The following is a 46,562-nucleotide window of genomic DNA, read 5'->3' on the forward strand; positions in this document are numbered from 1 at the left end:
GGTTAGGGGTTGGTGAAGGAATTGGTGATTGCCGCGCAGAAGGCGGGGAGGTCGTCGGGTTTGCGGCTGCTTGTCAGGTTGCCGTCGGTGACGCACTCCTCGTCCACCCAGGTGGCTCCGGCGTTGGTCAGGTCGGTACGCAGCGTCGGCCAGGAGGTGATCCGTCGACCGCGCACCACGTCCGCCTCGATGAGCGTCCACGGGCCGTGACAGATCACCCCGACCGGCTTGCCCGCTTCGAAGAACGCCTTCACGAACCGCACCGCGCCCGGGTCGCCCCGCAGGAAGTCCGGGTTCGCCACCCCTCCGGGCAGCACCAGCGCGTCGTACCCGGCGGCGTCCGCCTTGTCGACGGTCACGTCCACGTCGTACGTCTTGGACTGGTCCAGATGGTTGAAGGACTGGATGGAACCGGGCTTGAGCGAGACCAACTCGACAGTCGCGCCGGCGTTCTCGACCGCCTCGCGTGGGTGGACGTACTCGACCTCCTCGACGCCGTCGGCGGCCAGGAAGGCGATCCGCTTGCCCTGCAATGTCGCTGCCATCTCGGTACATCTCCTTTCCGGGGTACCCCAATCCCCTTCCCCCGCGCGAACGCCCGAAACAGGCCGGACAGCTTCGGAGCGGCCCGGACAGCTTCGGACCGGCCCGGACAGCTTCGGACCGGCCCGGACAGCTTCGGAGCGGCCCGGACCGGTCAGGAGCCATCGAAGGCGGCATGACCAGCGGCGGGACCGGCCGCCACGCAGGTTTGTCCGCGAGGCCGCTGGGGACCCGGGGAGGCATGGCAGGAGCAGCAGCGGAACAGCGCCGGCTCGCCACCGTCGTGGAGAGCTGGCTCGAGCGCCCAGTCCTGATCGTCGGTGACGCCATGTTGGACGAATGGCGGTTCGCCGACTCCGACCGGCTCTGCCGGGAGGCGCCCGCCCCCGTCCTCACCCTGCGGCGGCGGATCTCCGCCGCCGGTGGGGCCGCGAACACCGCCGTCAACGTCGCCGCCCTCGGCGGCCGGGCGGTGCTGGTGGCACCGGTCGGCGCCGACGTCGCCGGGGACGAACTGCACGACTGCCTGGACCGGGCGGGCGTCTGGGACCGCACGGTCAACCAGCCGGGGCGGCCCACCCCGGTGAAGCGACGGATGTTGGCCGGCAACCAGATCCTGTTGCGCGAGGACTCCGGCGACCCGGAGGACGCCCTGGACCACGACGGGGTGTGCCGACTGCTCACCGCCCTGAGCTGTGCCACCGAGGAGTTGCGCGCCGCCGCCGGTGGGGAAGCGCCGACCCTGGTGGTCTGCGACTACGGCCTGGGCGCGCTGCCCGCGCCGGTCCGCGCGTGGCTGGTCGAGAACCGCGAGCGGTACGCCACTGTCGCGCTGGACGCCCACGACCTGGCCGACTGGCGGGGTCTCGCGCCCACCGTGGTCACCCCCAGCTTCGCCGAGGCGACCCGGCTGTTGGCCCGCGCGGGCGGTACGACCCGACCGACCGGTGGGACCGAACTGCACCTGGAGCACCCGGACGCCGACCCGGCGGACGGGCCCTCCGAAATGACTGTGGGCGCCGCCCCGGGCGCGGTACGCGCCGACGGGGGCACCGCCGAGCCGGCGCGGGCCAGCGGCGGACCGGTCGGTGAGCCCACCCCGAGCGAGGGCCGGGTGGCCCTCACCGGCGACGGGCTCAGCGTCACCGGCACCGGGGTCACCGTGAACACCCGGGCCGGCGAGGGCGTCGACCGAGCCGTCCTGGCCGAGTCGAGGCTGGCGGAACTGCGTGCGCACACCGGCGCCGACGTGGTCGCGGTAACCCTGGACACCGAGGGCGCGGTGGTCGGCGGCGCCGACGGGGAGCCACGGCGCAGCCACAGCACCCCGGTACCGGCGAGTCACGCGGTGGGTGCCGGCGACGCGTACCTGGCGGCGATGACGCTGGCCCTGGCCGCCGACGCGCCGCTGCCCACCGCCGCCCAACTCGCCCAACTGGCGGCCACCATCACCGTCTCGGACACCGGCACCTGCGTGTGCCGACGGGACGACCTGCTCGCCGCACTCGACCAGCCGACAAACACCACGAGCCACCCCGCTGTGGTCGGCGGCGACGAATTGGACGCGATCGTCGCCGAGTACCGCGAGGCGGGACGGTCGGTGGTCTTCACCAACGGCTGCTTCGACGTGCTGCATCGCGGGCACGTGCGCTACCTGGAGCAGGCCCGCGCGTTGGGTGACCTGCTCATCGTGGCGGTCAACTCCGACGGCAGCGTACGACGGCTGAAGGGCCCGGACCGGCCGGTCAACCCGGTCGAGGACCGGGGTGCCCTGCTCGCCGCGCTCGCCTGCGTGGATCACGTGGTGGTCTTCGAGGAGGACTCACCCGCCGCGCTGATCGAGGCGGTCCGACCGGACGTGTACGTCAAGGGCGGCGACTATCCGCCGGAGCTGGTGCCGGAAGCGCCGCTGGTGCGCCGGCTGGGCGGCCAGGTGCGCACCCTGGGGTACGTGCCGGACCGGTCCACCTCCGCGATCATCGAGCGGATCCGGTCGCACAGCCGGGACCTGTCACCACACCTCGACGACCGGGAGCCGGACCCGTCGCTGCGCACCCGCACCCAGGCGTCGTGAACCGCCCCCTCAACCTCGGCACCCCGGCGGAGTTCCGCGCCGACCGGCTGGTCGACGTGCTGATTCCGACCCGGAACCGGCCCGCCGAGCTGGCCGTCACCCTGGCGGGGCTGGCCGCCCAGGACGGGCTGCCCGGCTTCGGGGTGGTCGTCAGCGACCAGTCCGATGGAGATCCGGCGTACGCGCATCCCGCCGCCGCCACCATGGTCCGGGCGCTGCGCCACCGGGGCCACCCCGTGCTGCTGACCCGTCGGCTGCCCCGCCGGGGGTTGGCCGAACACCGGGCGTACCTGCTCGCCGCCTCGGACGCCCGGTACGTCCTCAGCCTCGACGACGACATCTGGTTGGAACCGGGGGCGCTGCACCGACTGGTCACCGCGATCGGTGAGCTGGGCTGCGGGTTCGTCGGCAACGGTGTGCACGGGCTCTCGTACACCGATGACCTGCGGCCGGAGACGCACGGCCACTACGAGGAGTGGACCGGGCCGCCCACACCGGAGCGGATCCGACCCGACACCCCGCAGTGGAACCGGGCCCGGATCCACTCGGCCGCGAATCTGCTGCACATCACCGAGCAGTTGGCGCTGCCGCCGGGCGCGTGGCGGGCGTACAAGGTCTCCTGGATCGGTGGGTGCGTGCTCTACGACCGGGCCAAGCTCGTCGACGCCGGTGGCTTCGACTTCTGGCGTCGGGTGCAGGAGAAACACCAGGGCGAGGACGTGGCCGCGCAACTGGCCGTGATGTCCCGCTACGGCGGCGCGGGCATCCTGCCCAGCGGCGCGTACCACCTGGAATCCCCCACCACCGTCACCGACCGGGACGTGGAGGCGTGGGAGGTCGTCCTCGCCGACGAGGACACCCCGCAGCCGGCTTGACCTACCCGGCGAGCAACTCCCGGGCGGCCTCCAGCACCTCGACCACCGGTACGTCGGTCACGAACGAGTCCCGGTGCGGGCACTCACCGTCGCCCGGCCGGTGCGGATAGATGCCCGGGGTGCAGTCGACGCCGCAGACCGGGCAGTGCACAGTCCACGAGCTGATCGGCCGGTGCCGGCCCCGCAACGGGCTGGCCCCGTTGATCAGGTTGCCGACCCAGAAGATCCCCACCGTGCGCGCGCCCACCGCGGCGGCCAGGTGCAGCGGGCCGGTGTCGTTCGAGACGACCAACGCGCAGTCGGCGTAGCAACCCACCAGCCCACCGAGGCTGAGCGTGCCCACCTGAGGGCGCACCGGCACCCGCGCCGCCGCGACGACCCGGTCCACCACCTCCTGCTCGGAGGGCGTGCCGGTGACCAGCACCTCGTACCCGTCCTCGTGCAGCGCACGAGCTACCTCGGCGAAGCGCTCGGCGGGCCAGCGGCGGCGGGTGTCGGTGGCGCCCGGATGCAACGCCACCCGGGGACGGCCCGCCGGGCCGAGCACCCGGGCGGCTTCGGCCCGGTCGGCGTCGGTCACCGCCAGCGTCGGAGTGATGCTCGTGGCCGGCGCTCCCACCAGCGCGACCACCTCCAGGTAGCGAATCACCTCGTGCTGGTAGTAGACGTAGCGGAGCCACCGGTCCAGCGGCGGCGCGTCCTCCGCACGCAGGCCGACGGTCAACCGGGCACCGAGCCGACTGATCAGGGGGTTGGAGTTGGCGCCGCCACCGTGGATCTGCACCGCCAGGTCGAATTCCGCGTCGCTGGCGGCGGCCACGAAGTCGTCCATCGACGACTCCGGTTCGCCCGGGTCCGGCGTACGAATGCCGGGCGCCGCCGGCACCACCAGCACCCGGTCCACCGGGCCGGGCCGGTCGCGCCACAGCTTCGCGTGCCACGGCGCGCCGAGCAACACGATCTCCGCCGAGGGGTACGCGCTGCGCAGCGCGTCCAGCGCCGGCAGGGTGAAGATGAAGTCGCCGAGCGCGTTGGCGCGCAACACGGCGATCCGCCGCACGTCGGGAATGCGCTCGCCGGTCGGGCCGAGCACGGAAGGGCTGACCACGCGGCCCGCTACGGCCGGTCGATCTCGGCGGCGATGTCCGGGCGGTGCAGCTCCCGGTCCGCGGCCGGATCGGCGGGCGTCGGCGTACCCGGCAGGAGGTCGCCGGAGCGCGGCCCGGTGCGACCCACTGCGATGGTGCGCGGCGCGGGCCGGGTCGCCCGAGGCAGCCGGACCCGGAGCAGACCGTGGTCCATCACCGCGTCGATGGCGTCCGGGTCGACCCGCGCCGGCAGGTTGACCCGGTATTCGAAGCCGCGCGTCTCGAAACCGCCGGGGATGCCCTGGTCGGCGTTGACCTCCGCCTCCGAGCGGGCCCGTACGCACAGCTCGCGGTCGTCCAACTCGACCGCCACCTCCTCCGGTGCCACCCCGGGCAGCCGGACGACGACCTCCCACCCGTCCGAAGTCTCGGTCAACTCGACGTCGGACGCTCCAGCGCGACCACCGACCAGGCGGCTCAGCTCGGCGCGCAGCGACTGCAACTCCCCCATCGGGTCCCAGCCCTGCTGCCGGCCGCCCCGCCAGCCCCGGCCGAAGCCACCGAACTGCTGCTCGCTCATCACACCTCTCCGATCCGCTGGGTCGCCGCCGGCGGCCGTAGGGAGCTGGGCGCGTCCAGGCCGGCGTCGCGGTCGACGCCCACACCGAGCCGGTCGACCAGCTCACCACCGAGCCAGGCGCTGATGCCGAGGATCGCCACCGCGACCACCTCGATGGCGACCAGTGCCCCGCCGGCGGCCCGAGAATCCGCATTGAGCCGGACCACCCACACGGCCGCGAAGAGCAGGATCACCGCGACGTTGGCACCGGCGTGCAGCAGACCCACCCGCTTGGCGCGGGTGCCGGTCGGGATCGCCAGCAGGTCGAACGAGCCGGCCGCCGCGGCGAGCAGGCCGCCGATCAGGCCGACGGTGATGTTCCAGTACGCGACCTCGCCGAGGAAGTCGGGACCGCCGACGGTGTCCACCACGTCGAACAGCACCGCCGTGACCAGCAGCGCGACCGGGAACATGACCAGCATCGGATGGACTGGGTGACCCAGTACCTTGAGTCGGCTCTCCATCTCCCGGCCTCCACTGGTCGGCTGTGCTGCGCGACGGTCTCGTACGGCGGGCCGTACCCCCGGCGACCCGGCGCAAACCTCGCGCTGGTCACGACGGCCTAGGCTGACGAATGGTGGTACCCGCCACCGGCTCAACGGTCGAGGGAGGATCAACGTGACGGTGGAGATCACCTCGCACGAGGAGTTACGCGAGCTGCTGGGCGAACCGCACCTGCGGGCCGCCACCAAGGACCGCCCCCGCCTGCACCAGCGGGACCGCGAGTGGCTCGCCGCCTCCCCGTTCTGTCTGATGGCCACGGCCGGCGCGGACGGCAGCTGCGACGTCTCGCCCAAGGGCGACCCGGCCGGGTTCACCCTGGTGCTGGACGACACCACCATCGCGCTGCCCGAGCGGCCCGGCAACAGGCGGGCCGACGGCTACCGCAACATCCTCGACAACCCCCACGTCGGGTTGCTCTTCCTCATCCCCGGCCGCACCGACACACTTCGGATCAACGGGCGGGCCCGGCTCGTACGCGACGCGCCCTTCTTCGACGACATGGTGGTCAAGGGGCACCGGCCGGTGCTCGCGGTGGTGGTGGAGATCGAGCAGATCTTCTACCACTGCGCCAAGGCGTTCCTGCGGTCCGCGCTGTGGCGGCCGGAAACCTGGCAGCCGGAGGTGCTGCCGTCCCGGGCCCGCCTGATCAAGGAGGTCGAGGCGCCGACGGAAAGCCTTGAGGACCTGGAACGGCACTACGGCCCGGAGTACGCCACGAAGATCTACGTCTGACGTTGTCGTGGTGACCGCAGACGACTGGCTGGCAGAGACCCGCACCTCCTACGACACCGTCGCGGACAGCTACGCGCATCTGGTGCGCGACTTCCTGGCCGAGGCGCCGCACGAACGGGCGATCCTGGCGCTCTTCGCCGAACTTGTCGACGCGGCTGGCGGCGGGCCGGTCGCCGACGTGGGCTGCGGGCCGGGACGCGTCACCGCCCACCTGCACACGCTCGGCGTCGACGCCTTCGGGATCGATCTCTCACCCGGGATGATCGAGGTGGCCCGCCGTGATCACCCCGAACTGAGGTTTGAGGTCGGCTCGATGACCGACCTCGACCTGGCTGACGGCTCGGTCGCCGGCCTGGTCGCCTGGTACTCCCTCATCCACATCCCCGACGACCAGATCGACACGGTGCTCGCGCACTTCCGGCGGGTGCTGCGCCGCGGTGGCCCACTGCTGCTCGGCTTCCACGTGGGCGACGAGACGTCCCTCAAGACGGAGGGTTACGGCGGCCACCCGATGCGGCTGCACGTCCACCGTCGCCAGCCGGCCCGGATGGCGGCCTGGCTGCGGGCGAGCGGCTTCCGGATCGAGTCAGAGACGACTCTCACCTCACCCGAGAGCAAGCTCGCCGGTATCACCATCGCCCGCCGCGAGCGTTGACCAGCCAGGCGATCTCGCGCGCCGGCATCAGTTGTCGACAGGAAGATCCTGCTCGATCCAGGAAAGTAGTGGGTTCACCGCCGCACCGGTGCCACCACATCCTGGCAGCGTCCTTCCGCGTCTGGGACCGTGCGGACGGATTGGTCCCCGCCAACAACCTTGCGTCCAGGTACCGGGCGCGGGAGGCGATAACCAGGGATCGAAGCATCCCGACGCTCGGTTTCGCGGCTCTTCACAGATGAGGGTGTAGCTGCGGGGGCTGGGCTTGCGGGTCTTGGGCCACCCCTCTTGCTGTCGTTGGGATTTTCCACCCCGAGAGGGCAGCCTTGCACGTTTGGGCCCGCTGCTGAGACCTCTTATCGGTCGTGCTGATGCCAAGCTGATCGAGGTGGGTCAACACATCGACACTCCCTCCTTCGGTGTCCGCCCCGGGATGCCCCGCGAACGCCCTTGGTGCCGACGGCCTCGATTGCGTAGGCATCAGCTGCTTTGTGGCGGCGGGACCCTGTCGCGGTCGGTGGGCCTCAGCCGTTGGTGGACGCCCCTGGTCCAGTCGTGGCGTACCGGGCGGCGATGGTACGGACGGCCTCGTCGACCACCTGAGCGACGCGTTCGGCACTCACCTCCCAGCCCGGCACCAGGAGTGCCGGCCAGAAGACGTAGTTGGAGATCATGCCCAGGAACTGGGTGGCTGCGAGGTCCACGTCCTCGACCCGCACCGTTCCCGCCTCGTGTTCAGCCAGGAGGTAGCTGCGAACGGACTCGAAGTAGGGCATCTTCCCGTGCGAGAACTGCGCATGGGCCAGCTCCGGGAACCGCGGCAGCTCGGCGATGACGATCCTGAACAGGTCGATCATCTGGGCACGGCCTAGCAGCTCGGCGTAACGGCGACCGATGATGCTGAGTCCGTCAACGACGTTGCCTGCTGGCGGAGGGTCCTCCTCGTCAGCGGTCGACCAGGACTCGGCCACGATGGCGTCGAACAGGGCAGCCTTGCTCGGAAACTGCTTGAACAAGGTCGCCCGCGAAACGCCCGAGCGCTCTGCGATCCGCGCCAGCGACGTCCGGTCGTAGCCCAACTCAAGAAACAGTGCGGTCGCGGCCGTCACGATCAGCGCGCGCTTCTCCTGGGCGACGCGCTGGTGATACGTCGTCACGACCCCGCTCATGGCCCGAGCATACGAGGTGAGTGGCTTGACTCGCCATTGCCGCCGACCTAGTGTCAGGAGAATGGTGAGTCGCTCGACTCACCATTGGCCGGCTGTTCATCACTGGCGATCCCGGTCATTCACCCCCTGCCGAAGGAACATCTGATGCCCCGCTTCGACAACCAGACCGTGCTCGTGACCGGTGGGACCGGTGGCCAGGGCTCGAACCACGTGCGCGCCTTTCACGTGGAGGGAGCGAACGTGGTGATCGGCGACATCGACACCGAACGCGGCGCCGCTCTCGCCGACGAGCTCGGGACCCGCGCTCACTTCACCCGCCTCGACGTCACCGACGAGAGCTCGTGGTCCGCCGCTGTGCTGGCCGCCGAGAGCGCCTTCGGCGCCCTGAACGTGCTCGTCAACAACGCGGGCGTGCAGAATCCGCCTGCAACGATCGACAACACGGAGCGGGCCACGTGGTCGCGCATCCTCGACATCAACCTCACAGGGACCTTCCTCGGCATCAAGGTCGCAGCCCCCGCTCTGCGCCGCGCAGCAGGGGGAGTCATCGTCAACATCGCCTCGACGATGGGCCTGGGCGGCACGGCGAACTACGCGCCGTACGTCGCCAGCAAGTGGGCCGTGCGAGGCCTCACCCGAACGGCAGCACTCGAGCTCGGCCGCGACCACATCCGGGTGAACACCATCCACCCCGGCGTGATATCGACCCCCTTCATCCACGAACCAGCAGCCGGCGCCACCGCGGCAATCGCCGACTTCTACTCACCCGAGCCGTTCGCGATCCCCCGGCTCGGGGAGCCGGCCGACGTCAGCCGGCTTCTCCTGTTCCTCACGTCATCAGACGCGTCGTTCATCACGGGGTCGGAGTACGTCATCGACGGTGGACTCCTCCTCGGGCCCGCCCTTCAGACCGAGACCGCATGAGCAGTCCAGACACGACCGGATGGAACGACTCCGCACGTGACGCGTCTTTGTCGCACCTGCCCGATCACATCCGGCGAGCCATCGAGATCACACCCGCCGCAGGCACCAGCGAACGGATCATCGACATCACGACGCTGGGGCGCCGCACCGGCCGGCCACGCCGCATCGAGATCTTCTTCTACCGAGCTGCGGGCACCACCTACCTGTGTAGCGGCGCCGGCGGTGCCGCGACCGACTGGCATGCGAACCTTCTCGCCAATCCCAACTTCACCTTCCACCTCAAGAACGGGATCCACGCAGATCTGCCTGCACGGGCCACGCCTGTCACCGACCCAGCTGAACGTCAGGCCGTGCTGGCGGAGATCGTCGCGGATCTCAATCAGCCCCACGACCCCGGCACCATCCGGCCGACTCGGCTCGAAGACTGGGCTGACAGTCGGCTGATGCGCATCAGCTTCCGCCATCGGCCGTGATCGCGGATCCCTCGACAGATGACCTACTCCCAGGGACCGGGGTGTAGTCGCGGCTAGAGCAGCTCTTCGCCAGATGAGGGTGTAGCTGGCGCGGCGGTCCAGGTGGATGTCGAGGTTTCCAGAGGGAAAGGCTCCTACACGCTCATCCTGAAAGAACCGCCACGCGCCCGACGCTACCGTCGGCGACCGCTCGCACGCGTTCGCCCACCCCGATCTAACGACCTTCTGCAGACTCGACGAGCACGGCCTCGTCGTCACCGGCCAACGCCTCGAGCCCGACCGCGCGGTCCTCGCGTGCCGGGTCCTCGAACCCGACCAATGGTGCCGCCGCTGCGGCTGCGAAGGGACCCCCCGGGACACGGTCACCAGGCAACTTACCCACGAGCCGCTCGGCCGGCGGCCCACGACGCTGCTGGTCACGATCCGCCGCTACCGATGCGGTGGCTGCGGGCATGTCTGGCGCCAAGACACCTCCCAGGTGGCCGAGCCCCGGTCAAAGTTGTCACGGCGCGGGCTGCGGTGGGCACTCGAAGGGATTGTGGTCGGACACCTCACCGTCGCCCGGGTCGCCGAAGGTCTCGGCGTCGCGTGGAACACCGCCAACGACGCAGTCCTCGCCGAGGGCAAGCGGGTCCTGATCGACGACCCGGCACGGTTCGGCGGCCTCCGGGTCGTCGGCGTCGATGAGCACGTCTGGCGCCACACCAGCCGTGGTGACAAGTACGTCACGGTCATCATCGACCTCACCCCGATCCGCGACAAGACAGGCCCAGCACGGCTCCTCGACATGGTCGAGGGCCGCTCCAAGCAAGTGTTCAAGACCTGGCTCGTCGCCCGCACCGACGCCTGGCGTGACGCGGTCGAGGTCGTCGCAATGGACGGGTTCAGCGGCTTCAAGACCGCCACCACCGAAGAGCTCCCTGACGCGGTCGCGGTGATGGATCCCTTCCACGTGGTCCGCTTGGCCGGCGACGCGCTCGACCGGTGCCGACGCAGGGGTCCAGCAAGCCATCCACGGTCACCGCGGCATGAAGGGCGACCCGCTCTACTCGGCGCGGCCGACCCTGTGCACCGGCGCCGACCTCCTCACCGACAAGCAGCGCAGCCGTCTGCGGGCGCTGTTCGCGGTCGATGACCATGTGCAGGTCGAGGCGACCTGGGGGATCTACCAGCGGATGATCGCGACCTACCGAGAGCCCGACCGAGCTCGTGGCCGCGTGTTGATGACCGCGCTGATCGACTCGGTCAGCGCCGGCGTCCCGGCCGGGCTGAGCGAGGTCATCACGCTGGGCCGGACGTTGAAGAAGCGTGCCGACGACGTGCTGGCCTACTTCGACCGGCCCGACACATCCAACGGCCCGACCGAGGCGATCAACGGACGGCTCGAACACCTCCGCGGCTCCGCGCTCGGATTCCGCAACATCACCAACTACATCGCCAGGTCCCTGCTCGAGACCGGCGGCTTCAGGCCACGACTACACCCCGGTCTGTGAAGAGCCGGTTTCGCGGCGTCAGTCCTCGCGTGCATTGGTGTGGATCAGAAACATCAAGAGCGGATTTAGTGTTCGTGACCGGCAGCGGGCCGGACGTGTTCCCACTGCGGGTCGTAGCAAATAAGGCCGTGGTCGGCGGCCATGTGCGCTGCTGCGGCTGACACCTCCTCGGCCCGGTTGAACGGAATCGTGAAGTAGACCATGGGGCCGGACGCCTCATCGATAAGCCCGTTAGACAGGGGGAAGAGTTGGGCATCGTGGCCGTAGAGGTCGGGCCATCGTGTCGCCACGGCATCGACGTAGGCGCAGATTCGAGGCGTGGGCGACTGTTCCTCGTTCTCGAAGTACTGCTCGTACAGGGCGTCGTAAGCCGCACCGGCCGCTTCGTCGTCAGCGGGCATGTCGCCTTCCCACACCGCCAGGTCGTAACTCATGCGGGGGAGTTTGCCAGTGCCGCCGGATCTCCTCCTCCGCCAGTCCGCAGACCGTCCCTGTCCGACAGAGGCTGGCCGCCAACCTGTCCCGGGACCGGCACCAGGCACGGCGGCGTGATCGACCTTGGGAAACGGCGAAGCCCAGGCCAATGACCTGGGCTTCCGTACCGAGCCGCCTGACGGAATCGAACCGTCGACCTACGCATTACGAGTGCGTCGCTCTAGCCGACTGAGCTAAGGCGGCAACGATCAGCAAGTGTACGGCACCCCGACGGCAACCGACCGAACGGGATACCCCCGCCGCACCGGCCACCACCAACCGGACATCGGCCGCTATCTGGACGTTTACCGGACAGCGGATGATCGGTCGCGGCGCTACGCTGCGGCGGGTGAGCGACGAACGCGACGAATCCCCCCGCCCGGAGCGTCCTGACCGCCCGCCGGCCGGTGAACGTGCCGCCCACCGGCCGCGCAGCACCGACCCGCTGGAGTTGGGCTTCACACCGCGCAAGCCCGTGCCGTGGCTGGCGCCGTTCCTGCTGATCAGCACCGGCATCCGGACGTTGCTGGCGGTGCTCTTCGGGGCGTACCTCGACAAGCGCGAGTTGCAGAACGCGTTCGGCGATGGCGTCTTCCGCCAGGTCGGGCCGGACGGCGGGCTGTGGCTCGACTACGTGGCCGACCTGGGTGACGGCTTCAACGCCACCTACTCGGTGGCGTACCTGCTGGCGCAGTCCGAGCTGACCGTCGACGGGCACCGCCTGCCCCGGGCGCACACCCTGGTGATGGGCGGGGACCAGGTGTACCCGTCGGCGGCCTACGCCGCGTACGAGGATCGGTGCAAGGGCCCCTACCAGGCCGCGCTGCCGGTGGCGCCGGCCGAGAAGCCCACGCTCTTCGCGGTGCCGGGCAACCACGACTGGTACGACGGTCTCACCGCTTTCCTGCGGTTGTTCGTCCGTTCCCGGGACCGCAACTTCGCGGGCTGGGGCACCGGGCAGTCCCGGTCGTACTTCGCTGTGGAGTTGCCGGCCGGCTGGTGGCTGCTCGGCGTGGACGACCAGTCCGGCTCGTACCTCGACGACCCGCAGCTTGCCTACTTCGACGAGGTGGCCCGGCGGCTCGGCCCGGAGTCCAAGGTGATCATCGCCGCGCCGGCGCCGACCTGGGTCAAGGCCGCCGACAACCCCACGGCGTACGACTCGATCGACTACTTCATCCGCACGATCGTCGACCCGACCGGGGCGCGGGTGCGGCTGCTGCTCTCCGGCGATCTGCATCACTACGCCCGCTATTCCGGGGCGGACCGGCAGCTGATCACGTGTGGTGGGGGCGGCGCGTACCTCTACCCCACGCACAAGCTGCCGGAGCGCATCGAGGTGCCACCGCGGGACACGCCGACCCGCAAGGCCAGCTCCGCCCAGCCGTACGACCTGGTGGCCCGTTACCCGGACGCCGCGCGGTCCCGTCGCTACGGCTGGGGCATCTTCCCCCGGTTGCCGTTCCGCAATCCCGGCTTCACCACGTTGCTCGGCACCCTGCACACCCTGCTGATGCTGGCCATGGCGGGTGCGACAGCGAACTGGGCCGACAGCACCGACCAGCGGCTGTTCACCGTCCCGCTGGTGGTGATGGTGCTGGTGACCGTGCTGGCGGCGGCAATGTTCGCCAAGCCGCCGAGCGCGAGCGGCAAGCGCCACGCGCGGCACTGGATCCTCGGCGTCGGCCACGGCGTGGCGCACGTGGCCCTGGCGGCGGCCGGCACCTGGGTCTGGTTGGCGCTGCCGTTCTACGACTGGCCGTGGCCGCTGCCGGCAGTCGCCGCGGCGGTGCTCTACGGCCCGGTGATCGGTCTGGTGGCAAGCCAACTGGTGGCGGCGTACCTGCTGGTGGCGGGCTCGTTCGGAGTGAACGTCAACGAACTCTTCGCCGGCCAGGGCATTGAGGACTCCAAGTCGTTCCTGCGGCTGCGCATCGACCCGGACGGCACGCTGACGCTGCCGCGAGTGTCGTCCGCCCGCCCGGAGAACAGCCGCGTCGTCGCCCCGGACGAGGTTGCCGTGGGCATGGGCAGTGTCCGGTTCGGCACCTGGCGACAGGGCGCCGATCACGGCCTGGTCCTGTTCAACGCCCCTCCGGCGGAGTCCGACGAGCGTGGCGTGGCCGTTGCCCGGCAGGGCAGCGCGGTGGTGGTCGTCGAGCGGGACCGCACCCGGCAGAGCGACCTGCGACGCCTGGTGGAGCGGCTGCGCGCCGCCGGGGTCACCCCGCTGGGCTTCGTGCTCACCCGAAACGGCCGGGCCTGAGTGTGTCGCTGACCCGCGCCCCGGCGACCGAACCACCGCCCGGAGGCGCTCCGGAGGAGGCCGCGCCCGTGCCGTCGGCCGCGCCACCGCAACTGCCGCTCTGGCCGCTGTCGATGATGTTCGGCCTGGTGCCACTCTGGTGGCTGCTCGGTGCGTTCTACCTCGGCTGGCCGCTGCTGGGCGCGCTGCTGCTGGCGTTGCTGCTCACCAGGGGGCGCGTGCCGCTGCCGCCAGCGGCCGGCATCTGGCTGTTCTTCCTCGCCATCGTGGTGGTCAGCGCCACCCAGCTGTCGTCGCCCGCCTCGCTGCTCACGTTCGCCCTGCGCCTGGCCTTCTACCTGACCGCGCTCGTGGTCGGCGTCTACGTCTACGCCGCCGCCCGGGAACGCGCCAACCTGGTGGCGGTGCTCACCCCGCTCTGCGCGTTCTGGTTCGGGCTGGTGGCGCTGGGCTGGCTCGGGGTGCTGGTGCCCCGGCTGGCCATGACGACCCCGATGGAGGTGCTGCTGCCCGGCGGGGTGGCCGGCACCCCGTTCATCCAGGACATGGTGCACCTCACCACCGCGGAATACAGCGCCCGTTCACTCAACCCGATCTACCGGCCGGCCGCGCCGTTCGCGTACACCAACAACTACGGCAGCGCGTACGCCATGACCCTGCCCTGCGTGGTGGCCTTCACGATGCTGCGTCGGCAGGGACTGCTGCGCTGGGCGCTGCTGGTGTCGCTGCCGCTGTCGCTGGCACCGGCGTTCCTTACGCTCAACCGGGCGATGTTCCTCAGCCTCGGCGCCGGGCTGGCGGTGCTCGGGGTGCGGGCCAGCCTGCGCGGCAACGTCCGGGTGGCGGCGTCGATCGTCGGGGTGGTGGTGATCGGCGGATTGGCCACCTTGTTCATCCCCATCACCGAGCTGATCGGCAGACGGGTCGACTCCAGCGACACCAACACCGACCGGCTCTCGCTCTACACCGAGGTGATCCGCCGGGTGCAGGAGTCACCGTGGTTGGGCTACGGCGCTCCGGTGAACGTCGACACCGTGTCGGCGGCGGCGCCGATCGGCACCCAGGGGCAGTTGTGGATGGTGCTGTTCAGCCACGGCGTACCCGCGCTCATCTGTTTCCTGGCGTGGTTCGTCGCCGCCGCGGTGATCTGCGCGCGGGCGTCCTCGGCGGCCGGGCAGTGGCTGGCGGTGGTGCCGGTGGTCTGCCTCGTGCAGATCCCGTTCTACGGCATGGCCAACCAGAACCTGGCCGTCGCGTTCTTCGCGGTCGCCTTCGCGATGGCGCTGACCGAACGTGAACGGCTGATCCGGTTGGCCGGGTTGTCGCCCACCGCCGCGCGCTCCGCGACGGTGCCCGCATGACCGCCGCCACCCGACCACCGACCGGCGCCGACGAGGGGCCGACGCCCGCCTCTGTCCAGGGCCCGGCCACACCGTCGTCCGCCGGTGACGGCGGCTCGGCCGAGACCCGCCGCAGCGCGCGTAGCGGCGTGGCCGGACTGCTGGGCGCGGCCACCAGCGGGTTGTTCGGGTTCGTGCTGGCCGTCGTGATCACCCGGGGGTACGGCCCGGCCGGCGCGGGTGCGTTCTTCGCTGCGATCGGGGTCGTCACCGTGGCCACCGCGATCTGCACGCTCGGCGCGGAGACCGGTCTGATGTGGGCGCTGCCCCGGCGCACCGCCGGCGTGCGCGGTGACGCGGCCCGAATTCTGCCGGTGGCGCTGATCCCGCCGCTGCTGACCGGGCTCCTGGTGGCCGGCGCGGGGGTGCTGGCCGCCGACGCGCTCGCGCCCCGGGTGCTGGGCGGCTCCGGTGCGAGCGGCGACGCGCTGCTCACCGTCACGTTCGCCGCGGTGCCGGTGGTGGTCGCGATGACCCTGCTGCTGGCCGCGTTGCGGTGTGTACGGCCCATCCGGGCGTACGTCGGGGTGCAGTTCCTGCTGCTGCCGGTCGCCCGCCCGGTGCTGGTCGGCGCGGCCGCGCTGGCGGGTGGTGGTCTGCTCGCCGGCATGACCGGCTGGTTGGTGCCGGCGGCGTTGGCGCTGCTGGTCTGCCTCACCCTCGTCGCCGGCCCGCTCGGGCTGGGCCGGGGGGCGACGCTGCGTCCGCGCCGCGCCGACTGGTCGACGTTCTGGCGCTTCGCGCTGCCCCGGGCCGCCTCGGCGGCCATCGACGCCGGCAGCATGTGGGTGGGAGTGCTGCTCACCTCGGTGCTGGCCGGGCCGGCGGACGCCGGCGTGTTCGGCGCCGTCGGCCGGTACGTGCTGGCCGGTCAGTTGGCCATGCAGGGGCTGCGGGTGGCGGTGTCACCGCAGTTGTCCCGACTGCTCGGGCGGGGCGAGCGGGCCGCGGCGGCGGCCGTGCACCGGCAGTTGACCATCTGGGGGCTGGTGCTGTCCTGGCCGGTGTACCTGCTGCTGGCGGTCTTCGCGCTGGCCTTCCTCCAACTGTTCGGGCCGGAGTTCACCGCCGGTGTGCCGGCGATGACGGTGCTCGCGCTGGCCATGTTGGTCAACACCGGAGTGGGCAACGTGCAGAGCCTGCTCCTGATGGGCGGGCGCAGCGGCCTGCACCTGGTCGCCGCCGTGGCCGGGTTGACGGTGACCGTCTCGCTGGGCCTCTGGCTGATCCCCCGCTACGGCGCGACGGGCGCGGCGGTGGCCTGGGCGGCCGGCATCGCCACCGAGAACCTCACCGCCGCCGGGTTCGCCCGGTCGGTGGTTCGGGAGCCACTGTTCGACGCCGCGATGGTGCGTGCCGCGGTGGCCACGATCGCCGGTGTGGGCCTGGCCGCCGGCGCCGGCGTGCTGGTGGGCGGTCGCGGTCTGCCCGGCCTCGCGGTGGCGCTGGCGGTGCTGCTGACCGGCTGCGTCGGCATGTTGACGTTGCCCCGGGTACGCGCCGGTATCCGGGGGACCATGAGGCAGATCCGTGGAGGGAATGACGCGGCCGCGGCCGCCGAACCCACCCCGGCATCGACGAGAGGCAGGTGAGGTCCGTCGTGGTGTCCATCCGTGACCGGGTCAAGCAGTTGGTTCCGACCCAGGTGACCACCCGGGTGAAGGAGTCGCTGGTCGATTACGGCGTTCGCACCAGCGATCGCCGACCGCTGCCGGACTTCCTGATCATCGGGACCAAACGGGGTGGCACCACGTCCCTGTGGAACTACCTCATCCAGCACCCGTTGGTGCCCCGGCTCTTTCCCGCGTGGAACACCAAGTCGGCGCACTACTTCGAGGAGCACTGGGGGCGCGGCGAATCCTGGTACCGCTCGCACTTCCCGACCGAACGGCAACGCGAGGCCCTGGCCAAGCGGCACGGCGGGCCGGTCCGGGTCGGTGAGGCCGCCCCGCTCTACATGTTCCATCCGCTCGCCGCGCAGCGGGTCGCCGGGCTGATGCCGACGGTGAAGCTCATCGTGCTGCTGCGGGATCCGGTTGAGCGGGCGTACTCGCACTGGAAGGAACGCCGGACCCACGGCATCGAACCATTGGATTTCGCCGCGGCGCTGGCGGCCGAGCCGGAGCGCACGGCGGGGGAGCGGGAGCGGTTGATCGCCGAACCGGAGGCGTTCAGCGAGCCGTACGACTGGTACACGTACCGGGCCCGGGGGCGTTATCTGGAGCACCTGGAGCCGTGGCTGGAGCGCTTCGACCGGGAGCAGATCCTCTTCCTGCCCAGCGAGGAGTTGTACCGCGACTCTCGCGCGACCTACCGGCGCACCCTGGACTTCCTCGGTCTGCCGGCGTACGACCTGCCCAACTTCAAGGTCTACAACGATCGGCGCTCGGCACCGCTGGAGCCGGCGGTGCGCGCTGAGCTGACCGACTACTACCGGCCGTACAACGACGCGTTGCGCCAGCGGCTCGGGCTGGACCTCGACTGGGCGGACCGGGCGGCGTGACGACCCGGGTGGGCCCGGCCACCGACCCGCGGTCGCGTGCGGACGGCCTGGGTTGGGTGAGCCGCGCGGTCTTCCCGGACAAGCGGGTCGGCCTGACCGTGGCGGGTGCCCCGCCGGCCGGTCACCAGGCGGTGGCCCGGTACGCGGTGGTGCCGTCGGTCGCCCGAGCCCGGTTCCTGGTGCCGTTGGGCGCGCCCCGGGCCGGTGCGGCGTCCCTGTTGGCGTACAACGCCCTGCGGCCACCGAAGGTGCGTGCGCTGCGGGCGGTGCTCGGCGGGCTGGCCCGGTTCGGTCGGGTGGGGCTCGCACCCTTCCCGACGTTGACCGTCTCGGTGCCGGCCGGGGTGCCGGCCGCGGAGCTGTTGCTGAGCGAGCGGCTCTCCGCTGACCTGGGTGACACGCCACTGCTGGCCGCGTTCGGGGTCCGCCCACCCGACCCGAACGGCAAGCCCACCCTGCAACTGTTCAGCGCCGACGGGCGTCCGCGCGGCTACGCGAAGATCGGCTGGAATGGCGCGACCCGCGCGTTGGTCAGCGCGGAGGCAGCGGCGCTGCGGGCGTTGCGGACGGTGGTCGGCGTCGCCGACCACCCGACGCCGCCGAGGCTGCTCACCGAGGTGTCGTGGGCGGGCCAGGTGGTCGCGGTGATCGAGCCGTTACCTCCGGCGGTACGCGGTGTGCCGGTGGACGACCCACCACGGATCGCCGCGCTGCTCGCGGTCGCCCGGCGTGGTGGCTCGGCGGGGACACCTCGTCCGCTGCTCGACTCGGCCTTCCTGCAACGGCTGGTCGATCAGGCTGGCCGGGCCGCCGCTACCGAGCCGGCCGGCGCACGGGCGGTCGCCGCGGTCTGTGCGCTGGTCCGCCGGCATGGCAACACCAGCGTCGAGTTTGGTCACTGGCACGGCGACTGGGTGCCGTGGAATCTGGGCTGGCACGCCGGCCGGTTGGTCGCCTGGGACTGGGAGCACAGCGGGTCGGACGTGCCGGTCGGCTTCGACCTGGCGCACGACGCGTTCCAGCGGGCACTCGTGCTGCGGCGGGAGCCGGCGGCGGTCGCCGCGTCGGCCGTCGACGGGTATCTGAGCAAGCACGGTGAGCGGCTCGGCCTCGACGCGGCGCAGCGCCGGCTCGTCGCCGACGCGTACCTGGTGGAGATGTGGTTGCGGACCTGGCGGCTGGCCGACGCGGGCGCGGGCTGGAACGCCGCGCTGCATCCCGCACTCTTGGACGTCATCGAGAAAAGACATAGCGGCTGATCGGGAGGAATCGCGGCGGCGGAGGCACGTCGCAGAGTGACGACAAAATCGCAGGTGGTGATGACGATCGATGGACCTCGGACGTTCGGTGCGCCGGCACCGCCTGCTACGGAGATCGCCATCTCGGCCGGTCGCTCTATACAACGACCGGGAATCGTGTGATCTGCTTCTGCCTGGCGTGAACTGAAATTCCAAGCGAACTTGTGGGGAGTCGCGTGGACACGAACAACGACGACAGTGGGGCGCCGGTGCTGCTGCTGGTCGGCTCCAGCGGCGGGCATCTGGCCCAACTACTGGCCTTGCGGCCCTGGTACGAACAGTGGCGGCGCTGCTGGGTCACCTTCGACACCCCGGAGGCGGTGTCGCTGCTGGCCGGCGAGGACCTGGTGCCAGCGCACCACCCGACCACCCGCAACGTGCCGAACCTGCTGCGCAACGCGCTGCTGGCCTGGCGGGTGCTGCGGGCGCGGCGGGTCGCCGCCGTGGTCACCACCGGCGCGGGGGTGGCGGTGCCGTTCGTGGTGCTGGCCCGGATGCGGCGCATCCCGACCGTCTACATCGAGGTGTACGACCGGATCGACACCGCGACGCTGACCGCTCGGCTGTGCCGGCCGTTTCTGTCCGCGATGCTCGTGCAGTGGGACGAGCAGCGCCGGCAGTACCCCGAGGCGACAGTCGTCGGGACGCTGCTGTGACGGGGGAGACGGGCACCGCCCGGCGTCCGCAACCCCGGCCGAGCACCGAGGCGGCCCGTCTGCCGCGCCAGCGTGACAGCTCGGCGGTCGCCCAGCTCCGACTGCTGGTCGCGGTGGGCACCGACAAGCACCCCTTCGACCGACTCGTCGACTGGTTGGCGCAGTGGCACGCGCAGGCCGCCGGCCCGATCGGGCTGACCGTGCAGCACGGGCACACGCGCGCGCCCCAACTGCCTGGCGCGGTGCCGTTCCTCGGCCACGACGCGTTGCAACAGGCGATGATCGATGCGGACCTGGTGGTCTGCCACGGTGGTCCGGCGACCATCCTGGAGGCCCGCCGGCACGGCCACCTGCCCATCGTGGTGCCCCGCGATCCGGCTCGCGGTGAGCATGTCGACAACCACCAGCTTCTCTTCGCCCGCCGGCTCGGCGCCGCCGGGCTGGTGGCGCTCTGCGAGACCCGGGAGGCGCTACACGACGCGTTGGCCGCGGGGGCGGCCGACCCGTCCCGGTACGCGGTGGCCGCCGACCCGGCGGCACACGAGGCACAACGGGCGGCGGTGGCCCGGGTCGGGCAGATCATCGACGAGCTGGTGGCCCGTTCGACCCCGCGCCCACCCCGGTGGCGGGTCTGGTCCCGGCAGCGCCCGGGTACGGAGGAGATTCGATGACCCAGCAGCCGACCGTCAGCGTCGTGGTGCCCACCCGGGACCGCCCCGAGCTGCTGCGGGCCGCGGTGCGCGCGATCCTGGCACAGGACCACCCGGGCCCGATCGAGGTCGTGGTGGTGTTCGACCAGTCCGCGCCGGACGAGTCGCTGACCGAGCTGGGGAGCGACCCGGCCCGCGCGGTACGGGTGATTCGCAACGCCCGTACCCCCGGGTTGGCAGGGGCGCGCAACAGCGGCACCCTCGCGGCCGAGGGTGAGCTGGTCGCGTTCTGCGACGACGACGACGAGTGGCTGCCCGGCAAGCTGGCCGCCCAGGTCGACGCGTTGGCCGGTGATCCGACGGCCGAGTTCGTCTGCTGCGGCATCCGGGTCAACTACGACGGGCACACCGTCGACCGGGTGCTCGACAAGGACCGGATCACCCTGGACGACCTGCTACGCGACCGGATGACGGAGCTGCACCCGTCGACGTTCCTGATCCGCGCCAGCGCGCTGCGCGACGGGTTCGGGCTGGTCGACGAGGAGATCCCGGGCAGCTACGCGGAGGATTACGAGTTCCTGCTCCGGGCCGCGCGCAGCGCGCCGCTGATCAACCTGCGGACGCCGTCGGTGCTGGTCCGCTGGCACAAGCGTTCGTACTTCGCGCAGCGCTGGGACACCATCTCCGAGGCGTTGCAGTGGTTGCTGCGCCGCTATCCGGAGTTCGCCACTCAACCGGCCGGCGAAGCCCGGGTGGCCGGGCAGATCGCGTTCGCCCAGGCCGCTTCCGGTGACCGTCGGGGCGCGCTGCGGTGGGCCCGGCGCACCCTGCGGAGCAACCCCCGTGAGCCGCGCGCCTACCTGGCCCTCGCCGTCGCCGGTCGGGTGGTCCGGGCCGACGCGGTGCTGCGCACCCTGCACAAGCGCGGTCGAGGGATCTGAGCCGCCGCCCGCGCGAGCGGGCGGCGGCGTCCGCTGGGCGGGACGGCCTGGGGAGCGCGCCGCGCCGGTGGCCCGCCGTGACAGACTGACCGCTGTGTTGCGCTGGCTGACTGCAGGTGAATCGCATGGTCCCGCCCTCGTCGCGATGTTGGAGGGGGTGCCGGCCGGCATCGAGGTGACCACCACCGAGATCGCCGACGAACTGGCCCGCCGCCGGCTGGGCTACGGCCGGGGTGCCCGGATGTCGTTCGAGCGGGACGAGGTCGAGCTGCTCGGCGGCCTGCGGCACGGTGTCACCCTGGGCAGCCCGGTGGCGATCCGGGTCGGCAACTCCGAGTGGCCGAAGTGGCAGACCGTGATGGCCGCCGACCCGGTCGACCCCGACGAGCTGGCCCGGCAGGCCCGCAACGCCCCGCTGACCCGCCCCCGACCGGGCCACGCTGACCTGGCCGGCATGCAGAAGTACGGCCACACCGACGCCCGGCCGATCCTGGAGCGCGCCAGCGCCCGGGAGACGGCTGCCCGGGTCGCGGTCGGCACTGTCGCCAAGGCGCTGATCCGGCAGGCGCTCGGGATCGAGATCGTCTCGCACGTCGTCGAGCTGGGCCCGGTGGCCGCGAAGCCCGGCCTGCGCCCCACGCCGTCCGACACCGCCCGGATCGACGCCGACCCGCTGCGCTGCCTGGACCCGGAGGCCAGCGCCCTGATGGTCGCCGAGGTCGACGCCGCGAAGAAGGCCGCCGACACCCTCGGCGGCGTGGTCGAGGTGCTGGCGTACGGGGTGCCACCGGGGCTGGGCAGCCACGTGCAGTGGGACCGCAAGCTCGACGCCCGGCTGGCCACCGCGCTGATGTCCATTCAGGCGATCAAGGGCGTGGAGATCGGCGACGGCTGGCAGCAGGCCCGATCCCGCGGCTCCGAGGCGCACGACGAGATCATTCCGTCGGCGACCGGCGTCCGCCGGGTCACCGACCGGGCCGGCGGGCTGGAGGGTGGCATCACCACCGGTGAGCCGTTGCGGGTCCGCGCCGCGATGAAGCCGATCTCCTCGCTGAACCGGGCGCTGGCCACGGTGGACGTCGCCACCGGCGAGCCGGCCACCGCGATCAACCAGCGCTCCGACGTGTGCGCGGTGCCCGCCGCGGCGGTGGTCGCCGAGGCGATGGTGGCGTTGGTGCTCGCCGAGGCGGCCACCGAGAAGTTCGGCGGAGACTCGGTCACCGAGATCCGTCGCAACCTGGCCGGCTACCTCGACGCGCTGGTCATCCGCTGATGGCACCGGTGGTCGTGCTGGTCGGCGCGCCTGGTTGCGGCAAGACCACCGTCGGGCGGGCGCTCGCCGTGACGCTCGGCGTGGAGTTCCGCGACACCGACGCCGACATCGAGCAGATGGCCGGGAAGTCGATCCCGGAGATCTTCATCGACGAGGGTGAGGCGCACTTCCGTACCTTGGAGCGGGCCGCCGTGGCCGCGGCGCTGGCCGCCGGCTCGGGGGTGCTCGCCCTCGGGGGTGGCGCGGTGCTGGCCGAGGAGACCCGGGCGGCGCTGATCGGGCACCGGGTGGTGCACCTCTCGGTGGAGCTGCCGGACGCGGTGAAGCGGGTCGGGCTCGGCGCCGGCCGGCCGCTGCTGGCGATCAACCCGCGGGCCACCCTCAAGCACCTGCTGGACCAGCGCCGGCCGCTCTACGCCGAGGTGGCCACGGAGACGGTGGTCACCGATGGCCGAGCCCCGGCGCAGGTCGTCGCGGAGATCGCCGCCCTGCTCCCGCGCTGAACTACGCGGAGATCCGGCGCGCGTCGGTCAGCTGCGGGCGATCAGGTCGAGGATGTCGGCGAGAGCCTTCGGCTCGCTGAGCATCGGCCAGTGCCCGGTGGGCAGCTCGTGCAGCTGACTGTCGGCCAGGCCGGTGAAGAACGGATGCTTCTCCCTGATCATCTGCTGCACCACGCTGAGCGGGAAGGTGCTGGCGACCAGCGCGCTCGGCGCCGGGCTTTCACCGGCGAGTCGGACCGGGTCGGTGGCGGTCCGCAGCGGCTGCGGGGTGGCCCGGGTGCGCAGCAGCGCGAGCGTCGGCTCGTCGAGGCCGGCGAGGTTGGTCGGGTCGGCGGCCGGATCCCAGGCGGGCGGCGGCAGCAGGTGCCCGGTGCCGATCGCGTCGCGTAGCCGCTGTTGCTCCTGCGGCGGCATCGTGTCGAACTGCGCCGTGCCGTCCGGCAACGGCCCACTCTCCACGTAGACGACCCGGGCGATCCGGTCCGGGATGCGGTCCGCAGCCTGGGCGGCCGGCATCCCGCCGCCGGAGTGCCCGACCAGCTGTACGTCGCGCAACTCCTCGACCTCGATCAGCCGGACGATGTCGGTGGTGTGGGTGTCCAGGCTGACCTGCGGCCCGCCGAGGTGGTCTCGCTCGGCCAGCCCGGTCAGCGTCATCGGGTACACCTCGTGCCCCTGTGACCGCAGCGCGACGGTCACGTCCCGCCACGCCCAGGCACCCAGCCAGAATCCCGGCACCAGCACGAATGTCGCCATCTGTCGCTCCTTCTGTCGGTTACCGCTAGACCGTAGGATCAAATCCGGACAGTATCCGCCCGGTTTGAAGGAGTGGCCCGTGTCACATCCCGCTGGCCGGGTGCTGGCCCTGCTCGAACTGCTGCAGACCCGGCACCGGTCGACGGCCGCCGAACTCGCCGGCCTGCTCGGGGTGGACGAGCGGACCGTGCGCCGGTACGCGACCACGCTGGTCGAGCTGGGCATCCCCGTCACCGCCGACCGGGGTCGCTACGGCGGCTACCGGCTGCGCTCCGGCTACAAGCTGCCGCCGCTGATGCTCACCGACGACGAGGCGGTGGCCGTGCTGCTCGGCCTCGTCGTCGCCGAACAGGTCGGCCTCGCCACCGAGCAGCCGGCCACCGCCACCGCGCTGGCGAAGATCCGCCGGGTGCTGCCGGCGGCGCTCGCCGACCGGCTCGCCGCCGTCCAGGAGCATCTGGGCTTCACCCTGCGTCGCCCGGAAGCGGAGCGCGGACCGGCGTCAGGCACCCTGCTCGCTCTCGCCTCGGCCACCCGGCACCGGCAGCGGGTGGCGCTGGACTACCGCTCCTGGCGGGGCGAGCAGTCACACCGCGAGCTCGACCCGTACGGGCTGGTCTTCCACGCCGGCCGTTGGTATGTCACCGGCCACGACCACCGGCGTGGAGAGGTCCGCACCTTCCGACTGGACCGGATCGGCGCGGTCACGCCCGGCGTGGCGACGTTCACCGTGCCGGACGGCTTTGAGGCGGTGTCCTGGGTGACCCGGTCGCTGGCCGGGGTGCCGTACCAGCACGAGGTGGAGGTCGTGCTGGAGACCGACCTGGTGGCCGCCCGCCGCCGCATCCCGCCCAGCGTGGCCGAGTTGACCGCCACCACGCAGGGGGTGCTGGTGCGGGCCCGAGCCGAGAGCCTGCCCGGAATGGCGGCGCTGCTCGCCGGGCTGGGTTGCCCGTTCACCGTGCGGCACCCGGACGCGCTGCGTGCCGCGGTGGCCGAGCACGCCCGCCGGTTGACGGACTGGGCCGCCCGGCCAGCAGGTGGACAGCCGCCGTCGCCGCGCCGCCCGCTGGACTAGGCTGCCGGCGATGGACGAGGTGACCCGGATTCCGGTCGGCGGCGAGCGGCCGTACGACGTCTTGGTGGGACGTGACCTGCTGGGCGCGCTGCCTGGCCTGCTGCCCGGCGCGACGCGGGTGGCGGTGCTGCACGCGCCTCCGCTCAAGGCTCTCGCGGACGCGCTCGGTGAGCGGCTGCGCGCCGCCGGCGTCGAGCTACTGCCGATCGAGGTGCCCGACGCCGAGTCGGGCAAACACATCGAGGTGGCCTCCGCCTGTTGGGACCGGCTCGGAGCGGCCGGCTTCACCCGGACCGACGCGGTGGTCGGGGTGGGCGGCGGCGCGGTGACCGACCTGGCCGGCTTCGTCGCGGCCAGCTGGTTACGGGGGGTGCGCTGGGTGCCGGTGGCGACCTCGCTGCTGGGCATGGTCGACGCCGCGGTGGGCGGCAAGACGGGCATCAACACGGCCGCCGGCAAGAACCTGGTGGGCGCGTTCCACCCGCCGGTCGGGGTGTTGGCCGACCTGGCCACGCTGGACAGCCTGCCCGCTGTCGACCTGGCGGCCGGGTTGGCCGAGGTCGTCAAGTGCGGGTTCATCGCCGACCCGACGATCCTGGATCTCATCGAGGATGACCCGACGGCCGCCACCGACCCCCGTGGTCCGGTGAGCCGGGAGCTGATCGAGCGGGCGATCCGGGTCAAGGCCGACGTGGTCGCCGGCGACCTGCGCGAGTCGGGCCTGCGGGAGGTGCTCAATTACGGTCACACCCTGGCCCACGCCATCGAGCAGAACGAGGGCTACCGCTGGCGGCACGGTCACGCCGTCTCCGTCGGTCTGGTGTACGCGGCAACGCTGGCCCGCCGCGCCGGGCGACTGGACGCGCCGACCGCCGACCGGCACCGGGTCACGTTGAGCGCGCTGGGCCTGCCGGTGAGCTACCCGGCCGACGCCTGGCCGCAGCTGCTGGCCGCGATGCGGGTGGACAAGAAGGCCCGGGGCAGTCGGCTGCGCTTCGTCGTCCTCGAGGGGCTGGCCCGTCCGGCGATGTTGGAGGGCCCGGACGACGCGTTGCTGGAGGCTGCCTACCGGGAGGTGGCGAGCCTGTGAAGGTCTACGTCTTGAACGGGCCGAACCTGGGCCGGCTGGGCACCCGTGAGCCGGACGTGTACGGCGCGACCACCTACGCCGACCTGGTGGAGCTCTGCGCGCGCACCGGAGAGCAGTTGGGGTTGGACGTGACGGTCCGGCAGACCGACGCCGAGCACGAACTGCTCGGCTGGCTGCACACCGCCGCCGACGAGGCCGCCGCGGTGGTGCTCAACCCGGCCGCCTGGTCGCACTACTCGTACGCCGTGCGGGACGCCTGCGCGATGCTGCGCGGGCCGCTGGTGGAGGTGCACATCTCCAACATCCACGCTCGCGAGGAGTTCCGGCACCACTCGGTGGTGTCGGCGGTGGCGACCGGGGTGATCTGCGGCCTGGGCATTGACGGCTATCGCCTCGCCCTGCACCATCTGGCCACCCGCGAAGAGCCCGCCCCGAGCGGGGACCGGGCGATTCGACGCAGCTAGTAGACTCGTAGGGTCTGTCCGCCAATTGATGATCAAGGCAGGAAATGGCCTCCACCAACGACCTCAAAAACGGCCTGGTACTCAACCTGGATGGCGAGCTGTGGGCCGTCGTCGAGTTCCAGCACGTCAAGCCCGGTAAGGGTGGTGCCTTCGTGCGCACCACGCTGAAGAACGTGCTGTCCGGGAAGGTGGTCGACAAGACCTTCAACGCGGGCACCAAGGTCGAGACCGCGACCGTTGACAAGCGCACGATGCAGTACCTGTACGCCGACGGCGAGGACTTCGTCTTCATGGATCTGGAGACCTTCGACCAGATCACCGTGCCCGGTGGCACCGTCGGTGAGGCAGCCAACTACCTGCTGCCCGAGGCGGAGGCGACCGTCGCCCAGCACGAGGGGGTGCCGCTCTACATCGAGCTGCCCACCAGCGTCGTGCTGGAGGTCACCTACACCGAGCCGGGCCTGCAGGGCGACCGTTCGACCGGCGGCACCAAGCCGGCGACCGTGGAGACCGGCGCCACCGTGCCGGTCCCGCTGTTCATCACCACCGGCGAGAAGATCAAGGTCGACACCCGCGACGGCCGTTACCTCGGCCGCGCCTGATGGCTGAGGGCGCCAAGCAGCAGATGCCGGCGCGCCGCAAGGCGCGCAAGCGGGCGCTGGATGTCCTTTACGAGGCCGACCTACGGGACAAGCCTCCGGTGGAGGTGCTCGCCGGCTACGTGCAGCGGATCGAGCAGCCCCGGCCGGAGCATCTGGGCTACGCGGTGGGCCTGGTCGAGGGCGTCGCCGAGCACCTCGACCGGATCGACGAGCTGATCGCCAGCTACGCCGAGGGTTGGACGCTGGAGCGGATGCCGGTCGTCGACCGTAACCTGGCCCGGATCGCCGTCTACGAGTTGCTCTACGTCGACGAGATCGACGACGCGGTGGCGATCAGCGAGGCTGTCGAGCTGGCCCGGCAGATGTCGACAGATGATTCGCCGCGCTTCCTCAACGGGGTGCTCGGCCGGATCGCCGAGTACGCCACCCGCTGAGGTCACGCACCCGCAACACCGAAAGGGCCCGTGCCAGATGGCACGGGCCCTTTCGGTGTTGCGACAGCTCAGGAGGCGAAGAACGCCCGGGGGTCGGCCACCAGCACGCCGTGCTCGGTGAGCCGCTCGATCAGACCCGACGGTGAGGCGTCGTAGACGATCGCGAGCGCCCGCAGGTCATCGGCGCGGATGGAGAGCACCCGACCGTTGTAGTCGCCGCGCTGCTGCTGGATGGCGCGGGCGTAGCGGGCGACGTAGGCCAGATCCTCGGAGGCCTCGTCGTAGAGCCGCTCCAGGTCCAGGACAATCTTGCTGGTGGGCTCGTGACGGACGCCACTGCCGTCAGGCAGCAGCTCCGAGACGGGTACGCGGTAGAACTCGGCCAGCTCGGCCAGACGGGACACCGTCACGGCCCGGTCGCCACGCTCGTACGAGCCGACCACCACGGCCTTCCACCGCCCATTCGACTTCTCCTCCACACCCTGCAGGGAAAGACCCTGCTGCTGGCGGATGGAGCGCAGGCGGGCGCCCAGAGACTTGGCGTATTCAGAGGGCATTCGGACACTCCCAGTGCTGCTCGGGGTTCTCCCGTCGATCGCTACGGAGCGTGACGGTACGGGGAATGCGACACGTGGTCAAGTGGTCGTGACCCTACCGTTGGGGAGCGTCCGGGAAGTTATCCCCCTTTCCGGTGCCTGACCCGATGGTCAGCAGCCGCCGTCCATCACCCCGGTGACCACTGGTAACGTGGCGGAAGCCCCGGCCCAGGTCTGCTCAGCGGTCCGGCCGGAGGTGCCCGACATCCTTTAACGACCCGTCCCGTGAGGCGGGGAAGGAGGTCCGCCGTGGCATACCCACCGGCTGCCCGCTCCTCACCACCGCGACAACCCTCGGTGAAGGTGATCCTCACCACCGCCGACGTGCAACGCGTGGTCGACCGCATCGCCCACCAGATCCTGGAAAAGACCCAGGGTGCCGCGAACACGGTGCTGCTGGGGATCCCCACCCGGGGCACCCCCCTCGCCCGGCGGCTCGCCGACCGGATCAGCACCTTCGAGGACGTCGCCGTCCCGGTCGGTGTGCTCGACATCACCCTGTACCGCGACGACCTCCGTCGGCATGCCACCCGCGCGGTGGGTCCGACCGAGTTGCCGCCCGGCGGCATCGACGGCAAACGGATCATCCTGGTCGACGACGTGCTCTTCTCCGGCCGCACCGTCCGGGCCGCGCTCGACGCGCTCAACGACGTGGGCCGCCCGGCGTCGGTGCAACTCGCCGTCCTGGTCGACCGGGGTCACCGGGAGCTGCCGATCCGTGCCGACTACGTCGGCAAGAACATCCCGACGTCGCTCGCCGAGAGCGTCAAGGTGACACTCGCCGAGACCGACGGGACGGACGAGGTCAAGCTCTACGGGGGAACTGCCTCATGATCAAGCACCTGCTCTCCGGCGGGGACCTGGACGCCGACACCGCCACCGAGATCCTGGACACCGCCGCCGAGATGGCCACCGTCGCCGGCCGCGAGATCAAGAAGCTGCCCGCGCTGCGCGGTCGTACCGTGGTGAACCTTTTCTACGAGGACTCCACGCGTACCCGGATCTCCTTCGAGGCGGCGGCGAAGCGGCTCAGCGCCGATGTGATCAACTTTTCCGCCAAGGGGTCCAGCGTCACCAAGGGCGAGAGCCTGAAGGACACCGCGCTGACCCTGCAGGCCATGGGCGCGGACGCCGTGGTCGTCCGACACCCCGCCTCCGGCGCGCCGCACCGCCTGGCCAACTGGGTGGACGGTTCGGTGGTCAACGCCGGTGACGGCACCCACGAGCACCCCACCCAGGCGCTGCTGGACGCGTACACCATGCGGGCCCGGCTGGGCCGGCTCGCCGGCCTGTCGGTCGCGGTGGTCGGGGACGTGCTGCACTCCCGGGTCGCCCGCTCCAACGTGCTGCTGCTCTCCACCCTCGGCGCCAAGGTCACCCTGGTCGGCCCGCCGACCCTCATCCCGGTCGACATCGCCGGTGCCCTCGCCCCCGGCACCGACGTCTCCTACGACCTCGACTCCGTTCTGCCCAACGTGGACGTGGTGATGATGCTGCGCGTGCAGCGGGAACGGATGAACGACTCCTACTTCCCCTCCGCGCGCGAGTACGCCCGCCGCTACGGGCTGGACGGGCCGCGGATGCGCCGGCTGCCCGAGCACGCGATCGTCATGCACCCCGGCCCGATGAACCGGGGGATGGAGATCACCGCCGAGGTCGCCGACTCACCCCGCTCCACCATCGTCGAACAGGTCACCAACGGGGTCTCCGTGCGGATGGCTGTCCTTTACCTGCTTCTCGGAGGGAACAACCGGTGACCGCGTACCTGATCACCAGCGTGAGTGTCGTCGGCGCCGCGCCGACCGACCTGCTGATCCGCGACGGCGTGGTCGCCGCTGTCGGTCCCGGCCTGACCGCGCCGGACGCCACAGTCGTCGACGGCACCGGCCTGGTCGCCCTGCCCGGCCTCGTCGACCTGCACACCCACCTGCGCGAGCCCGGTCGGGAGGATGCCGAGACCGTCGAGTCCGGTTCCCGGGCGGCGGCGCTCGGCGGTTACACAGCGGTCTGCGCCATGGCCAACACCTCCCCGGTGGCGGACACCGCAGGTGTGGTCGAGCAGGTCTGGCGGCTCGGCCGGGAGGCCGGCCTGGTCGACGTGCAGCCGATCGGCGCGGTCACCGTCGGGCTGGCCGGCGAGCGGCTGGCCGAGCTGGGCGCGATGGCCGATTCGGCGGCCCGGGTGCGGATCTTCTCCGACGACGGGCACTGCGTCGCGGACCCGAAGTTGATGCGCCGAGCCCTGGAGTACGTCAAGGCGTTCGACGGGATCATCGCCCAGCACGCCGAGGAGCCCCGGCTCACCGAGGGCGCCCAGATGCACGAGGGCGAGGTTTCCACCCGCCTCGGCCTGATCGGTTGGCCGGCGGTCGCCGAGGAGGCGATCATCGCCCGGGACGTGCTGCTCGCCGAGCACGTGGGCGGCCGACTGCACGTCTGCCACGTCTCCACCGCCGGCAGCGTCGAGGTGCTGCGCCAGGCGAAGGCCCGCGGGGTACGGGTGACCGCCGAGGTGACCCCGCACCACCTGCTGCTCACCGACGTCAAGGCCGAGACCTACGACCCCGTTTTCAAGGTCAACCCACCGCTGCGGACGGCCGCGGACATCACCGCGCTGCGCGCCGCCCTCGCCGACGGGGTGATCGACGTGATCGCCACCGACCACGCGCCGCACGCGGTGGAGGACAAGGAGTGCGAGTGGGCGTACGCCCGGCCGGGCATGCTCGGTCTGGAGACGGCCCTCTCCATCGCGCTGGACGTGCTCGGTCCCGAGTGGGATCTGATCGCTGAGCGGATGTCGCGCACCCCCGCCCGGATCGCCGGCCTCACCGGGCACGGCGTCGACCCCGCGCCGGGTGTGCCGGCGAACCTGACCCTGATCGACCCGGCCGCCCGCCGCACCATCGAGCCGGCGGAACTGGCCAGTCGCAGTCGCAACACCCCGTACGCCCGCATGACGCTGCCGGGTCGCATCGTGGCGACCTTCCTGCGCGGCGAGCCGACGGTCCTGGACGGAAAGGCTGTCAAGTAATGGTCAAGCGCAGACCCGCGATCCTGGTGCTAGAGGACGGGCGCACCTTCCCCGGTGAGGCGTACGGCAGCGTCGGGGAGACCTTCGGCGAGGCGGTCTTCAACACCGGCATGACCGGTTACCAGGAGACGCTGACCGACCCGTCCTACCACCGTCAGGTGGTGGTGCAGACCGCACCGCACATCGGCAACACCGGCGTCAACGGCGAGGACGACGAGTCCGGCCGGATCTGGGTGGCGGGCTACGTCGTACGCGACCCGGCCCGGATCGGTTCGAACTGGCGCGCCACCGGCTCTTTGGAGGACCGCCTCGCCACCGAGGGTGTGGTCGGCATCAGCGGGGTGGACACCCGGGCGCTGACCCGGCACCTGCGCGAGCGGGGCGCCATGCGGGTGGGCATCTCCAGCATCGACAACGACCCGCAGAGCCTGCTGACCCGGGTCCGCGAGGCGCCGCAGATGCTCGGCGCGGACCTGTCCGCCGAGGTGAGCACCCCGGAGCCGTACGTCGTCGAGGCTCTGGGCGAGCACCGGTTCACGGTGGCCGCACTGGACCTGGGCATCAAGCGCAACGTGCCGCGTCGGCTGGCCACCCGTGGGGTGACCACGCACGTGCTGCCGGCGTCGTCGACCATCGACCAGATGCTCGCCACCGGCGCCGACGCGATCTTCCTGTCGCCGGGCCCGGGCGACCCGGGCACCGCCGACGCCCCGGTGGCGCTGGCCCGGGAGGCGCTGCGGCGGGAGGTGCCGCTGTTCGGCATCTGCTTCGGCAGTCAGATCCTCGGTCGGGCGCTCGGCTTCGGCACCTACAAGCTGGGCTACGGCCACCGGGGCATCAACCAGCCGGTGCTCGACCGGGCCACCGGCAAGGTCGAGGTGACCAGCCACAACCACGGCTTCGCCGTCGAGGTGCCGGGTGCGGGTGCCGGTGCGGTCGTCCCCGACCAGGTGATCGACACCGACTTCGGTGGTGTACGGGTGTCGCACGTCTGCCTCAATGACAACGTGGTCGAGGGGTTGCGGGCCGTGGACCTGCCCGCGTTCACCGTCCAGTACCACCCGGAGGCCGCGGCCGGCCCGCACGACGCGGACTACCTTTTCGACCGATTCGCCGATTTGATCGAGGGTCGGACCCACAGCAAGGGGCGCAGCAATGCCTAAGCGGACCGATCTCAAGCACATCCTCGTGATCGGCTCCGGGCCGATCGTCATCGGGCAGGCCTGCGAGTTCGACTACTCCGGCACCCAGGCCTGCCGGGTCCTGCGCAGCGAGGGGATCCGGGTCAGCCTGGTCAACTCCAACCCGGCGACGATCATGACGGACCCGGAGTTCGCCGACGCGACCTACGTCGAGCCGATCACCCCGGAGTTCGTGGAACTGGTCATCGCCAAGGAGCGCCCGGACGCGATCCTCGCGACCCTCGGCGGGCAGACCGCGCTGAACACGGCCGTCGCCCTGCACGAGGGTGGCGTCCTGGAGAAGTACGGCGTGGAGCTGATCGGCGCGAACATCGACGCCATCAACCGGGGCGAGGACCGCCAGCTGTTCAAGGAGATCGTGGCGAAGGCCGGCGTACGCCTGGGCGTCGACGACCCGACCGCGCTGGTGCCCCGCTCCCGGGTCTGCCACTCGATGGACGAGGTCGAGGCGACCGTGGCCGAGTTGGGCCTGCCGGTGGTGATCCGGCCGTCGTTCACCATGGGTGGCCTGGGCTCCGGCATGGCGCACACCCCGGAGGACCTGGCCCGCATCGCCGGCGACGGCCTGTCCGCCAGCCCGGTGCACGAGGTCCTCATCGAGGAGAGCGTGCTCGGCTGGAAGGAGTACGAACTCGAGCTGATGCGCGACCGGCACGACAACGTGGTGGTGGTCTGCTCGATTGAGAACATCGACCCGATGGGTGTGCACACCGGCGACAGCGTCACCGTCGCCCCGGCCATGACGCTCACCGACCGGGAGTACCAGCGCCTGCGTGACCTGGGCATCGCCGTGCTGCGCGAGGTCGGGGTGGACACCGGCGGCTGCAACATCCAGTTCGCGGTCAACCCGGCCGACGGCCGGATCGTCGTGATCGAGATGAACCCCCGGGTGTCGCGGTCCTCGGCGCTGGCCTCCAAGGCGACCGGTTTCCCGATCGCCAAGATCGCCGCGAAGCTGGCCATCGGGTACACCCTCGACGAGATCCCCAACGACATCACGTTGAAGACGCCGGCGGCGTTCGAGCCGTCCCTCGACTACGTGGTGGTGAAGATCCCCCGGTTCGCGTTCGAGAAGTTCCCCGGCGCGGATCCGGAGCTGACCACCACGATGAAGTCGGTGGGCGAGGCGATGAGCCTCGGACGCAACTTCACCGAGGCGCTGAACAAGGCGATGCGCTCGATGGAAACCAAGTCGGCCGGTTTCTGGAGTGTGCCGGACCCGGCGGGCGTCACCCTCGCGGACACCCTCGCGGCGCTGCGGATCCCGCACGACGGCCGGCTGTACACCGTCGAGCGGGCGCTGCGGCTCGGCGCGTCGATCGCGGAGGTCGCCGAGGCGTCCGGCGGGATCGACCCGTGGTTCCTGGACCAGATCGCCGCGCTGATCGAGCTGCGCGCCGAGATCGTCGACGCGCCGGTGCTCGACGCCGACCTGTTGCGCCGCGCCAAGCGGGCCGGTCTGTCCGACCGGCAGCTCGCCGCGCTGCGCCCGGAGTTGGCCGCCGAGGACGGCGTACGGACCCTGCGGCACCGCCTCGACGTGCGCCCGGTCTACAAGACCGTGGACACCTGCGCTGCCGAGTTCGAGGCGACCACGCCGTACCACTACTCGACGTACGACCTGGAGACCGAGGTCGTGCCGTCGGACCAGCCGAAGGTGCTGATCCTGGGTTCCGGCCCGAACCGGATCGGGCAGGGCATCGAGTTCGACTACTCCTGCGTGCACGCCGTGCAGGCGTTGCGGTCGGCCGGTTATGAGACCGTCATGGTCAACTGCAACCCGGAGACGGTCTCCACCGACTACGACACCGCCGACCGGCTCTACTTCGAGCCGCTGACCTTCGAGGACGTGCTGGAGGTCTGGCACGCGGAGGACTCGTCCGGCCGGGCGGCCGGCGGGCCGGGCGTGGTCGGGGTGGTCGTGCAGCTCGGCGGCCAGACCCCGCTGGGGCTGGCGCAGCGGCTCAAGAACGCCGGTGTGCCGATCGTCGGCACCTCCCCGGAGTCGATCCACCTGGCCGAGGAGCGGGGTGCGTTCGGCGCGGTGCTGGCCCGCGCCGGGCTGCGCGCGCCGTCGCACGGCATGGCCACCTCGTACGACGAGGCCAAGACGATCGCCGACGAGATCGGCTACCCGGTGCTGGTCCGGCCGTCGTACGTGCTGGGCGGTCGGGGCATGGAGATCGTCTACGACGACCCGACGCTGCGCGACTACATCGGCCGGGCCACCGACATCTCCCCGGACCACCCGGTGCTGGTGGACCGGTTCCTCGACGACGCCATCGAGATCGACGTGGACGCGCTCTGCGACGCCGACGGCGAGGTCTACATCGGCGGCGTGATGGAGCACATCGAGGAGGCGGGCATCCACTCCGGCGACTCGTCCTGCGCGCTCCCGCCGATCACCCTCGCGGGCTCGCACCTGGTCGAGGTCCGCCGCTACACCGAGGCCATCGCCCGTGGCGTCGGTGTCCGCGGCCTGCTCAACGTGCAGTACGCCCTCAAGGACGACGTGCTCTACGTGCTGGAGGCCAACCCGCGCGCGTCGCGGACCGTCCCGTTCGTCTCCAAGGCCACGGCGGTGCCGCTGGCCAAGGCGGCGGCCCGGATCGCGCTCGGGGCGAGCATCGCCGAGCTGCGCGCCGAGGGCCTGCTGCCGGCGACGGGGGACGGGGGCACCATGCCCGCCGACGCGCCGGTCGCGGTCAAGGAGGCGGTGCTGCCGTTCAAGCGCTTCCGGACCCGCGCGGGCAAGGGGATCGACTCGCTGCTCGGGCCGGAGATGAAGTCGACCGGCGAGGTGATGGGCATTGACACCAACTTCGGGCACGCCTTCGCCAAGAGCCAGTCGGCCGCGTACGGGTCGCTGCCGACCGCCGGGAAGATCTTCGTCTCGGTGGCCAACCGGGACAAGCGCGGCATGATCTTCCCGATCAAACGGCTGGCCGATCTGGGCTTCGAGATCGTCGCCACCGCCGGCACGGCCGAGGTGCTGCGCCGACACGGCATCGCCTGTGAGCAGATCCGTAAGCACTACCAGGCCGGCGCGGGCGACGACGCGGTGTCGCTGATCGGTGGTGGCCACGTGGCGCTGGTGATCAACACGCCGCAGGGCTCGGGTGCCAGCGCCCGCTCCGACGGCTACGAGATCCGCAGCGCGGCCGTCACCGCGGACATCCCCTGCATCACCACGGTTCCTGGCGCGGCGGCGGCGGTCATGGGTATCGAGGCGCGAATCCGCGGCGACATGCAGGTCCGTCCCCTGCAGGACCTGCACGCCACTCTGCGGGCGGCCCAGTGACAGTGTTCGAGCGGGCGGTACGGCCGTGGTTGTTCCGGCTCGGTGGCGGCGACGCCGAGGCGGCGCACGAATGGACGCTGCGGCGGTTGGCGGCCCTGTCGCGGCGGCCGGCCGCGCTCGCCGCGCTGCGGGCCCGGTACGCGGTCGACGCGCCGCGCACGGTGTTCGGGGTCCGGTTCCCCAACCCGGTCGGGTTGGCCGCCGGCATGGACAAGGACGGCGCGGCGTTGCCGGCCTGGCCGGCGCTCGGCTTCGGGTTCGTGGAGGTCGGCACGGTCACCGCGCACGCCCAGCCGGGCAACCCCCGGCCCCGGCTGTTCCGGTTGCCGGCCAGCGAGGCGGTGGTCAACCGGATGGGCTTCAACAACGCCGGGGCCGCCGCGTTGGCGGCCCGGCTGGCGGCGCTGCCGCGCCCGCTCGGGGTGCCGCTGGGCATCTCGCTGGGCAAGTCCAAGGTGACCCCGCTCGACGAGGCGGTCGAGGACTACCTCGCCTCGTACCGGGCGCTGCGGGGGCACGGTGACTACTTCGCGGTGAACGTGTCCTCACCGAACACCCCGGGCCTGCGGTCGTTGCAGGACCGCGCCCACCTGGACGCGCTGCTCGGCGCGCTGGTGGGGGAGAAGCCGGTGCTGGTCAAGATCGCACCGGACCTGACCGAGGCGGCGATCGCCGAGCTGCTGGAGGTCTGCCTGGCCCGGGGCGCCGCCGGGGTGATCGCCACCAACACCACGCTGTCTCGCGACGGGCTCGCCGGCGTTGACGTCGAGCGTGGCGCGCAGGTCGGTGGCCTCTCCGGTCGGCCGCTCACCGGGCGGGCCCGCGACGTGGTCGCCTTCGTGCACCGGGAAACCGACGGCCGGCTGCCGATCATCGGCGTCGGCGGTGTGCTGGACCCGGACGACGCGGCACGGATGTTCGACGCCGGCGCTGCCCTGGTGCAGCTCTACACCGGTTTCATCTACCGAGGCCCGGCCCTGGTCCGCGCCGCCGCTCGGGCGACGGCCACGACCGCGGTGCCGGATCCGCTCGCCAGCGGGTGACCGCTCCCTGGCGCGTTGCTGACCCGACCCAAACGGCGTCGAGCCAGCAACGCGCCAGGGAGCCCACTGCCCACTGCTTACTGCCCACAGCCACAGCCACTGCCACAGCCACTGCCACCGCCGCCGCCGCTACTGCCACCGCCACCGCCACCGCCTTTGCTCTGCACCCCCCGGTGCGCCACAGCTCCGTACCCCGGGGTGTGCCACCCGGTGGCCGTCGGTCGGGCGCCGGGGTGGTGCATCCACGGGTGCAGAGCAAAGGCGGGCGGGGGAGTGATTCGGCCTGGCCGCAGGACGTGCACGTCCGGACCGTTCGTGCCGGGAATGGAGTACGCGTGACACCCGAGGAGATTCTGGCCGCGGACCGGGCCCACGTCTGGCACCCGTACGCCGCGCTGCCGCCAGCGAACCCGCCGTATGTGGTGCAGAGCGCCGAGGGCGTACGGCTGCGGCTGGCCGACGGGCGGGAACTGGTGGACGGGATGTCGTCCTGGTGGGCGGCGATCCACGGGTACCGGCACCCGGTGCTGGACGCGGCGGTGACCGACCAGCTCGGTCGGATGAGCCACGTGATGTTCGGCGGGCTCACCCACGAGCCGGCGGTGCGGCTCGCCCAGACGCTTGTCGAGCTGGCCCCGGACGGTCTGGAGCACGTGTTCCTGGCCGACTCCGGCTCGGTCAGCGTCGAGGTGGCGGTGAAGATGTGCCTGCAGTATCAGCGGGCCGTCGGCCGGCCCCAGCGGCGCCGGCTGGCGACCTGGCGGGGCGGCTACCACGGCGACACGTTCCACCCGATGAGCGTCTGCGACCCGGAGGGCGGAATGCACCACCTGTGGGGCGACGTGCTGCCCCGGCAGGTGTTCGCCCCGGTGCCGCCGGGTGGCTTCACCGATCCGCCCGACGACGCGTACGTGGCGGCGTTGGTGGAGACGGTCGAGCGGCACGCCGACGAGCTGGCCGCCGTGATCGTCGAGCCCGTCGTCCAGGGCGCCGGCGGGATGCGCTTCCACCACCCGGGTTACCTGCGGGTGCTGCGTGAGGTGACCCGCGCGCACGGGATTCTGCTGATCTTCGACGAGATCGCCACCGGCTTCGGTCGTACCGGTGAGATGTTCGCCGCCGAGCACGCCGGGGTGACGCCGGACGTGCTGTGCGTGGGCAAGGCGCTGACCGGCGGGTACCTGACCCTCGCGGCGACCCTGTGCACCCCGGAGGTCGCCCAGGGCATCTCGGCGACCGGCGTGCTGGCGCACGGGCCCACGTTCATGGGCAACCCGCTGGCCTGCGCGGTGGCGAACGCCTCCATCGGGCTGCTGCGGGCCGGAGACTGGGCCGGCCAGGTCGGCAGGGTCGGCGCCGGCCTGCGCGCCGGCCTGGAGCCGCTGCGTGGCACGCCGGGCGTGGCCGACGTACGGGTGCTCGGTGCGATCGGCGTGGTCCAGCTCGATCACGAGGTCGACCTCGCCGCGGCCACCGCGGCCGCGGTGGCCCAGGGGGTGTGGCTGCGTCCGTTCCGCGACCTGATCTACACGATGCCGCCGTACGTCACCGACGACGTCGACGTGGCCCGGATCGCGACCGGGGTGGCGGCGGCGGTGGCGGCTGGCTGAGTCGGCCCGGCCAACCGGGTCGACGGTTACCCGGGCGGGGCAGCCGTCCGGACGAGAAGAGGGGAACACTCCGATGGAGAGCTTCGGTACCCGGCTGCACCGGGCGATCACCGAGCGGGGCCCACTGTGTGTGGGTATCGACCCGCATCCCGGTCTGCTGGCCCACTGGGGCCTTCCGGACGACGTGCGGGGACTCGACCGGTTCAGCCGAACCGTCGTCGAAGCGCTCGGTGACCGGGTTGCGGTAGTCAAGCCTCAGTCGGCCTTTTTCGAGCGGTTCGGGTCCCGAGGTGTGGCCATTCTTGAGTCAACTATCCGACAGTTACGGGATGCCGGCTCGCTCGTTCTGCTCGACGTCAAGCGTGGCGACATCGGCTCGACGGTGAGCGCGTACGCTGCCGCGTACCTCGACCCATCTAGCCCTGTCTATGTCGATGCGGTCACCGCGAGCCCCTACCTCGGGGTCGGCTCGCTGGCGCCGATGTTCGAGTTGGCCGCCGAGCACGGAGGCGGGGTGTTCGTACTGGCCCTCACCTCCAACCCCGAGGGCGCGGCCGTGCAGCGGGCCGTCACGGCCGACGGCCGTACCGTGGCGCAGACCGTGATCGACGAGATTTCCCAGCTCAACAGGGGTGCAACCCCACTCGGGAGCTTCGGTCTGGTGGTCGGCGCGACCATCGGCGACACCGGTCACGACCTGTCCGGGGTGGGGGGCCCACTGCTCGCTCCGGGCCTCGGCGCGCAGGGTGCCGGCGCAGCCGATCTGCGTACCGTCTTCGGTTCGAGCCTCGCCTCGGTGCTCCCGTCGTACTCCCGGGAAGTGCTCTCGGCAGGCCCCGATGTGGCCGCGCTGCGGGCCGCCGCGGACCGCGTGTTGGTCGACTGTCGGGCCGTCCTGCCTGCCCGGTGACTGACTGACGGGTCGGTCACTCTACGGTGATCATGCGGCCCCACGTTGCCGAAAGCTCCGTTGGCCGCTAGTTTTCCCCGCGCTGGGAACCATGGACCCCTTGGTTCACAGCGACACCACGTTTCACAGATGCGGCGGTGCGCCCCGCCCGCCGCGATAGGGACCTGAGGAGAACTGGTGCCGCTCCCGTCACTGACCCCCGAACAACGCGCTGCCGCGCTCGAGAAGGCCGCGGAGATCCGCAAGGCCCGTGCTCAGCTGAAGGAGCAGCTCAAGCAGGGCAAGACCACCCTCGGTGCCGTGCTTGAGCGTGCCGAGAGCGACGACGTCGTCGGCAAGCTCAAGGTGTCGGCCGTCTTGCAGGCCATGCCGGGCATCGGCAAGATCCGGGCTACCCAGATCATGGAGAAGCTCAAGATCGCCGACAGCCGTCGCCTGCGTGGCCTCGGCGAGCAGCAGCGCAAGGCATTGCTTGGAGAGTTCGCCGCCAACTGAACCTGGCAGCGTGTAGAAACAAGCAGTGAGCACGGATGACGAGGCGCGCCCGGCGGCTCGGCTCACTGTCCTGGCTGGACCTTCGGGTTCCGGCAGGGAGAGTGTCGTCGAGCTCGTCCGGGCGCGTTCTCCGTCCGTGTGGATCCCGGTCGCGGCAACCACCAGGCCGCGCCGGGAGGCGGAGATCGACGGGGTGGACCGCGTCTTCCTCGCCCCCGCCGAGTTCGATCGCCGAATCGTCGATGGCGAGCTGCTGGAGTGGTCCCGGATCGGTTCACACCGCCGGGGCACCCCGTACCCGCCGCTGCGCGCCCGGCTCGACGCCGGGCAGCCGGTGCTGCTTCCACTCGACCTGCGCGGTGCCCCACTGGTCCGCGCGCGCCTGCCGGATGTCCGGCTGGTGCTGCTGAGCCCACCCGGGTACGTGCCGGACGCCACGCTGGCCGTCACCGTCGAGCACACGCTGACCCACGACCACACCGAACGGGTGGTTGAAGAGCTGGTAGGCTTACTCGGTTCTTCTTATCCGGATCCGGCCTGGTCACGCGTGCGTGGCTGACGGCCGGCCGCCGTTGAGACTCAGCACCGCGTCCGCGCGGCTCGAAAGACGCAGAGGTTAATTCGTGGGATCCATCGCCAACCCCGAAGGCATCACCAACCCGCCGATCGACGAGCTCCTCGAGAAGACGACGTCGAAGTACGCGCTGGTCATCTTCGCCGCCAAGCGCGCGCGCCAGGTGAACGCCTACTACAGCCAGCTCGGTGAGGGTCTGCTGGAGTACGTCGGCCCGCTCGTCGAGACCACCCCGCAGGAGAAGCCCCTCTCGATCGCCATGCGCGAGATCAACTCGGGCCTGCTCACCGCCGAGCCGACCGACCAGCCGTAAGCCCCCGCTGGCCGATGTCCGCCTCGATCGTCCTCGGGGTCGGTGGCGGCATCGCCGCCTACAAGGCGTGCGAGCTGCTGCGACTCTTCACCGAATCCGGCCACCGCGTTCGGGTCGTGCCAACCGCGTCGGCGCTCCGGTTCGTCGGAGCGCCGACCTGGGCCGCGCTCTCCGGTCAACCCGTCGCCGACGACGTCTGGACCGACGTCCACGAGGTGCCGCACGTCCGGCTCGGTAAGCAGGCCGACCTGGTGGTGGTCGCGCCGACCACCACCGATCTGCTCGCCAAGGCCGCGCACGGCCTCGCCGACGACCTGCTGACCAACACCCTGCTGACCGCCCGCTGCCCGGTCCTGCTGGCCCCGGCCATGCACACCGAGATGTGGGAGCACCCGGCCACCGTGGCCAACGTCGCGACGCTGCGCTCCCGGGGGGTGCGGGTCATCGAGCCCGCCGTCGGCCGGCTCACCGGCGCCGACACGGGCAAGGGGCGGCTGCCCGACCCGGCGGAGATCTTCGCCGTCGCCGTTCGGCTCCTGGCCCGTGGTGACTCCGCCCCCGCCGACCTGGCCGGTCGCCGGGTGGTCGTCACCGCCGGCGGCACCCGCGAGCCCCTCGACCCGGTCCGCTTCCTGGGCAACCGCTCGTCCGGCAAGCAGGGGTACGCGTTCGCCCGCGCGGCGGTCGCCCGCGGCGCCCGGGTCACAGTGATCGCGGCCAACGTCGGCCTCGCCGACCCGGCCGGCGTCGACCTGATCCGGGTGGGCACCACCGCCGAGCTGCGGGAGGCGACGGTCAAGGCCGCCGTCGAGGCCGACGCGGTGGTGATGGCGGCGGCTCCGGCCGATTTCCGACCCGCGACGTACGCGCCTGGCAAAATCAAGAAGTCGGACGACGGCGTCGCGCCCACCATCGAGCTCGTCACGAACCCGGACATCGCGGCGGAGCTCGGCCAGCGCAAACGACCGGAGCAGGTGCTGGTGGTGTTCGCCGCCGAGACCGGCGATGCCGAGGCCAACGGCCGGGCGAAACTCGCCCGGAAGCGGGCCGACCTGATCGTGGTCAACGAGGTCGGTCCGGACCTGGTCTTCGGCGCCGACACCAACACGGTGACGGTCATCGGCGCGGACGGTTCGGTCAGCCGGCTGCCCGAGCAGGCCAAGGAAGCGGTGGCCGACGCCGTCTGGGATCTCGTCGTGGCGCGGCTGCCAGGCCACTCCTGACGGGTGGAACAGGGCGTGACCGATCCCGACACCGGCCGCAGTGGTGATTAGACTGCCGCGGAACGACCTCACACGCTTAGGAGTGCCGTGACACGCCGTCTCTTCACGTCCGAATCGGTCACGGAAGGCCACCCGGACAAGATCGCTGACCAGATCAGCGATGGCATCCTCGACGCGCTGCTGACCGAGGATCCCCACAGCCGCGTGGCGGTGGAGACCATGATCACCACCGGTCAGGTGCACATCGCCGGTGAGGTGACCACCAAGGCGTACGCCGACATCCCGACGATCGTCCGCCGGACCATCCTCGACATCGGTTACGACTCGTCGAAGAAGGGTTTCGACGGCGCCTCCTGCGGGGTCAGCGTCTCCATCGGCGCGCAGTCCGAGGACATCGCGCAGGGTGTGGACAACGCCTTCGAGCTGCGGACCGGTGCGTCGGAGAGCGCGCTGGACGCGCAGGGCGCCGGCGACCAGGGCATGATGTTCGGCTTCGCCTGCTCGGAGACGCCCGAGTTGATGCCGCTGCCGATCGCGCTGGCGCATCGGCTGGCCCGCCGCCTCTCGGCGGTGCGCAAGGACGGCACGATCCCGTACCTGCGGCCGGACGGCAAGACCCAGGTCACCATCGAGTACGAGGGGCTGCGCCCGGTCCGGCTGAACACCGTTGTCGTGTCCAGCCAGCACGCCGCCGACATCTCGCTGGACTCGCTGCTCACCCCGGACGTGCGCGACCACGTGATCGCCCCGGAGTTGGAGAGCCTCGGCCTGGACACCGACGGCTACCGGCTGCTGGTCAACCCGACCGGCCGGTTCGAGATCGGCGGCCCGATGGGTGACGCCGGGCTGACCGGCCGCAAGATCATCGTCGACACCTACGGTGGGTACGCCCGCCACGGCGGCGGCGCGTTCTCCGGCAAGGACCCGTCCAAGGTGGACCGCTCGGCCGCGTACGCGATGCGCTGGGTGGCCAAGAACGTGGTCGCCGCCGGCCTGGCCGAGCGGTGCGAGGCGCAGGTCGCCTACGCCATCGGCAAGGCGCACCCGGTGAGCCTCTTCATCGAGACGTTCGGCACCGAGACCGTGCCCGTCGCCTCGATCGAGAAGGCTGTCAGCGAGGTGTTCGACCTGCGTCCGGCCGCGATCATCCGGGACCTCAACCTGCTCCGCCCGATCTACCAGCAGACCGCCGCGTACGGCCACTTCGGCCGGGAACTGCCGGATCTGACCTGGGAGAGCACTGACCGGGCCGCCGACCTCAAGTCGGCCGCGGGAGCCTGACCACCACCAAGCGCAGCGACCGGCGACCCGCGGATGGGTCGCCGGTCGCGCGCGTCTGCGTGGATGTTCCGCTGGCGCACCTGGACCGGCCGTTCGACTACCTGGTGCCGGCGGAGCTGGACGAGGTGGCGGTGCCCGGTACCCGGGTGAAGGTGCGCTTCGCCGGGCAACTCGTCGACGGGTGGTTGCTGTCACGCGCCGATGACTCCGGGCACACCGGCCGCCTCGCGTACCTGGAGAAGGTGGTCTCGCCGGAGCCGGTGCTGGCCCCCGAGGTCGCCCGGCTGGCCCGGGCGGTCGCCGACCGCTACGCAGGCAGCCTCGCCGACGTGCTCCGGCTCGCCGTGCCACCCCGGCACGCGCGGGTGGAGAAGGAGCCCCGCGACGACCAGCCCACCCCGGCCGCACCCACCGAGGCGGTCGACCCGCGCGGGTGGCGCGACTACCCGACCGGCCCGGCCCTGCTGCGCGCGCTCACCGACGGTCGGGCGCCCCGGGCGGTCTGGTCGGCGCTGCCCGCTGAGGACTGGGCGGCCCGCTACGCCGACGCGGTGGCGGCCACCGTCGCCGGTGGGCGCGGCGCGGTGGTCGTGGTGCCCGACGCGCGTGACCTCGACCGCCTCGACGCCGCCCTCACCAACGTGCTCGGCCCGGGGCGGCACGTCACCCTTTCCGCCGCCCTCGGTCCGGCCCGGCGGTACCGGGCGTTCCTCGCCGCCCGCCGGGGCGAGGTGCCGGTGGTGATCGGCACCCGGGCGGCGATGTTCGCCCCGGTGGCCCGGCTCGGCCTGGTCGCTATCTGGGACGACGGTGACGATCTGCACTCCGAGCCCCGGGCGCCCTACCCGCACGCTCGCGACGTGCTGCTCACCCGCGTGCAGCTCGCCGAGGCGGGCGCGCTGGTCGGCGGGTACGCCCGTACGGCCGAGGGGCAGCTGCTGGTGGAGACCGGCTGGGCTCGGGAGGTGGTCGCCGACCGGAGCACCGTGCGGGCGCGGATCCCGGCCATCGCGCCGACCGGGGACGACCCTCAACTGGCCCGTGACCCCGGGGCCGCCACCGCCCGACTGCCCAGCCTGGCCTGGACGGCTGCCCGCGACGCGCTCCGCCAGGACCTGCCGGTGCTGGTGCAGGTGCCCCGACGCGGCTACCTGCCGTCGATCTCCTGCGCCGAGTGCCGCACTCCGGCCCGCTGCGCGCACTGTGCCGGCCCGCTCGCGCTGCCCTCGGCCGGCGGCACCCCGGTCTGCCGGTGGTGCGCCCGGGTGGCGGCGGCGTACGCCTGCCCGCAGTGCGGTGGGCGGCGGCTGCGGGCCGCGGTGACGGGCGCCCGGCGGACCGCCGAGGAGCTGGGCCGGGCGTTCCCGGGCGTCTCGGTGCGCACGTCGGGGCGCGAGGAGGTGCTGACCGACGTGCCCGGTGGCGCCGCCCTGGTGGTGGCCACCCCGGGCGCCGAACCGGTCGCCGAGGGTGGCTACGGGGCGGTGCTGCTGCTCGACTCGTGGGCTCTGCTGACCCGGGCCGACCTGCGCGCCGGCGAGGAGGCGCTGCGCCGCTGGATGGCGGCGGCGGCCCTGGCCCGGCCGGCGCCGGCCGGTCGGGTGGTGGTGGTCGCCGACGGCGCGCTCGCCCCCGTGCAGGCACTGCTGCGCTGGGACGCCGGCTGGTTCGCCGGCCGGGAGTTGGCCGAGCGCCGCGAGCTGGGTTTCCCCCCGGCGGTACGGATGGCGAGTGTCACCGGCGCGGCCGAGGCGGTGGCGGACCTGCTGGCCGCGGCTCGACTGCCGAACGACGCCGAGGTGCTCGGGCCGGTGCCGGCCGAGGAGGGTCGGGAGCGGATGTTGGTGCGGGTGCCCCGGGCCCGGGCGGCCGCGCTCGCCGAGGCGTTGCACTCGGCCGCTGGCGCTCGGGCCGCCCGCAAGGCCGCCGATCCGGTTCGTCTCCAGGTCGATCCGCTGAGCCTGTTCTGAGGAGTTTCGGCCGGTGCCGACGGTGGCTGGCCTGGCCGGCTGCGGTTGCCCTCGCACACCGCGTCCGGCAAAGCGGTGGCATCCGAGTGGTAGCATCGCCCGTCATGCCGAGGCGTACGACGGGCTCCAGGTCGCGAGGGAGCGTCAACCGCGCCGAGCCGGAGTCGCCGCGGGATGGCGCGACGATGACGGAAACGCGTCCGTCGGGCGCGAGGTCGATGATGTCAATGAGCCGGTGATCAGGGGTGGACCAATCGTGACCGTTGGACAATCGATCGTCTTCAACGGCGACCTCGGCAGCGGCAAGAGCACCGTGTCGGTCGAGATCGCCAAGCGGCTCGGTATGCGCCGGGTCAGTGTGGGGGACCTCTACCGGGAGATGGCGCAGCAGCGGCAGATGACCGCTTTGCAGCTCAACCTGCACGCCGAGCTCGACCAGGCTGTCGACGGCTACGTCGACCAGCTCCAGCGGGACATCGCCGCCTCCGGTGAGCGCCTCATCATGGACTCCCGGCTGGCCTGGCACTTCTTCACCGACGCGCTCAAGGTGCACATGATCACCGAGCCGGGTGAGGCGGCCCGCCGGGTGCTCGCCCGACCGTCCGGGCCGGCGGAGAGCTACGCCTCCCTGGAGGAGGCCAAGGCCAAGCTCCGTGAGCGCAGCGCGAGCGAGCGGAGCCGGTTCATCATCCGTTACGGGGTGGACAAGGCCCGGCTGCGCAACTATGACCTGATCTGCGACACCACGCGGGCGTCCGCCGCCGAGGTGATCGAGCACATCGTGGCCGCGTACGAGGGCACCCTGGGCGCGGAGGTGCTGCGTGACGCGCCGCCGCTGCTGCTGCTGGACCCGGCCCGGGTCTACCCGACGGAGGACATCGCCACCCTGCGGGGTCTGTGGGACACCGACTTCGTCGGTGGGGTGGCCGAGGCCGGTGACGAGGCCCTCGAACCGCTGAAGATCGGGTTCACCGGCGAGTACTTCTTCGTCGTCGACGGTCACCGCCGCCTCAGCGCTGCTCTGCAGAACGGGTTCTCCCTGGTCCCGGCCCAGTTGGTCGCCGAGGTCGACGAGCCGGTCGTGGGTGGGATGACCGCGATCGACTACTTCGCCGCCCAGGTGCGCCCCGGCCTGATCTACGACTGGGAGGCGGCTCACAAGATCCAACTGCCGCTGCCCGAGCCCGAGTTGCTCCGTGGCGACGCGGTGCTCGCGGGTGACCCGGGCGCCAACGCCTGAGCCCTGGCCACCGTTGTCGGACCCGGCGGTGCCTGAGCGCTCGGCGTCGACGGCGCGGGCCAGTCGCCGCACCGGCGGCACCAGCAGCAGCAACCCTTACCGCACGACGGCGAGGGCTGCCGGAGGGCTGCCGCACCGGGATGATGGAACCTCCGACGCATCGACGGGGGGCATCGTCTGCGATCAGGACCTCGTCGCGGTCCCGCTGGTGGGGCGGGAGTTATCCGGTTGGGGTG

44 protein-coding genes, 1 tRNA gene and 1 pseudogene are annotated in these 46,562 nt (G+C 71.7%); 37 read left to right on the forward strand and 9 right to left on the reverse strand.

Annotation, left to right across the window (positions count from 1 at the left end):
* Window positions 1–2 precede the first annotated feature (2 nt).
* The gene (locus DLJ59_RS34945; RefSeq protein WP_124778379.1) at window positions 3–545 is read right to left on the reverse strand and encodes a type 1 glutamine amidotransferase domain-containing protein; all 543 of its coding nucleotides are present in this window, start codon (window positions 543–545) and stop codon (window positions 3–5) included.
* A 239-nt stretch (window positions 546–784) separates the two neighbouring features.
* On the opposite strand from DLJ59_RS34945, the gene rfaE2 reads away from it, so the two are divergent.
* Window positions 785–2,617 carry a D-glycero-beta-D-manno-heptose 1-phosphate adenylyltransferase gene (gene rfaE2 / locus DLJ59_RS34950; RefSeq protein ID WP_124778380.1) on the forward strand — a complete coding sequence of 611 codons (1,833 nt, stop codon included), beginning with the start codon at window positions 785–787 and terminating at the stop codon, window positions 2,615–2,617.
* On the forward strand, window positions 2,614–3,492 hold the full coding sequence (locus DLJ59_RS34955; protein ID WP_124778381.1) for a glycosyltransferase family 2 protein: 879 nt from the start codon (window positions 2,614–2,616) through the stop codon (window positions 3,490–3,492). The genes rfaE2 and DLJ59_RS34955 overlap by 4 nt, the downstream gene beginning before the upstream one ends.
* Window position 3,493: 1 nt before the next feature.
* Here DLJ59_RS34955 and DLJ59_RS34960 read toward each other — a convergent pair whose 3' ends face one another.
* Genes DLJ59_RS34960 through DLJ59_RS34970 form a run of 3 tightly spaced genes read right to left on the reverse strand, consistent with a single transcriptional unit; the run spans window position 3,494 to window position 5,663 of the window.
* Complete coding sequence (locus DLJ59_RS34960; RefSeq protein ID WP_124778382.1) at window positions 3,494–4,600, reverse strand: glycosyltransferase family 9 protein; 1,107 nt, start codon at window positions 4,598–4,600, stop codon at window positions 3,494–3,496.
* An 8-nt stretch (window positions 4,601–4,608) separates the two neighbouring features.
* Window positions 4,609–5,160: an Hsp20/alpha crystallin family protein gene (locus DLJ59_RS34965; protein ID WP_124778383.1), complete on the reverse strand. Its 552-nt coding sequence runs from the start codon at window positions 5,158–5,160 to the stop codon at window positions 4,609–4,611.
* Complete coding sequence (locus tag DLJ59_RS34970; protein WP_124778384.1) at window positions 5,160–5,663, reverse strand: DUF2231 domain-containing protein; 504 nt, start codon at window positions 5,661–5,663, stop codon at window positions 5,160–5,162. The genes DLJ59_RS34965 and DLJ59_RS34970 overlap by 1 nt, the downstream gene beginning before the upstream one ends.
* Window positions 5,664–5,817: 154 nt before the next feature.
* On the opposite strand from DLJ59_RS34970, the gene DLJ59_RS34975 reads away from it, so the two are divergent.
* Window positions 5,818–6,435 (forward strand): pyridoxamine 5'-phosphate oxidase family protein, encoded by a 618-nt coding sequence (locus tag DLJ59_RS34975; protein ID WP_124778385.1) that lies wholly within the window; start codon window positions 5,818–5,820, stop codon window positions 6,433–6,435.
* Between the two features lie 10 nt (window positions 6,436–6,445).
* Complete coding sequence (locus tag DLJ59_RS34980; RefSeq protein ID WP_124778386.1) at window positions 6,446–7,090, forward strand: class I SAM-dependent methyltransferase; 645 nt, start codon at window positions 6,446–6,448, stop codon at window positions 7,088–7,090.
* A 524-nt stretch (window positions 7,091–7,614) separates the two neighbouring features.
* Here the strand turns inward: DLJ59_RS34980 and DLJ59_RS34985 are convergent.
* A complete protein-coding gene (locus tag DLJ59_RS34985; RefSeq protein ID WP_124778387.1) occupies window positions 7,615–8,259 on the reverse strand; it encodes a TetR/AcrR family transcriptional regulator in 645 nt (214 codons plus the stop codon).
* Window positions 8,260–8,403: 144 nt separating this feature from the next.
* Here DLJ59_RS34985 and DLJ59_RS34990 point away from each other — a divergent pair, with 144 nt between their 5' ends.
* From DLJ59_RS34990 to DLJ59_RS35000, 3 genes and pseudogenes are all read left to right on the forward strand, one after another.
* Entirely contained in the window at window positions 8,404–9,183 is a 780-nt protein-coding gene (locus DLJ59_RS34990; RefSeq protein ID WP_124778388.1) for an SDR family oxidoreductase, read from the forward strand.
* Window positions 9,180–9,656 carry a nitroreductase/quinone reductase family protein gene (locus DLJ59_RS34995; RefSeq protein ID WP_124778389.1) on the forward strand — a complete coding sequence of 159 codons (477 nt, stop codon included), beginning with the start codon at window positions 9,180–9,182 and terminating at the stop codon, window positions 9,654–9,656. Before DLJ59_RS34990 ends, DLJ59_RS34995 begins: the two co-directional genes overlap by 4 nt.
* Before the next feature lie 199 nt (window positions 9,657–9,855).
* Window positions 9,856–11,149, forward strand: a pseudogene (locus DLJ59_RS35000) (ISL3 family transposase); the annotation flags it as partial.
* A gap of 65 nt (window positions 11,150–11,214) precedes the next feature.
* Here DLJ59_RS35000 and DLJ59_RS37815 read toward each other — a convergent pair.
* Together DLJ59_RS37815 and DLJ59_RS35010 are read right to left on the reverse strand one after the other, a co-directional pair.
* Window positions 11,215–11,583, reverse strand: coding sequence for a hypothetical protein (locus DLJ59_RS37815; RefSeq protein ID WP_124778390.1), 369 nt, complete (start codon window positions 11,581–11,583; stop codon window positions 11,215–11,217).
* A 170-nt stretch (window positions 11,584–11,753) separates the two neighbouring features.
* Window positions 11,754–11,827, reverse strand: a tRNA-Thr gene (locus DLJ59_RS35010).
* A 145-nt stretch (window positions 11,828–11,972) separates the two neighbouring features.
* Between DLJ59_RS35010 and DLJ59_RS35015 the strand changes: the two genes are divergently transcribed.
* The 10 genes from DLJ59_RS35015 (at window position 11,973) to DLJ59_RS35060 (ending at window position 23,113) form a co-directional block, all read left to right on the forward strand.
* Entirely contained in the window at window positions 11,973–13,889 is a 1,917-nt protein-coding gene (locus DLJ59_RS35015; protein WP_244236392.1) for a P-loop NTPase family protein, read from the forward strand.
* 68 nt (window positions 13,890–13,957) lie between these two features.
* The gene (locus DLJ59_RS35020) at window positions 13,958–15,250 is read left to right on the forward strand and encodes an O-antigen ligase family protein (RefSeq protein ID WP_425271482.1); all 1,293 of its coding nucleotides are present in this window, start codon (window positions 13,958–13,960) and stop codon (window positions 15,248–15,250) included.
* Window positions 15,247–16,881 carry a lipopolysaccharide biosynthesis protein gene (locus tag DLJ59_RS35025; RefSeq protein WP_124778391.1) on the forward strand — a complete coding sequence of 545 codons (1,635 nt, stop codon included), beginning with the start codon at window positions 15,247–15,249 and terminating at the stop codon, window positions 16,879–16,881. Before DLJ59_RS35020 ends, DLJ59_RS35025 begins: the two co-directional genes overlap by 4 nt.
* Before the next feature lie 8 nt (window positions 16,882–16,889).
* The gene (locus DLJ59_RS35030) at window positions 16,890–17,792 is read left to right on the forward strand and encodes a sulfotransferase domain-containing protein (protein ID WP_124778417.1); all 903 of its coding nucleotides are present in this window, start codon (window positions 16,890–16,892) and stop codon (window positions 17,790–17,792) included.
* Window positions 17,789–19,051 (forward strand): hypothetical protein, encoded by a 1,263-nt coding sequence (locus DLJ59_RS35035; protein WP_124778392.1) that lies wholly within the window; start codon window positions 17,789–17,791, stop codon window positions 19,049–19,051. The genes DLJ59_RS35030 and DLJ59_RS35035 overlap by 4 nt, the downstream gene beginning before the upstream one ends.
* Window positions 19,052–19,266: 215 nt before the next feature.
* On the forward strand, window positions 19,267–19,746 hold the full coding sequence (locus DLJ59_RS35040) for a glycosyltransferase family 28 protein (protein WP_124778393.1): 480 nt from the start codon (window positions 19,267–19,269) through the stop codon (window positions 19,744–19,746).
* On the forward strand, window positions 19,743–20,417 hold the full coding sequence (locus DLJ59_RS35045; RefSeq protein ID WP_124778394.1) for a glycosyltransferase: 675 nt from the start codon (window positions 19,743–19,745) through the stop codon (window positions 20,415–20,417). The genes DLJ59_RS35040 and DLJ59_RS35045 overlap by 4 nt, the downstream gene beginning before the upstream one ends.
* Entirely contained in the window at window positions 20,414–21,337 is a 924-nt protein-coding gene (locus DLJ59_RS35050; protein ID WP_124778395.1) for a glycosyltransferase family 2 protein, read from the forward strand. The genes DLJ59_RS35045 and DLJ59_RS35050 overlap by 4 nt, the downstream gene beginning before the upstream one ends.
* Window positions 21,338–21,431: 94 nt before the next feature.
* Complete coding sequence (gene aroC / locus DLJ59_RS35055; protein WP_124778396.1) at window positions 21,432–22,610, forward strand: chorismate synthase; 1,179 nt, start codon at window positions 21,432–21,434, stop codon at window positions 22,608–22,610.
* The gene (locus DLJ59_RS35060) at window positions 22,610–23,113 is read left to right on the forward strand and encodes a shikimate kinase (protein WP_124778397.1); all 504 of its coding nucleotides are present in this window, start codon (window positions 22,610–22,612) and stop codon (window positions 23,111–23,113) included. Before aroC ends, DLJ59_RS35060 begins: the two co-directional genes overlap by 1 nt.
* A 27-nt stretch (window positions 23,114–23,140) precedes the next feature.
* On the opposite strand, the gene DLJ59_RS35065 is transcribed toward DLJ59_RS35060, so the two are convergent.
* Window positions 23,141–23,869 (reverse strand): alpha/beta fold hydrolase, encoded by a 729-nt coding sequence (locus DLJ59_RS35065; protein ID WP_124778398.1) that lies wholly within the window; start codon window positions 23,867–23,869, stop codon window positions 23,141–23,143.
* A 79-nt stretch (window positions 23,870–23,948) separates the two neighbouring features.
* Between DLJ59_RS35065 and DLJ59_RS35070 the strand changes: the two genes are divergently transcribed.
* From DLJ59_RS35070 to nusB, 5 genes are read left to right on the forward strand one after another with little or no spacing between them, the layout of a single operon-like run.
* Complete coding sequence (locus tag DLJ59_RS35070; protein WP_124778399.1) at window positions 23,949–24,947, forward strand: helix-turn-helix transcriptional regulator; 999 nt, start codon at window positions 23,949–23,951, stop codon at window positions 24,945–24,947.
* Between the two features lie 10 nt (window positions 24,948–24,957).
* A complete protein-coding gene (gene aroB / locus DLJ59_RS35075) occupies window positions 24,958–26,037 on the forward strand; it encodes a 3-dehydroquinate synthase (protein ID WP_124778400.1) in 1,080 nt (359 codons plus the stop codon).
* Entirely contained in the window at window positions 26,034–26,501 is a 468-nt protein-coding gene (aroQ, locus tag DLJ59_RS35080; protein ID WP_124778401.1) for a type II 3-dehydroquinate dehydratase, read from the forward strand. Before aroB ends, aroQ begins: the two co-directional genes overlap by 4 nt.
* A gap of 44 nt (window positions 26,502–26,545) precedes the next feature.
* The gene (gene efp / locus DLJ59_RS35085) at window positions 26,546–27,103 is read left to right on the forward strand and encodes an elongation factor P (protein ID WP_007458344.1); all 558 of its coding nucleotides are present in this window, start codon (window positions 26,546–26,548) and stop codon (window positions 27,101–27,103) included.
* A gap of 23 nt (window positions 27,104–27,126) precedes the next feature.
* Entirely contained in the window at window positions 27,127–27,537 is a 411-nt protein-coding gene (gene nusB, locus DLJ59_RS35090; RefSeq protein ID WP_208641306.1) for a transcription antitermination factor NusB, read from the forward strand.
* A 68-nt stretch (window positions 27,538–27,605) separates the two neighbouring features.
* On the opposite strand, the gene bldD is transcribed toward nusB, so the two are convergent.
* Window positions 27,606–28,094 carry a transcriptional regulator BldD gene (gene bldD, locus DLJ59_RS35095; protein WP_007458348.1) on the reverse strand — a complete coding sequence of 163 codons (489 nt, stop codon included), beginning with the start codon at window positions 28,092–28,094 and terminating at the stop codon, window positions 27,606–27,608.
* Window positions 28,095–28,382: 288 nt separating this feature from the next.
* On the opposite strand from bldD, the gene pyrR reads away from it, so the two are divergent.
* The 15 genes from pyrR to DLJ59_RS35170 all read left to right on the forward strand — a co-directional run bounded on the left by pyrR (window position 28,383) and on the right by DLJ59_RS35170 (window position 46,326).
* Entirely contained in the window at window positions 28,383–28,967 is a 585-nt protein-coding gene (gene pyrR, locus DLJ59_RS35100; RefSeq protein ID WP_124778403.1) for a bifunctional pyr operon transcriptional regulator/uracil phosphoribosyltransferase PyrR, read from the forward strand.
* Window positions 28,964–29,890 (forward strand): aspartate carbamoyltransferase catalytic subunit, encoded by a 927-nt coding sequence (locus DLJ59_RS35105; protein ID WP_124778404.1) that lies wholly within the window; start codon window positions 28,964–28,966, stop codon window positions 29,888–29,890. Before pyrR ends, DLJ59_RS35105 begins: the two co-directional genes overlap by 4 nt.
* Window positions 29,887–31,164, forward strand: a complete 1,278-nt coding sequence (locus DLJ59_RS35110) for a dihydroorotase (protein WP_124778405.1) — start codon at window positions 29,887–29,889, stop codon at window positions 31,162–31,164. The genes DLJ59_RS35105 and DLJ59_RS35110 overlap by 4 nt, the downstream gene beginning before the upstream one ends.
* Window positions 31,164–32,327, forward strand: coding sequence for a glutamine-hydrolyzing carbamoyl-phosphate synthase small subunit (carA, locus tag DLJ59_RS35115; RefSeq protein WP_124778406.1), 1,164 nt, complete (start codon window positions 31,164–31,166; stop codon window positions 32,325–32,327). The genes DLJ59_RS35110 and carA overlap by 1 nt, the downstream gene beginning before the upstream one ends.
* Complete coding sequence (gene carB, locus DLJ59_RS35120) at window positions 32,320–35,667, forward strand: carbamoyl-phosphate synthase large subunit (RefSeq protein ID WP_124778407.1); 3,348 nt, start codon at window positions 32,320–32,322, stop codon at window positions 35,665–35,667. The genes carA and carB overlap by 8 nt, the downstream gene beginning before the upstream one ends.
* Complete coding sequence (locus tag DLJ59_RS35125; RefSeq protein WP_124778408.1) at window positions 35,664–36,710, forward strand: quinone-dependent dihydroorotate dehydrogenase; 1,047 nt, start codon at window positions 35,664–35,666, stop codon at window positions 36,708–36,710. Before carB ends, DLJ59_RS35125 begins: the two co-directional genes overlap by 4 nt.
* A 335-nt stretch (window positions 36,711–37,045) precedes the next feature.
* Window positions 37,046–38,320: an adenosylmethionine--8-amino-7-oxononanoate transaminase gene (locus tag DLJ59_RS35130; protein ID WP_124778409.1), complete on the forward strand. Its 1,275-nt coding sequence runs from the start codon at window positions 37,046–37,048 to the stop codon at window positions 38,318–38,320.
* 73 nt (window positions 38,321–38,393) lie between these two features.
* Window positions 38,394–39,230: an orotidine-5'-phosphate decarboxylase gene (gene pyrF / locus DLJ59_RS35135; RefSeq protein WP_124778410.1), complete on the forward strand. Its 837-nt coding sequence runs from the start codon at window positions 38,394–38,396 to the stop codon at window positions 39,228–39,230.
* Between the two features lie 177 nt (window positions 39,231–39,407).
* A complete protein-coding gene (mihF, locus tag DLJ59_RS35140; protein WP_030335662.1) occupies window positions 39,408–39,725 on the forward strand; it encodes an integration host factor, actinobacterial type in 318 nt (105 codons plus the stop codon).
* 25 nt (window positions 39,726–39,750) lie between these two features.
* Window positions 39,751–40,284, forward strand: coding sequence for a nucleoside/nucleotide kinase family protein (locus tag DLJ59_RS35145; RefSeq protein ID WP_124778411.1), 534 nt, complete (start codon window positions 39,751–39,753; stop codon window positions 40,282–40,284).
* Window positions 40,285–40,348: 64 nt separating this feature from the next.
* Complete coding sequence (gene rpoZ / locus DLJ59_RS35150; RefSeq protein ID WP_030335666.1) at window positions 40,349–40,612, forward strand: DNA-directed RNA polymerase subunit omega; 264 nt, start codon at window positions 40,349–40,351, stop codon at window positions 40,610–40,612.
* A gap of 14 nt (window positions 40,613–40,626) precedes the next feature.
* On the forward strand, window positions 40,627–41,835 hold the full coding sequence (gene coaBC, locus DLJ59_RS35155) for a bifunctional phosphopantothenoylcysteine decarboxylase/phosphopantothenate--cysteine ligase CoaBC (protein ID WP_124778412.1): 1,209 nt from the start codon (window positions 40,627–40,629) through the stop codon (window positions 41,833–41,835).
* An 87-nt stretch (window positions 41,836–41,922) separates the two neighbouring features.
* Window positions 41,923–43,116, forward strand: coding sequence for a methionine adenosyltransferase (metK, locus tag DLJ59_RS35160; protein ID WP_124778413.1), 1,194 nt, complete (start codon window positions 41,923–41,925; stop codon window positions 43,114–43,116).
* Entirely contained in the window at window positions 43,113–45,086 is a 1,974-nt protein-coding gene (locus DLJ59_RS35165; RefSeq protein ID WP_124778414.1) for a primosomal protein N', read from the forward strand. Before metK ends, DLJ59_RS35165 begins: the two co-directional genes overlap by 4 nt.
* Before the next feature lie 256 nt (window positions 45,087–45,342).
* Complete coding sequence (locus DLJ59_RS35170; RefSeq protein ID WP_124778415.1) at window positions 45,343–46,326, forward strand: AAA family ATPase; 984 nt, start codon at window positions 45,343–45,345, stop codon at window positions 46,324–46,326.
* Window positions 46,327–46,562 lie beyond the last annotated feature (236 nt).

Source organism: Micromonospora inaquosa (assembly GCF_003857055.1).
GTDB lineage: Bacteria > Actinomycetota > Actinomycetes > Mycobacteriales > Micromonosporaceae > Micromonospora > Micromonospora inaquosa.

Excerpts from the sequence above, each read along its gene's own strand:
- DLJ59_RS34965 (WP_124778383.1), bottom strand. The coding sequence starts at position 5,160 with ATGAGCGAGCAGCAGTTCGGTGGCTTCGGCCGGGGCTGGCGGGGCGGC.
- carB (WP_124778407.1), top strand. The coding sequence starts at position 32,320 with ATGCCTAAGCGGACCGATCTCAAGCACATCCTCGTGATCGGCTCCGGG.
- carA (WP_124778406.1), top strand. The coding sequence starts at position 31,164 with ATGGTCAAGCGCAGACCCGCGATCCTGGTGCTAGAGGACGGGCGCACC.
- coaBC (WP_124778412.1), top strand. The coding sequence starts at position 40,627 with ATGTCCGCCTCGATCGTCCTCGGGGTCGGTGGCGGCATCGCCGCCTAC.
- DLJ59_RS34970 (WP_124778384.1), bottom strand. The coding sequence starts at position 5,663 with ATGGAGAGCCGACTCAAGGTACTGGGTCACCCAGTCCATCCGATGCTG.
- DLJ59_RS34945 (WP_124778379.1), bottom strand. The coding sequence starts at position 545 with ATGGCAGCGACATTGCAGGGCAAGCGGATCGCCTTCCTGGCCGCCGAC.
- aroB (WP_124778400.1), top strand. The coding sequence starts at position 24,958 with ATGGACGAGGTGACCCGGATTCCGGTCGGCGGCGAGCGGCCGTACGAC.
- DLJ59_RS35105 (WP_124778404.1), top strand. The coding sequence starts at position 28,964 with ATGATCAAGCACCTGCTCTCCGGCGGGGACCTGGACGCCGACACCGCC.
- DLJ59_RS35050 (WP_124778395.1), top strand. The coding sequence starts at position 20,414 with ATGACCCAGCAGCCGACCGTCAGCGTCGTGGTGCCCACCCGGGACCGC.
- rfaE2 (WP_124778380.1), top strand. The coding sequence starts at position 785 with ATGGCAGGAGCAGCAGCGGAACAGCGCCGGCTCGCCACCGTCGTGGAG.
- DLJ59_RS37815 (WP_124778390.1), bottom strand. The coding sequence starts at position 11,583 with ATGAGTTACGACCTGGCGGTGTGGGAAGGCGACATGCCCGCTGACGAC.
- DLJ59_RS35025 (WP_124778391.1), top strand. The coding sequence starts at position 15,247 with ATGACCGCCGCCACCCGACCACCGACCGGCGCCGACGAGGGGCCGACG.
- pyrF (WP_124778410.1), top strand. The coding sequence starts at position 38,394 with ATGGAGAGCTTCGGTACCCGGCTGCACCGGGCGATCACCGAGCGGGGC.
- nusB (WP_208641306.1), top strand. The coding sequence starts at position 27,127 with ATGCCGGCGCGCCGCAAGGCGCGCAAGCGGGCGCTGGATGTCCTTTAC.
- DLJ59_RS34990 (WP_124778388.1), top strand. The coding sequence starts at position 8,404 with ATGCCCCGCTTCGACAACCAGACCGTGCTCGTGACCGGTGGGACCGGT.
- DLJ59_RS35065 (WP_124778398.1), bottom strand. The coding sequence starts at position 23,869 with ATGGCGACATTCGTGCTGGTGCCGGGATTCTGGCTGGGTGCCTGGGCG.
- DLJ59_RS34995 (WP_124778389.1), top strand. The coding sequence starts at position 9,180 with ATGAGCAGTCCAGACACGACCGGATGGAACGACTCCGCACGTGACGCG.
- DLJ59_RS35060 (WP_124778397.1), top strand. The coding sequence starts at position 22,610 with ATGGCACCGGTGGTCGTGCTGGTCGGCGCGCCTGGTTGCGGCAAGACC.
- efp (WP_007458344.1), top strand. The coding sequence starts at position 26,546 with ATGGCCTCCACCAACGACCTCAAAAACGGCCTGGTACTCAACCTGGAT.
- bldD (WP_007458348.1), bottom strand. The coding sequence starts at position 28,094 with ATGCCCTCTGAATACGCCAAGTCTCTGGGCGCCCGCCTGCGCTCCATC.
- DLJ59_RS34985 (WP_124778387.1), bottom strand. The coding sequence starts at position 8,259 with ATGAGCGGGGTCGTGACGACGTATCACCAGCGCGTCGCCCAGGAGAAG.